Source organism: Mesorhizobium sp. LSHC412B00 (genome assembly GCF_000503035.1).
GTDB lineage: Bacteria > Pseudomonadota > Alphaproteobacteria > Rhizobiales > Rhizobiaceae > Mesorhizobium.
In genome coordinates this window covers 1-54,996 of record NZ_AYWB01000019.1, presented here as the reverse complement: position 1 = coordinate 54,996, position 54,996 = coordinate 1, and the positions used below count along the sequence as shown (strand labels likewise).

At 63.2% G+C, this 54,996-nt stretch carries 61 protein-coding genes; 21 read left to right on the top strand and 40 right to left on the bottom strand.

Features of this window, described 5'->3' with window-relative positions:
• Window positions 1-111 precede the first annotated feature (111 nt).
• Entirely contained in the window at window positions 112-324 is a 213-nt protein-coding gene (locus tag X757_RS1000000167175; protein WP_084629678.1) for a hypothetical protein, read from the top strand.
• Between the two features lie 234 nt (window positions 325-558).
• On the opposite strand, the gene X757_RS140025 is transcribed toward X757_RS1000000167175, so the two are convergent.
• On the bottom strand, window positions 559-762 hold the full coding sequence (locus tag X757_RS140025; protein ID WP_023669377.1) for a hypothetical protein: 204 nt from the start codon (window positions 760-762) through the stop codon (window positions 559-561).
• Window positions 763-1,175: 413 nt separating this feature from the next.
• On the opposite strand from X757_RS140025, the gene X757_RS140030 reads away from it, so the two are divergent.
• On the top strand, window positions 1,176-1,445 hold the full coding sequence (locus tag X757_RS140030; RefSeq protein ID WP_023669376.1) for a hypothetical protein: 270 nt from the start codon (window positions 1,176-1,178) through the stop codon (window positions 1,443-1,445).
• 73 nt (window positions 1,446-1,518) lie between these two features.
• Here X757_RS140030 and X757_RS140035 read toward each other — a convergent pair whose 3' ends face one another.
• The 7 genes from X757_RS140035 to X757_RS140065 all read right to left on the bottom strand — a co-directional run bounded on the left by X757_RS140035 (window position 1,519) and on the right by X757_RS140065 (window position 6,317).
• A complete protein-coding gene (locus tag X757_RS140035) occupies window positions 1,519-1,821 on the bottom strand; it encodes a hypothetical protein (RefSeq protein WP_023669375.1) in 303 nt (100 codons plus the stop codon).
• 85 nt (window positions 1,822-1,906) lie between these two features.
• Window positions 1,907-2,449, bottom strand: coding sequence for a MerR family transcriptional regulator (locus X757_RS140040; protein ID WP_023669374.1), 543 nt, complete (start codon window positions 2,447-2,449; stop codon window positions 1,907-1,909).
• 134 nt (window positions 2,450-2,583) lie between these two features.
• Window positions 2,584-2,907 carry an integration host factor subunit alpha gene (locus tag X757_RS140045; RefSeq protein ID WP_006201891.1) on the bottom strand — a complete coding sequence of 108 codons (324 nt, stop codon included), beginning with the start codon at window positions 2,905-2,907 and terminating at the stop codon, window positions 2,584-2,586.
• A 104-nt stretch (window positions 2,908-3,011) separates the two neighbouring features.
• A complete protein-coding gene (locus X757_RS140050; protein WP_023669373.1) occupies window positions 3,012-3,983 on the bottom strand; it encodes a beta-ketoacyl-ACP synthase III in 972 nt (323 codons plus the stop codon).
• 9 nt (window positions 3,984-3,992) lie between these two features.
• A complete protein-coding gene (plsX, locus tag X757_RS140055) occupies window positions 3,993-5,063 on the bottom strand; it encodes a phosphate acyltransferase PlsX (protein ID WP_023669372.1) in 1,071 nt (356 codons plus the stop codon).
• A 147-nt stretch (window positions 5,064-5,210) separates the two neighbouring features.
• Window positions 5,211-5,759, bottom strand: a complete 549-nt coding sequence (locus X757_RS140060; protein ID WP_023727526.1) for a DUF177 domain-containing protein — start codon at window positions 5,757-5,759, stop codon at window positions 5,211-5,213.
• 15 nt (window positions 5,760-5,774) lie between these two features.
• A complete protein-coding gene (locus tag X757_RS140065) occupies window positions 5,775-6,317 on the bottom strand; it encodes a ubiquinol-cytochrome C chaperone family protein (RefSeq protein ID WP_023669369.1) in 543 nt (180 codons plus the stop codon).
• Between the two features lie 115 nt (window positions 6,318-6,432).
• Here X757_RS140065 and X757_RS140070 point away from each other — a divergent pair, with 115 nt between their 5' ends.
• Window positions 6,433-6,945: an outer membrane protein assembly factor BamE gene (locus X757_RS140070; RefSeq protein ID WP_023669368.1), complete on the top strand. Its 513-nt coding sequence runs from the start codon at window positions 6,433-6,435 to the stop codon at window positions 6,943-6,945.
• A gap of 100 nt (window positions 6,946-7,045) precedes the next feature.
• Here the strand turns inward: X757_RS140070 and X757_RS140075 are convergent, their stop codons facing one another.
• Complete coding sequence (locus X757_RS140075; protein WP_198024431.1) at window positions 7,046-8,086, bottom strand: helix-turn-helix domain-containing protein; 1,041 nt, start codon at window positions 8,084-8,086, stop codon at window positions 7,046-7,048.
• 209 nt (window positions 8,087-8,295) lie between these two features.
• On the opposite strand from X757_RS140075, the gene X757_RS140080 reads away from it, so the two are divergent.
• The gene (locus X757_RS140080; RefSeq protein WP_023727524.1) at window positions 8,296-9,210 is read left to right on the top strand and encodes a LysR substrate-binding domain-containing protein; all 915 of its coding nucleotides are present in this window, start codon (window positions 8,296-8,298) and stop codon (window positions 9,208-9,210) included.
• A 58-nt stretch (window positions 9,211-9,268) separates the two neighbouring features.
• Here the strand turns inward: X757_RS140080 and X757_RS140085 are convergent, their stop codons facing one another.
• Both X757_RS140085 and X757_RS1000000165900 read right to left on the bottom strand, forming a co-directional pair.
• Window positions 9,269-9,826, bottom strand: coding sequence for a hypothetical protein (locus X757_RS140085; protein WP_023705063.1), 558 nt, complete (start codon window positions 9,824-9,826; stop codon window positions 9,269-9,271).
• Window positions 9,827-9,901: 75 nt separating this feature from the next.
• Complete coding sequence (locus tag X757_RS1000000165900; protein WP_023727523.1) at window positions 9,902-10,363, bottom strand: DUF1772 domain-containing protein; 462 nt, start codon at window positions 10,361-10,363, stop codon at window positions 9,902-9,904.
• A gap of 295 nt (window positions 10,364-10,658) precedes the next feature.
• Here X757_RS1000000165900 and X757_RS140090 point away from each other — a divergent pair, with 295 nt between their 5' ends.
• Both X757_RS140090 and X757_RS140095 read left to right on the top strand, forming a co-directional pair.
• On the top strand, window positions 10,659-11,204 hold the full coding sequence (locus X757_RS140090; protein WP_245260290.1) for a dTDP-4-dehydrorhamnose 3,5-epimerase family protein: 546 nt from the start codon (window positions 10,659-10,661) through the stop codon (window positions 11,202-11,204).
• A gap of 1 nt (window position 11,205) precedes the next feature.
• Complete coding sequence (locus tag X757_RS140095; RefSeq protein WP_023727522.1) at window positions 11,206-12,204, top strand: glycosyltransferase family 2 protein; 999 nt, start codon at window positions 11,206-11,208, stop codon at window positions 12,202-12,204.
• A 77-nt stretch (window positions 12,205-12,281) separates the two neighbouring features.
• Here X757_RS140095 and X757_RS140100 read toward each other — a convergent pair whose 3' ends face one another.
• The 15 genes from X757_RS140100 to X757_RS140165 all read right to left on the bottom strand — a co-directional run bounded on the left by X757_RS140100 (window position 12,282) and on the right by X757_RS140165 (window position 28,430).
• The gene (locus tag X757_RS140100) at window positions 12,282-14,423 is read right to left on the bottom strand and encodes a sodium-translocating pyrophosphatase (RefSeq protein WP_023689501.1); all 2,142 of its coding nucleotides are present in this window, start codon (window positions 14,421-14,423) and stop codon (window positions 12,282-12,284) included.
• A 259-nt stretch (window positions 14,424-14,682) separates the two neighbouring features.
• Window positions 14,683-15,450, bottom strand: coding sequence for an ABC transporter permease (locus tag X757_RS140105; protein ID WP_023700549.1), 768 nt, complete (start codon window positions 15,448-15,450; stop codon window positions 14,683-14,685).
• A complete protein-coding gene (locus X757_RS140110; RefSeq protein WP_023669359.1) occupies window positions 15,447-16,385 on the bottom strand; it encodes an ABC transporter ATP-binding protein in 939 nt (312 codons plus the stop codon). Before X757_RS140110 ends, X757_RS140105 begins: the two co-directional genes overlap by 4 nt.
• Window positions 16,382-17,545: an ABC transporter permease gene (locus tag X757_RS140115; protein WP_023727521.1), complete on the bottom strand. Its 1,164-nt coding sequence runs from the start codon at window positions 17,543-17,545 to the stop codon at window positions 16,382-16,384. The genes X757_RS140110 and X757_RS140115 overlap by 4 nt, the downstream gene beginning before the upstream one ends.
• A 391-nt stretch (window positions 17,546-17,936) precedes the next feature.
• Window positions 17,937-18,848 (bottom strand): ABC transporter substrate-binding protein, encoded by a 912-nt coding sequence (locus X757_RS140120; protein ID WP_023689505.1) that lies wholly within the window; start codon window positions 18,846-18,848, stop codon window positions 17,937-17,939.
• Window positions 18,849-19,026: 178 nt separating this feature from the next.
• Entirely contained in the window at window positions 19,027-20,244 is a 1,218-nt protein-coding gene (locus X757_RS140125; RefSeq protein WP_023727520.1) for an MFS transporter, read from the bottom strand.
• Entirely contained in the window at window positions 20,241-20,741 is a 501-nt protein-coding gene (gene nusB, locus X757_RS140130; RefSeq protein WP_023682390.1) for a transcription antitermination factor NusB, read from the bottom strand. The genes X757_RS140125 and nusB overlap by 4 nt, the downstream gene beginning before the upstream one ends.
• On the bottom strand, window positions 20,738-21,232 hold the full coding sequence (ribH, locus tag X757_RS140135) for a 6,7-dimethyl-8-ribityllumazine synthase (RefSeq protein ID WP_023727519.1): 495 nt from the start codon (window positions 21,230-21,232) through the stop codon (window positions 20,738-20,740). Before ribH ends, nusB begins: the two co-directional genes overlap by 4 nt.
• A 95-nt stretch (window positions 21,233-21,327) precedes the next feature.
• Window positions 21,328-21,945 (bottom strand): riboflavin synthase, encoded by a 618-nt coding sequence (locus X757_RS140140; protein WP_023727518.1) that lies wholly within the window; start codon window positions 21,943-21,945, stop codon window positions 21,328-21,330.
• Window position 21,946: 1 nt separating this feature from the next.
• Window positions 21,947-23,077, bottom strand: coding sequence for a bifunctional diaminohydroxyphosphoribosylaminopyrimidine deaminase/5-amino-6-(5-phosphoribosylamino)uracil reductase RibD (gene ribD, locus X757_RS140145; protein ID WP_023727517.1), 1,131 nt, complete (start codon window positions 23,075-23,077; stop codon window positions 21,947-21,949).
• A gap of 2 nt (window positions 23,078-23,079) precedes the next feature.
• Window positions 23,080-23,574: a transcriptional regulator NrdR gene (gene nrdR / locus X757_RS140150; protein WP_023669351.1), complete on the bottom strand. Its 495-nt coding sequence runs from the start codon at window positions 23,572-23,574 to the stop codon at window positions 23,080-23,082.
• Window positions 23,575-23,712: 138 nt separating this feature from the next.
• Window positions 23,713-24,297 carry a hypothetical protein gene (locus X757_RS140155; RefSeq protein WP_023727516.1) on the bottom strand — a complete coding sequence of 195 codons (585 nt, stop codon included), beginning with the start codon at window positions 24,295-24,297 and terminating at the stop codon, window positions 23,713-23,715.
• An 80-nt stretch (window positions 24,298-24,377) separates the two neighbouring features.
• On the bottom strand, window positions 24,378-25,691 hold the full coding sequence (gene glyA / locus X757_RS140160; protein ID WP_023669349.1) for a serine hydroxymethyltransferase: 1,314 nt from the start codon (window positions 25,689-25,691) through the stop codon (window positions 24,378-24,380).
• 170 nt (window positions 25,692-25,861) lie between these two features.
• Window positions 25,862-27,022 (bottom strand): cation:proton antiporter, encoded by a 1,161-nt coding sequence (locus X757_RS0134965; RefSeq protein ID WP_373432857.1) that lies wholly within the window; start codon window positions 27,020-27,022, stop codon window positions 25,862-25,864.
• 154 nt (window positions 27,023-27,176) lie between these two features.
• Entirely contained in the window at window positions 27,177-28,430 is a 1,254-nt protein-coding gene (locus X757_RS140165; protein ID WP_023682396.1) for a murein L,D-transpeptidase, read from the bottom strand.
• A 127-nt stretch (window positions 28,431-28,557) separates the two neighbouring features.
• On the opposite strand from X757_RS140165, the gene X757_RS140170 reads away from it, so the two are divergent.
• Window positions 28,558-28,809: a hypothetical protein gene (locus X757_RS140170; protein ID WP_023693254.1), complete on the top strand. Its 252-nt coding sequence runs from the start codon at window positions 28,558-28,560 to the stop codon at window positions 28,807-28,809.
• Here X757_RS140170 and ldtR read toward each other — a convergent pair whose 3' ends face one another.
• From ldtR to X757_RS140185, 3 genes are all read right to left on the bottom strand, one after another.
• A complete protein-coding gene (gene ldtR / locus X757_RS140175; protein ID WP_023672997.1) occupies window positions 28,810-29,325 on the bottom strand; it encodes a transcriptional regulator LdtR in 516 nt (171 codons plus the stop codon).
• A 203-nt stretch (window positions 29,326-29,528) separates the two neighbouring features.
• The gene (locus X757_RS140180; protein WP_023682398.1) at window positions 29,529-29,951 is read right to left on the bottom strand and encodes a DUF6163 family protein; all 423 of its coding nucleotides are present in this window, start codon (window positions 29,949-29,951) and stop codon (window positions 29,529-29,531) included.
• Window positions 29,948-30,985, bottom strand: coding sequence for an enoyl-CoA hydratase/isomerase family protein (locus tag X757_RS140185; RefSeq protein ID WP_023727515.1), 1,038 nt, complete (start codon window positions 30,983-30,985; stop codon window positions 29,948-29,950). Before X757_RS140185 ends, X757_RS140180 begins: the two co-directional genes overlap by 4 nt.
• Window positions 30,986-31,165: 180 nt before the next feature.
• On the opposite strand from X757_RS140185, the gene X757_RS140190 reads away from it, so the two are divergent.
• Complete coding sequence (locus X757_RS140190; protein WP_031251593.1) at window positions 31,166-31,672, top strand: pyridoxamine 5'-phosphate oxidase family protein; 507 nt, start codon at window positions 31,166-31,168, stop codon at window positions 31,670-31,672.
• A gap of 88 nt (window positions 31,673-31,760) precedes the next feature.
• Window positions 31,761-32,816 carry a porphobilinogen synthase gene (gene hemB, locus X757_RS140195; RefSeq protein WP_023727513.1) on the top strand — a complete coding sequence of 352 codons (1,056 nt, stop codon included), beginning with the start codon at window positions 31,761-31,763 and terminating at the stop codon, window positions 32,814-32,816.
• 34 nt (window positions 32,817-32,850) lie between these two features.
• Here the strand turns inward: hemB and X757_RS140200 are convergent, their stop codons facing one another.
• Window positions 32,851-33,177 (bottom strand): DUF1330 domain-containing protein, encoded by a 327-nt coding sequence (locus X757_RS140200; protein ID WP_023693250.1) that lies wholly within the window; start codon window positions 33,175-33,177, stop codon window positions 32,851-32,853.
• Window positions 33,178-33,353: 176 nt separating this feature from the next.
• Here X757_RS140200 and X757_RS140205 point away from each other — a divergent pair, with 176 nt between their 5' ends.
• Window positions 33,354-34,049 (top strand): helix-turn-helix domain-containing protein, encoded by a 696-nt coding sequence (locus tag X757_RS140205; protein WP_023682403.1) that lies wholly within the window; start codon window positions 33,354-33,356, stop codon window positions 34,047-34,049.
• Between the two features lie 109 nt (window positions 34,050-34,158).
• Window positions 34,159-34,803, top strand: a complete 645-nt coding sequence (locus tag X757_RS140210; protein ID WP_023727512.1) for a dihydrofolate reductase family protein — start codon at window positions 34,159-34,161, stop codon at window positions 34,801-34,803.
• A 228-nt stretch (window positions 34,804-35,031) separates the two neighbouring features.
• Here X757_RS140210 and ppk2 read toward each other — a convergent pair whose 3' ends face one another.
• Entirely contained in the window at window positions 35,032-35,952 is a 921-nt protein-coding gene (gene ppk2, locus X757_RS140215; protein ID WP_023682405.1) for a polyphosphate kinase 2, read from the bottom strand.
• 240 nt (window positions 35,953-36,192) lie between these two features.
• Between ppk2 and X757_RS140220 the strand changes: the two genes are divergently transcribed.
• Window positions 36,193-37,236, top strand: a complete 1,044-nt coding sequence (locus X757_RS140220; protein ID WP_023727511.1) for an aldo/keto reductase — start codon at window positions 36,193-36,195, stop codon at window positions 37,234-37,236.
• A gap of 20 nt (window positions 37,237-37,256) precedes the next feature.
• On the opposite strand, the gene X757_RS140225 is transcribed toward X757_RS140220, so the two are convergent.
• A complete protein-coding gene (locus tag X757_RS140225) occupies window positions 37,257-38,228 on the bottom strand; it encodes a glycosyl transferase family 90 (protein WP_023682407.1) in 972 nt (323 codons plus the stop codon).
• A gap of 178 nt (window positions 38,229-38,406) precedes the next feature.
• On the opposite strand from X757_RS140225, the gene X757_RS1000000167170 reads away from it, so the two are divergent.
• Entirely contained in the window at window positions 38,407-38,565 is a 159-nt protein-coding gene (locus X757_RS1000000167170) for a hypothetical protein (protein ID WP_023673009.1), read from the top strand.
• A 72-nt stretch (window positions 38,566-38,637) separates the two neighbouring features.
• On the opposite strand, the gene X757_RS140230 is transcribed toward X757_RS1000000167170, so the two are convergent.
• Window positions 38,638-38,871 (bottom strand): DUF982 domain-containing protein, encoded by a 234-nt coding sequence (locus X757_RS140230; protein ID WP_245259900.1) that lies wholly within the window; start codon window positions 38,869-38,871, stop codon window positions 38,638-38,640.
• A 109-nt stretch (window positions 38,872-38,980) separates the two neighbouring features.
• A complete protein-coding gene (locus X757_RS140235; RefSeq protein WP_023727510.1) occupies window positions 38,981-39,646 on the bottom strand; it encodes a GntR family transcriptional regulator in 666 nt (221 codons plus the stop codon).
• Window positions 39,647-39,789: 143 nt separating this feature from the next.
• Here X757_RS140235 and X757_RS140240 point away from each other — a divergent pair, with 143 nt between their 5' ends.
• Both X757_RS140240 and X757_RS140245 read left to right on the top strand, forming a co-directional pair.
• Entirely contained in the window at window positions 39,790-41,055 is a 1,266-nt protein-coding gene (locus tag X757_RS140240; protein ID WP_023727509.1) for a multidrug efflux MFS transporter, read from the top strand.
• A 43-nt stretch (window positions 41,056-41,098) separates the two neighbouring features.
• On the top strand, window positions 41,099-41,473 hold the full coding sequence (locus X757_RS140245) for a DUF423 domain-containing protein (protein WP_023673013.1): 375 nt from the start codon (window positions 41,099-41,101) through the stop codon (window positions 41,471-41,473).
• Window positions 41,474-41,512: 39 nt separating this feature from the next.
• Here X757_RS140245 and X757_RS1000000168680 read toward each other — a convergent pair whose 3' ends face one another.
• On the bottom strand, window positions 41,513-41,656 hold the full coding sequence (locus X757_RS1000000168680) for a hypothetical protein (RefSeq protein ID WP_023689522.1): 144 nt from the start codon (window positions 41,654-41,656) through the stop codon (window positions 41,513-41,515).
• 64 nt (window positions 41,657-41,720) lie between these two features.
• Window positions 41,721-41,864 carry a hypothetical protein gene (locus X757_RS1000000168675; RefSeq protein ID WP_023705079.1) on the bottom strand — a complete coding sequence of 48 codons (144 nt, stop codon included), beginning with the start codon at window positions 41,862-41,864 and terminating at the stop codon, window positions 41,721-41,723.
• A gap of 146 nt (window positions 41,865-42,010) precedes the next feature.
• Here X757_RS1000000168675 and X757_RS140250 point away from each other — a divergent pair, with 146 nt between their 5' ends.
• Entirely contained in the window at window positions 42,011-43,093 is a 1,083-nt protein-coding gene (locus X757_RS140250) for a LacI family DNA-binding transcriptional regulator (RefSeq protein ID WP_023682412.1), read from the top strand.
• Between the two features lie 15 nt (window positions 43,094-43,108).
• On the opposite strand, the gene X757_RS140255 is transcribed toward X757_RS140250, so the two are convergent.
• Window positions 43,109-44,344, bottom strand: coding sequence for an OpgC family protein (locus X757_RS140255; RefSeq protein WP_023727508.1), 1,236 nt, complete (start codon window positions 44,342-44,344; stop codon window positions 43,109-43,111).
• Window positions 44,345-44,561: 217 nt separating this feature from the next.
• Between X757_RS140255 and X757_RS0134960 the strand changes: the two genes are divergently transcribed.
• Complete coding sequence (locus X757_RS0134960) at window positions 44,562-45,233, top strand: alpha/beta hydrolase (protein ID WP_245275123.1); 672 nt, start codon at window positions 44,562-44,564, stop codon at window positions 45,231-45,233.
• A 57-nt stretch (window positions 45,234-45,290) separates the two neighbouring features.
• Here the strand turns inward: X757_RS0134960 and sthA are convergent, their stop codons facing one another.
• The gene (sthA, locus tag X757_RS140260) at window positions 45,291-46,679 is read right to left on the bottom strand and encodes a Si-specific NAD(P)(+) transhydrogenase (RefSeq protein ID WP_023682415.1); all 1,389 of its coding nucleotides are present in this window, start codon (window positions 46,677-46,679) and stop codon (window positions 45,291-45,293) included.
• 190 nt (window positions 46,680-46,869) lie between these two features.
• On the opposite strand from sthA, the gene X757_RS140265 reads away from it, so the two are divergent.
• The 3 genes from X757_RS140265 to X757_RS140275 all read left to right on the top strand — a co-directional run bounded on the left by X757_RS140265 (window position 46,870) and on the right by X757_RS140275 (window position 49,262).
• On the top strand, window positions 46,870-47,340 hold the full coding sequence (locus tag X757_RS140265) for an RDD family protein (RefSeq protein WP_023673020.1): 471 nt from the start codon (window positions 46,870-46,872) through the stop codon (window positions 47,338-47,340).
• Window positions 47,341-47,479: 139 nt separating this feature from the next.
• A complete protein-coding gene (locus X757_RS140270) occupies window positions 47,480-48,244 on the top strand; it encodes an arginyltransferase (protein ID WP_023682417.1) in 765 nt (254 codons plus the stop codon).
• Window positions 48,245-48,365: 121 nt separating this feature from the next.
• Window positions 48,366-49,262 carry a DMT family transporter gene (locus X757_RS140275; RefSeq protein ID WP_023727507.1) on the top strand — a complete coding sequence of 299 codons (897 nt, stop codon included), beginning with the start codon at window positions 48,366-48,368 and terminating at the stop codon, window positions 49,260-49,262.
• Here X757_RS140275 and X757_RS140280 read toward each other — a convergent pair.
• Both X757_RS140280 and parC read right to left on the bottom strand, forming a co-directional pair.
• Window positions 49,250-50,464 (bottom strand): AI-2E family transporter, encoded by a 1,215-nt coding sequence (locus X757_RS140280; RefSeq protein WP_023727506.1) that lies wholly within the window; start codon window positions 50,462-50,464, stop codon window positions 49,250-49,252. The genes X757_RS140275 and X757_RS140280 overlap by 13 nt on opposite strands.
• A 430-nt stretch (window positions 50,465-50,894) precedes the next feature.
• Window positions 50,895-53,147, bottom strand: coding sequence for a DNA topoisomerase IV subunit A (gene parC, locus X757_RS140290; RefSeq protein WP_023715387.1), 2,253 nt, complete (start codon window positions 53,145-53,147; stop codon window positions 50,895-50,897).
• A 404-nt stretch (window positions 53,148-53,551) separates the two neighbouring features.
• On the opposite strand from parC, the gene X757_RS140295 reads away from it, so the two are divergent.
• Entirely contained in the window at window positions 53,552-54,742 is a 1,191-nt protein-coding gene (locus X757_RS140295; RefSeq protein WP_023715386.1) for a hypothetical protein, read from the top strand.
• The last annotated feature ends 254 nt before the right edge of the window (window positions 54,743-54,996 follow it).

Below are 54,996 nucleotides of genomic sequence, written 5' to 3'. Positions count from 1 at the left end.
GGAAAAACTGTCGAAAAGTTCGGAGGCGATAGTCATGACTGCGGGGTTCACCGGCACCGATCTTGCTCGGTGACGGCCAAATTCAGCCCGCGCAGAAAAGGAAACGAAGTCATGAAGAAGTCCCTCCTGTCGGCTCTCGGGCTGGCTTTTGCCCTGGCTGTCTCTCTGCCGCTCATCGGCGCCAGCAGCGCCGACGCAGCACCGCTGCACAAGAAGCATCACCATCACCACCATCATCATCATCACAACAAGCATCACCGCCATCACCATCACCATCACCACCACCACCACCACCACAAGAAGGTGGAGGCCAAGAAGGCCTGACACGGCCGACTTGCCCAACGGGAAGGCTGGCCCTGGAGTCCTCGCCAAGGCCGCCTTCCCGTTGGTTTTTGCCAGGCGACACGTGGAAAAGCTGAAGGCAGGATTCGATGGCGCCGATGCGCCAGAACGCGAGCAACCACAGCGCACCCCAACGAACGTATCAGGCGCAAGGCCGACAACACAGCGGTTGCCAGTTGCAGGACACCACGGGTCTCTCAATGCTGTCGGAACCCGCTAGGACGGCGCCGCGAACGCGAGCACTATTGCGATCAAAATCAAAAGCGGTCCCATCCATTTGAAATGCTTCGCGACCTGCAGCCACCATGGCTGCTGACCTTTCTGGGCCTGAAAAGGACTTTGGAGCAGCCCAAAACCAACGCCTGTCATCCACAGCCCAGCGCAGAACATGATGAACTCGTCGATGTAATTTGCGACCACGCCCGTCTCCTCCGCCGGTACCTTTGGACTGGCGTTATAGTCGCAGCCGGGAGTGGCAGAAAGCGCGGTGCCAAGTGGCGGCAATGACTGCTGCCGCCACCTGACAAGAGCCGGGCGCGGACTAGGTCTTGGCCGGCCATTTGGGCACGCCACGGTGTGACCTTCGCATGGGATGCCGCGCCGCTACCTCAGCGGCCTTCACGCGAAAATGCATGATCGATGCCGCCCCCGCCAGGCGCCGTCCGTTGGCGAAGGCTAAAAATCGACGTCGCGAAAAAACGCGAAGAAAATTCGAACCACGCATGAACCTTTGCTTTGGAGGCCGCACTAACCGGCATGGACGCCGAGAAGGCGATCCCAACACAGAAGGACGCCATGGTGGCGATCCTCGATCCAGAGAAGGAAATGCTCAAATGACCAACTTCAAGCGCATCACGCTCGCCGCGGCCCTCATCGTCTCGGCCTTCGGTTCGGCTTCCGTTCCGACCTCGGCTTTCGCCAACGGCACGCATCCCACGGGCGACGGCGGCGCGGTTTGCAAGGGCTCCGGTCATTGCCTGGTGCTCTCGATCGAGTGCAAAGGCACCTATACCGACGCCACGGACAAGAATGGCACTGTCTATGGCAAGTGCAGCCAGACCGCGCAGGTTTCGCCGCAGGCCAAGATCAAGCTCGCCAAGTAATCGGCCGCAGATCAGGGAAATGGCGGTCGTCCGCGGGACGGCCGCCATTTTCTTTTTGTTTTCGTGAATTGTTTTAGCGCCGGCTGAGCAACAGGCTGGCGAGAAGGCCGACCACGACCAACCCAACAGCAGCGGCTGTTGCCGGACGATCGCGCGCCGTCTTTTCGATCGCCCTGCCCTGCTTCCTGATCGCCGGCAGCGCATCGCTGACAAGGTCGGCAAGCTGCCCATAATAGTCCGAAGCGGCATCGCGCCCGTCCTCGTAGTAAGCACCGCCGCGTTTGGCCACGACTTTGCGCAACGCGGCGAGCTCTTTGGAAAGGGTCGCGACCTGCTTTTCGAGATCGAGATCGGAGAGGGTCGAAAGCGATACCATGATTGTTTTTCCTTCTTTTGAGAGAAGGCCAAACGCATGGCCGCAGAACCGGTTCCGGTCTGCTTGCCCGAGGGCAGCGGAAAGGTTAGCGCACCTGGTCGAGCAGGCGCTTGCACTCCAGGAGGTCAAACAGCGCCTCCTGCAGCAAGGCCCGGTTGTCGCGCGACAGTTTCGATGCGCCGGGCTGGACCGGACCTTCCTCCTCGGTCTTGCCCAGGCCGAAAAAGCGGCGGCTGGGTTTTACCTTGGGCTGGCCGACCAGCATCTCGTCATCCATGCCGCGCGGCTGGGCGGCTGGCGTCAGCGGCACCTGATCGGCCTGCCTGCGCTGCGAGATCGCTTCGACGGCAGCCATGTCGCCATTGCCGATGGCGACCAGGAAATGGTTGCCGTTCTCGCGCAGCAGTTTCTGCACGCCCTTGATCGTGTAACCCTGGTCGTAGAGCATGTGGCGGATGCCCTTGATCAGTTCGACATCCTGCGGCCGGTAGTAGCGGCGGCCGCCGCCGCGCTTCATCGGCTTGATCTGGTTGAAACGGGTTTCCCAGAAGCGCAGCACGTGCTGCGGCAGATCGAGATCCTCCGCGACCTCGCTGATGGTGCGGAAAGCGTCGGGGCTCTTGTCCATGGGCGAAATCCTCACGCTGGACGGCGATCCGGCCCAGTCTGCCGAATCGGGTATCATTTCAGCGGTTTATGAAACAATATTCAAGCCCGGCGTCAAAACGGCCCGGCGTTTTCAACCGAAGCCTGCGGCAGAACCTATTTGCCGCCCTTGGCCTTGCTGTTCTGGTGCGAGCGCAGGATACGGCTTTTCAGCACGTTCGACGACTTGAAGGTCATCACCCGGCGCGGCAGGATCGGCACTTCCTCGCCGGTCTTGGGATTGCGGCCGATGCGTTCGTTCTTGGAACGGACGTGGAAGGTGGCGAAGGACGACAGCTTCACCGTCTCGCCGCGTACGATGGCTTCGCAGATTTCGTCCAGCACCGCCTCGACGAGTTCTGCCGATTCAGTGCGTGACAAGCCGACCTTACGGTAAACAGCTTCGGCAAGGTCGGCGCGCGTAAGTGTCTTTCCCCCCATGCGACCGTCCCATCAGTTCAAAAAACATAAATCGATACAGGTAAAGGCAGAGCCTAAGTAATTGATCCGGCAAGGTCAAGGACCGAAACCGGACCGTTCGGCACTTACCAGCGAACGAGAACCGCGCCCCAGGTGAAGCCGCCGCCCATCGCTTCCAGGAGCACGAGATCACCCTTCTTGATGCGACCGTCGGCGACGGCCACCGAAAGCGCCAGCGGCACGGAAGCAGCCGAGGTGTTACCGTGCAAATCGACGGTGACCACCACCTTTTGCTCAGCAATCCCGAGCTTCTTGGCCGAAGCGTCAATAATGCGTTTATTGGCCTGATGCGGCACGAACCAGTCGAGGTCGTCGGCGGTTATGCCGGCCTGCGAAAACGTCGCCTCGATGACGTCGGTGATCATGCCGACGGCGTGCTTGAACACTTCGCGACCTTCCATCCTGAGATGGCCGACCGTGCCGGTGGTCGAGGGACCGCCATCGACGAAAAGCTTGTCCTTGTGGGCGCCGTCGGAGCGCAGGCTCATCGCCAGCACGCCACGGTCGGCAATGCCGCCGGTGCCCTCATCCGCTTCCAGCACCAGCGCGCCGGCGCCGTCGCCGAACAAGACGCAGGTCGAGCGGTCGCTCCAGTCGAGGATGCGGGAAAAGGTCTCCGCGCCGATCACCAGCACGCGCTTGGCGAGGCCGCCTCTGATGTAGAGGTCGGCGGTGGTCACCGCATAGACGAAGCCCGAGCACACCGCCTGCAGGTCGAAGGCAAAGCCGTGATGCATGCCGAGCCGGTTCTGGATCTCGACGGCGGTCGCCGGAAAGGTGTTGTTGGGCGTCGAGGTCGCCAGCACGATCAGGTCGATGTCGGCAGGCGTAAGACCAGCATTGTCGAGCGCTGCGCGCGCCGCCGCCTCGCCCAGCGACGCCGTCGTCTCGTCATCAGCGGAGATATGACGCTGGCGGATGCCGGTGCGCTGGGCGATCCACTCGTCCGAGGTCTCGACCATGCCTTCGAAATCGGCATTCTTCATGATGCGGCGGGGCAGCGCAGCACCGGTGCCGCGCACGACTGATCTGATCAAAGCTCTTTCCTATTCCTTTTCGTCGACGGTGGCGTCGGATTTCCTGTTTGCCTGGGCATGCGGGTTGCGCGCATGGAACAGGTCGAGATCGGCCTCGATGCGGTCGATCAGATTGTTGCGCACCATGTCGTAGCCAAGCTCGATGGCCGCCGCGAAACCGTCCGAATCGGCGCCGCCATGGCTCTTTACCACGATGCCGTTCAGACCCAGGAAAACGCCGCCATTGGAGCGGCCCGGATCGAGCTTTTCGCGCAGGCGGTCAAAAGCGCCCTTGGCGAAGACATAGCCGATCCTGGCCATCAGCGTGCGGTTCATCGCGGCGCGCAGATAGCCTGAGATCTGGCGCACAGTGCCTTCTGCCGTCTTGAGCGCGATGTTGCCGGCAAATCCTTCGGTGACGACCACGTCGACCGTGCCCTTGCCGATGTCGTCACCCTCGACGAAGCCATGATAATTCATCGAGGCCATGTTGGCCTCGCGCAGCATGCGCCCGGCTTCCTTGACCTCTTCCTGTCCCTTGATCTCCTCGACGCCGACATTGAGCAGGCCGACTTTCGGCCGGTCGATGCCGAACACCGAGCGCGCCATGCCGGTGCCGAGAATGGCAAAGTCGATCAGCTGGTGCGCATCGGCGCCGATGGTGGCGCCGACATCCAGCACCACGCTCTCGCCGCGCATCGTGGGCCAGATCGCCGCGATCGCCGGACGGTCGATGGTCGCCATCGTGCGCAGGCAGAATTTCGACATCGCCATCAGCGCGCCGGTATTGCCGGCCGAAATGCAGGCCTGCGCGCTGCCACTCTTGACTGCTTCGACAGCCTTCCACATCGACGACTTCCAGCGGCCGTGGCGCAGCGCCTGGCTCGGCTTGTCGTCCATCCTGACCGCGACTTCGCAATGGTGGAACTCGCTGACCTCGGCCAGTTTGGGGAATTTGGCGAGTTCGGGGCGCACCAATTCCTCGCGCCCATATATGACGAAGCGAATGTCGGGACGCCTGACGGCGACCGTCATGAGTGCCGGGATGACCACGTTTGGCCCGTGATCGCCACCCATGGCATCGATGGAAATCCTGATCACGCGGTCTTTATCTCACTAGCTTGGGCCAGGGCACATGGCCCGCGAAAGAAATACTAAACTCGCGAAATTCGGGGGCTCGCGAAGGTTCGGCGAAAATAGCGGTTTTGGGCTGCCGCACAACCGGCTTTTCTCCGATCGCTTCGTGTTTTAGGATTTTCCAAGCAAGGATCGCAGCTTTTGCTGGAATTCATTCTCGATGGGCTCGTTCGGGCCGGCGGCATCGAGCGAGGCGCCTGCCTTGCGCGGATAGGGATCGATCGCCAGCCCGAAGAACTGTTCGGCGAGCGCGCCGACGTCGATCGTGTCGCCGGAGAAAGTTTCCGGGCTGTCCGGCCCTTCGGCGTCGAGCAGGATTTCGCCACCGCCTTCGAAACCTTGCCGTCCGAGCTTGGATTGCTCCGGCAGGAACAGCGCCTCGACCTCTTCGTCGATATGGGCCGCGACCGGCTCAAGGGTGACGATGCAGGCCTGGGTGATATCAGCCTCGACGCGGCCGCTGACCTTGACGCCATTGCGCTTCCACGGCGCCACCAAAAGCTCAGCACGGTAGTTTTCGACCGAAAGCAGCTCGTGCTCGCGCGCAAGCATTGCGCGCTGCGCGGCGTCGGCGTCGATCACCACCTGCAAACCTTTGTGCGGCAGGCGGCCGACATTGGCCGCAAATGAGACCGGGCTAGGCGTGTCCACATGTTTCATCTTGGTCTCCCCTCCTCACTCCGCTTTCGCGACGGGAAACGCCACGGCACCGGAAACGATCGATTCGGACGGCTGTGCTTCAAGCTGCCTTGCGGCATCGATTACATAGGACGCCAGCGGCAAGGCTTGCGGCCAGGCGCCGGCATCGGGTCTGACATTGCGCGCCAGGGCGGCAGCAAGCGCGTCGCGGTCGCTGCGTTCCAGCGCGTCGTCATAGGCGGCGGTACGGCCGTAGAACATTTTGGCCAGCCTCTTCATGCGCTTGGGCACGCCGACATCGCCAACGCCCAGTTCCCGCAGCGAATGCTCGACATCGAGAAAGAACTCGTCGATCAGCACCTGCGCGACCTCATGCGCGACGCCCTCTTCGCCGCGCAGCCGGTGCTGAAACAGGAACATATGCAGCGACAGCATCTCGAAACGGCCGAGCGGCGTATCCGGCACATTCCAGTGGGAATAAAACACGGTCTGCCGCGCCGCCGCCACGATTTGTGCGTAAAGCGCCTCGGTGATAGCGCGGTTGGCGTTGCGTTCGCGGCCAAAAAGGCGCTGGAACATTGAGGGTGGTCTCCTGGGGACCGATTGTTTGAATGGGCCTTGTTGCATCGGCAAGCAAGCTGGTTTACCGGTTTTGCCGCCCAGCGCAAGTTGCGGCCAGCTAATGGAGTTGTTGTTGCGCGCGCTGAAATTCAAGTCGACTTTTCTGCCTGGGGCCACCGCCGCGGTTTCGCTGGTGCTGGTGGCTTCCGCGCTGTCGGGCTGCAATTCGTCCAAGATGTTCGGCGACCTTAACCCTAGCGAGACGCTGACGCAGGGCTATGTTATCGACCAGCAGGCTGTCGATTCGGTGCCGGTGGGCTCCAGCCGCGAACAGGTGCTTCTGGCGCTCGGCACGCCATCGACGAAAGCCACCTTCGACAATGAGGCGTTCTATTACATTTCGCAAACGCGCAAGCGCTATGTCGCTTTCGACAAGCCGCGCCTGGTCGACCAGAAAGTGCTCGCGGTCTATTTTGGCGAGGACGGGCGCGTCACCCAGATTGCCAATTACGGTCTGAAGGACGGCAAGATCTTCGACTTCATCTCGCGCACCACGCCGACCGGCGGCAAGGACCAGAACTTCCTCAGCCAGATCATCAAAGGCGCCAGCAAGCTGGCGCCCCCCATTCCTGGCGGCGGCGCCTAAGAAGCGACCGCCTTCCTTAGATTTTTGCTTCCCCCGAAGCGACACCATCTCAGGCGACCAAAAGCCCGCGGGAGCGATCCTGCGGGCTTTTGTTTTGAGGTCATGCGGCCGCAACACCCGTCGCGCTTTGCCGCGCGTGGCCTGTTCGGCCGCCGGGCTCCAGCGAGGCGCGGTGCACAGCCGCACTCTGCCGCGCTTCCGAAGGCGTCATGCCGAAATGCCGGCGGAAGGCGTGGTTGAAGGTCGAGAGATCGCCGAAGCCGGCGTCGAAGGCGATGGCGCCGATGGTGCGGTGTGCCAGGCGCAGGTCGGATAGCTTGCTGCAAACCAGCGCCAGCCGCCGGCCAAGCACGAACTGCGACAGCGAGGTACCCTCACCCTCGAACAGCTTTCTGATATAGCGCGCGCTGACGCGGTGGCGCCCGGCCAGCGCGTCGGACCCGACATCGCCGGAAGCCAGATTGCTTTCGATATCGGCTTTGATGGCGCGCAGCCGCGCGGCGCGTATGCCGCGGCCTGCGGCGACCTCAGTGGCGTCCTGCGTTGCCCCGACCACGACCGCGACAAGGTCCTGTATGTGCTTGGCGGCAAGCCAGCGCAATTCGGACGCGGCCAGGTTCGGCTCCTGCATCAGCAGACGGACATAGCTGGTCAGCAGCAAGAACTTTTCGCCCACGCATGACATCGGCGTCATCAGGGCGGCATCCGCATTCGCAGCCACGGGCCCGAGCGCTGCCTTGGGGATGGTGATGAAGAGATGATGCGACATCGCCCGCTCGATCACATGCGGATCAGAGGAGGACAGAAGGATTGCCTGGCCGGCCTCGATGCTGGCCTCGCGGCCGAGATGCGAGAAGGTGGCAGCGCCCTCCAGACACATGAAGAAAATGTAGTCATCGGTCCCCTTGGCCATGGCGCTGGAACGGATGGTGCGGAAGGCGGTGGTCCTCGAATCGGCAATGCCGACGCCCGGCAGCCGCAGGATGGTCGCGTCGACGGAGAGCTTTTCCTCCGTGACGTTAAAATCCATGTCGGTCACCATCCGGCGCAACAGGTCGCAATAGACGTTTCTCCATTCGGCTCGGGGCCACATGGCGGTCGAAAAGCGCGCATGCGCAAACTCGGGGGGTCGAATAGTCATGGGGTACTCCCAAGCGATTGTCTTCATTTCACTGTCGTTCGTAGTCGAGGCTCGTTCCATGAACGGCCTCTCATTCCGACGGCGGCAATCGGGGGGCAGTGGATGGCTACAATGATTTGCGCACTTGGACAAAAGACTATTTACGAAGCTATGGATGAGCTTAGTTCATTCATGCTAAGGAACCCATGGGCAGGATAGGGTAACGGCAAATGACAAGACGGCTCCCACAACTGGAATCCATTCGGGCTTTCGAGGTCATTGCCCGGCTGGGCAGCTTCAAGCGCGCCGGCGATGAGCTGAATGTTACGCCAAGCGCGCTCAGCCACCGCATCGCCGATCTCGAAGCCGATCTCGGCGTGCTTCTGTTCACCCGCCATGTCCGCCGCGTCGAACTCACGCTTGAAGGCGAAAGATTGTCCGCAGGCGTGCGACGCGCATTGCTGGAAATCCAGAGCACGATCGCGAGTGTCGCGCGCAACGAGCGCACGAGGCTGAGGGTCACCGCCATTCCTTCGCATGCCGTACGCTGGCTGGCCCCGCGCCTGCACAGGTTTCGCAAAAAGCATCCCGAAACAGAGATCGACATCAATGCGGATCTTGCAGTCGTCGACCTTTCGCAGCGAACAGTCGACATCGCATTGCGCTTCGGCGGCGGACACTATCCGGCCGTCAAGACCGAATGGCTGATGGCAGATGCGATCTTTCCTGTCGTCAGTCCCGACTATCTCGCCGCCAACGGCCCGGTCAGAGACCAGCACGATGTGCTGCGACTGTTTCGCATCCTCGACACGACGGCCGAAAATGACGAGAGCGGCGCCAATTGGCGCCACTGGTTCGAGAGAAACAATCTGCCGCTGGATACGGTTGGCGACGGCATGAATCTGAACGGCACCTTGCTGGCGGTCGAAGCGGCGGCGAGCGGTCTGGGCGTCGCCATCGCGAGGAAGTCGCTGGTCGAGAGCGATTTGCGCACAGGCAGGCTCGTCCGCCTCCTGACAACGGACATACCGACGAACTGGAACCACTACGTCGTCGTCCACCCGTCCATCTCCGCCTGGGAGCCTGCCAGATCATTCATCAACTGGCTGAAGGCGGAAGCCGGCGACAGCGCCGGCGCCGGTTGACCTCGGCGGCCGTTTGGGAACTCTCCTCGGGAGGTCAGCAGAAGGCGCCCCCCGGTGCTCACGGACTCATTGCACCGGCCGGTTGGTCATCCTTGCGGCCCGACTGGTTCGCGGCCTTGGCGGCAAGCGCTGCCGCCATCTGGCTCTCCAGCTCGCGCAGCTTGGCGTCGAGTGTCGCCATGCCGCCCCAGCCGAATGTCGCGCGGTACAGCGGTGCGATCTCGGGCGTCAGGAATTCGACGAGGGTTTCGTCCTCGACCCAGACCTTGAGCACCTTGAACAGGCGCGCATCGATCAGCTCGCTATGCCAGCCCATGCGGGCGGCAATGCCCTGGATGGTTTCGGTCGAATTGGGCGTGCTGAGCAGCACATGCGAGCCGGAGCGCAGGCGCATGTTCGGGTCGAAGCCGATGCCGAGCGGCGCTTGCTGGTCCAGAACCGTGCCGCACGGCAGGATTTCGATCAGCGAGCCGAAATCGTCGCCGAGGCAGACGAACCATGCTCCCTCAGGAAATGGCGGCGACGGCGCACGAACCGCGGTGGCGACAAGCATTTCGGCAAGGACGCTGGCGACGGCCTGCGGATCGCGGGCGTTGAATGAAGCGTGGTGCAGCATGGCAATACTCCTGTTTTCAACGGCGGCGGCCGGCAGAAGTGCCGACCCATGCCGCGGCGTTCCGCGAAAACTGAATCACCGGCTGAGCGTCAGGATGACCGCGGCAAACAGGCAGGCGTATTCGGCCAGTCCAAGCACAAGGCGCAGATTGTGGTTGGCCGCCCAGCTGTCGCGCGTCTGCGCCCAATCATCGGGGATGGTCACCGGCGTCCAGCTCTGCACCTGTTTGTTGAGCGGCACCTGACGGCTGACGGTGAAGCCAATGTCGATCACCACCAGCGCCGCGGCGACGATCGTCAGGATGCGCGGCAGGCCGGCATCGACCGCAAACATCGCCGTCGCCGCGATCAGCACCAGCGTCGTCAGCCTGACGACCGGCATCACCCGGGTAAACGTCCGGTCGCGCATCTGATGCATGGCCATGTACTGGCCGGCGGTAAGATCATCGATGCGAAAATCATGGATTACGCCCGAGACGTAGATGCCGGCAATAATTCCAGCCAGCGCAAGCGAAGCCGTCATCAAAAACATGTCCATGTCTTTTCCTGCCGAAATGCCTTTCCCTGCCCGAAATCGCCGCGAGGGCGAGCAGACACCGCGTCGATCGCAATGTCCTGGCCATGGCCGGGGTATTAAAGCAGGCGAACGGTCCGGGCTTGGGCAGAACGGAACGATGTTTGGGCAATGCGGCCCTCCGATTGCATCAAAACATCAAGTGCCGTGAGATCGAAACCCATCAGCAAACCTTGACGCGTACTTGCCAGCGACCGGTCAAATTCGTATCAGACCGTGCTGGCCAATGGCGCATCACGCTGAATTGGGAGGAGCATCCGTGCCGGAAAAAACCCGGACAAAACCGACAGACTGGATGGCGACCGGAACGGCTGACGGCCAGGTGGTCACGCCTGACTGGATACCCATCGAGCCGGTGGCGATCGATGGCGTGAGGGTCAAGGAGATTAGGCCGGTCGCAACCTCCACCGGCTATCTGACCGAGATCTTTCGCGAGGAGTGGGAGCTCGATTCGGAGCCGGTCGGCCAGGTCTTCCAACGCACCTTGTATCCCGGCGCGGTGACGGGCTGGCATGCCCATGCGGTGACGACCGACCGGCTGTTCTGCTGCGTCGGCAGCGTTCGCATTTCGCTGTTTGACGGACGCAAGGCCTCGCCGACCTTCGGCGCCGTCTGGCACAAGATTATCGGCCCGTTGCGCCCGGCGGTCGTCATCATTCCACCCGGAATATGGCACGGTGTTGTTTCGCTCGGAGCGGAGACGGCGGTGCTGCTCAACCTCGTCGACAAGGCCTATGCCTACGATCAGCCCGACCATTGGCGCCTGCCGCCAGACACCGACCACATTCCCTACAGACTGGTGTAGCGTGGAAGCATCGGCGCAGCGCGAACAGGCCGGCGGCGAACCGCTGGTTTCGATCGTGATCGCGACGCACAACCGGCCGGCAGCACTGCGGCAGGCATTGACCAGCGTCATGCGCCAGACGATGCAAGACTGGGAAGCCTTGGTCATCGGCGACGGTTGCAGGCCGGATACGGCGGCCGTTGTCGCTGAATTTGACGATGCCCGCATCGTCTACATCGATCTTCCTGTCAATTTCGGCGAACAGTCCGGTCCCAACAATATCGGCTTTGCCAGGGCGCGTGGCCGCTTCGTCGCCTTGCTCAACCACGACGATCTGTGGTTTCCCGACCATTTGGCGGCGATGACCGGCTGGATCGACGCCTCGGGCGCCGACGTGGTGCTGGCGCGCGGTGCCGTCATCCAGCCGCCGTCAGCGGCCGGCAATCCTGTCAATTCGATCTTCGGGATCGGCAAGGATGGTTTTTACGACCCCGTCACGACGGAAGGATTTGGCTCGGCACACATGTTTCGCCGCGCTTCGTTCAGCCTGCTCGGACCTTGGCGACCCGCCAGCCAGTGCTTTTGCGAAAGCTCGCAGGACTGGCTGTTTCGGGCATGGCGAAAGGGCGCGGTGATCGCGACGATGCCGCACCTCACGGTGATCAAGTTGCATTCCGGCATACGCAAGGGTTCCTATCTCGGCGACAATGCGCAGGAACAGAAGGATCTTCTGGATGCCATGCAGACGCCGGACGCCTTGCGCGTGAAAATCCTTGGCTGCGCGGGCGAACCCATTCGCCTGGCGGCATCGAGTTATCTCAGGCGCAGGCTGATGGCGGCTCTTGGCATCCATCCCCGCGCCCGCGCCTTCCGCCGCAAGTATAAGCGAGGCGCCTTCCTTGCCAAGCTGCGGCGCCTGCGTGGCCTGGCGCCGATGCCTGAGCGCGAACCTGGCGTGAGCGAATTGCTGGATCGCTACAGCAAGCGCGGCGATGTGGGGACCGAGCCGGATGAGGGTTGACTGCCACCAGCGTAAATCTCAAACAAAAACCCGCGGGATCGCTCCCGCGGGTTTGTTCCTGAAGCAGTGGCGTTGCCTTAGCCGTGCGCGAGCACGGCCAGCAGCAGAAGCGCCACGATGTTGGTGATCTTGATTGCCGGGTTGACCGCCGGGCCGGCGGTGTCCTTGTAGGGATCGCCAACCGTGTCGCCGGTGACCGAAGCCTTGTGCGCTTCGGACCCCTTGAGGTGCTTGACGCCGTCCTTGTCGACAAAACCGTCCTCGAACGACTTCTTGGCATTGTCCCAGGCGCCGCCGCCCGAAGTCATCGAGATGGCGACGAACAGGCCGTTGACGATGACGCCGAGCAACGAGGCGCCGAGTGCCGCAAAGGCGGACGCCTTGGAGCCCGAGATCAGCTGCACGCCGAAATAGACGACGAGCGGCGCCAGCACCGGCAGCAGCGAGGGGATGATCATTTCGCGGATCGCCGCCTTGGTCAGAAGGTCGACGGCGCGGGCATAGTTTGGCTTGGAGGTGCCGGCCATGATGCCCGGATCCTCGCGGAACTGCTTGCGAACTTCCTCGACGATGGCGCCGGCCGCGCGGCCGACGGCCGTCATGGCGATGCCGCCGAACAGATACGGGATCAGACCGCCGAAGATCAGGCCGGCTACGACGTAGGGATTGGAGAGGTCGAAGGAGACATCGCCCATGCCCTGGAAGTACGGATATTTGTCGCCATTGGCGGCAAAGAACTTCAAATCGTTCGAATAGGCCGCAAACAGCACCAGCGCGCCGAGGCCGGCCGAACCGATGGCATAGCCCTTGGTCACCGCCTTGGTGGTGTTGCCGACCGCGTCGAGCGCGTCGGTGGAGTGGCGCACTTCCTTGGGCAGGCCGGCCATTTCGGCAATGCCGCCGGCATTGTCGGTGACCGGGCCGAAGGCGTCGAGGGCGACGATCATGCCGGCAAGGCCGAGCATGGTGGTGACCGCGATCGCCGTGCCGAACAGGCCGGCGAGCTGGTAGGTCGAGATGATGCCCCCGACGATGACGATTGCCGGCAGTGCGGTCGATTCGAGCGACACCGCAAGTCCCTGGATGACGTTGGTGCCGTGACCGGTCACCGAGGCCTGGGCGATGGAGTTCACCGGGCGCTTGTTGGTGCCGGTATAGTATTCGGTGATCACCACGATGAGACCGGTCACAACGAGACCGATCAGGCCGCAGATGAACAGGTTCTTGCCGATGATGGTCATGCCGGCGACGGTGCCGACCTCGCCCCAGCCGACAGTTGCCGAGGTAGCGACGCCGAGACCGACGATCGACAGCAGGCCGGTGACGATCAGGCCTTTGTAGAGGGCGCCCATGATCGAGCCGTTGGAACCGAGCTTGACGAAGAAGGTGCCGACGATCGAGGTCAGGATACAGGCGCCGCAGATGGCGAGCGGATAGAGCATCGCCGCACCCAGAGCGGCGGTTCCGCCGAAGAAGATGGCAGCCAGCACCATGGTGGCAACGACGGTCACCGCATAGGTCTCGAAGAGGTCGGCGGCCATGCCGGCGCAGTCACCGACATTATCGCCGACATTATCGGCGATGGTGGCCGGGTTGCGCGGATCGTCTTCGGGAATACCGGCTTCGACCTTGCCCACGAGATCGCCGCCGACGTCGGCGCCCTTGGTGAAGATGCCGCCGCCCAGACGGGCGAAGATCGAGATCAGCGAAGCGCCGAAGCCGAGCGAAACCAGCGCATCGATGACGATGCGGTCATTGGGCTGCAGGCCCATCGGGCCGGTCAGAATATAGTAGTAAATCGACACGCCGAGCAGCGCCAGGCCAGCCACCAGCATACCGGTGATGGCGCCCGACTTGAAGGCGATGTCGAGACCGGCGGCGAGGCTGTTGGACGCCGCCTGCGCGGTGCGCACATTGGCGCGCACCGAGACGTGCATGCCGATGAAACCGGCGGCGCCCGAAAGCACGGCGCCGATCAGGAAGCCGACTGCGGCGGTGATCGAAAGCAGCCACCAGGCGAGCACGAGCACGACCACGCCGACGATGGCGATGGTGGTGTACTGGCGCGCCAGATAGGCCTGCGCGCCTTCGCGGATGGCGGCGGAGATTTCCTGCATGCGTGCATTGCCCTGATCGGCTGCAAGAACCGATCGTGTCGCCCAGATGGCGTAAAGGATTGAAAGCAAGCCGCAGGCGATGACGGCAGAAATGATGGTCATTGCCGAATTTTCCTCGATTGATGGCCCAAAAGAACCCCTCCCTGGGCCGTTGGTGCGGGGAGCGGATAAGCCTAGGCGGAATCCGTCCTTCGCAGCGGTGTATGCGAAACACGGCTCGGAACGTCAAGATATTGTTCGGTTTTTGCCCCGCTTTCAGCCAAAAGGTTTAGGCCACAACATTCCCATTGCCGATGCCCTGCTATTAGATCGATTGAAAAACGCCGCGTCAGTCAATGCTTTGCCCGCAGTCCAGCGAAGGTCAGTCGCCAGTCTCCTGCCCCATCTTGCGCGCCGTATAGCGCTCGATGGCGGACAGTCCGTCATAGATCAGCACCGCCAGCGCCGCGACGATCAGGCCGCCTTGCAGGACGAAGGCGAGATTGTTGGACAGCAGGCCGGCGATGATCACCTCGCCCAGCGTCTTGGCGGCAACCGTCGAACCGATCGTCGCCGTGGCCAGGCTGATCACCACCGACAGCCTTATGCCGCCCAGAATGATCGGCGCACTCAGCGGCAATTCAACCTTGATCAGCCTTTGCCAGCCGGTCATGCCGGCGCCGCGCGCGGCCTCCATGATGTTGCCCTGCAGCGTCGTTAGGCCGGTCAGCGCGTTCTCGAAGATCGGCAGCAGGCCGTAGAGAAACAGCGCAATCAGCGTCGGCTTCTCGCCGAAACCGACGGCGGGCACCGCCAGCGCCAGCACCGCCACCGGCGGAAAGGTCTGGCCGATATTGACCAGACTGCGCGACAGCGGCAGGAATTCGGCGCCCGCCGGCCTGGTCACCAGGATGGCAAGCGCCACGGCAACGATGGTTGCGGCGACGGTAGCGATCAGCACGGTCCTGAGATGCAGCAGGGTCAGCGTCAGCAGGCTGCCCTGATTGTAGATCGCCGGCGCATTGTTTTCGGTCAGCGGCTTCAACAGCGGCTCGAACCAGCCGGGATTGGTGACGAAGGCTATGAGAAGCACCACCAGTGCAAGCCTGAGCAGCGAAGGCAGCCAGGCTTTTAGACCGGCCCCTTTCATGCCGGCCTCGCCGCGCGCTTCACCAGCCCGTCGACGGTGACGCGGCCGAGCAGCTTGCCGTCTTCGCCCTTGACCGGCAGCGCCGGCCGGCCCGACCACAGAAGCTCGGCCAGCGCGTCGCGCTGGCTGGCGTCGCCTGGGATCGCCTCGCCTTCGGCAGTCCCCTTTTCCACGGCGTCGCGCACGCGGCCGAGCGACAAGAGCCGGAACGGCTTTTCGCTGGCGCCGACCAGGGTTTCGACGAAGGCGTTCGCCGGCCGCGCCAGGATCTCTTCCGGCTTGGCGTATTGCACCAGCTTTCCGGCATCCATGACGGCGATCTTGTCGCCCATATGGACCGCCTCCTCCATGTCGTGGGTGACGAGGATGATGGTGGTGCCGAAGCGCTTCTGGATCGCCAGCAGATCTTCCTGCGCCTTGGTGCGGATGATCGGGTCGAGTGCGCCGAACGGCTCGTCCATCAGAAGCACATTGGGCTCGGCGGCGAGCGCGCGCGCGACGCCGACACGCTGCTGTTGCCCGCCGGACAGTTCGTGCGGGTAGCGCTGGCCATAGGCCTCGGGGTCGAGCTGGTAGAGTGTCATCAACTCATCGACGCGGGCCTTGATGCGGTCCTTGTCCCAGCCCAGCAGGACCGGCACGGTGGCGATGTTCTGCGCAACGGTGCGGTGCGGGAACAGGCCGTGGCCCTGGATAGCGTAGCCGATGCTGCGGCGCAGCTCGTAGCCGGGCAGCGTGCGGTTGTCGTTGCCGTCGAGCTTGATGACGCCGGCGGTCGGCTCGACCAGCCGGTTGATCATTCGCAGCAGCGTCGTCTTGCCGGAACCGGAGGTACCGACAATGACGCAAACCGTACGCGGCTCGACGACCATGGACACGTCGTCGACCACGGTCGTCGCGTCATAGCGCTTGGTAATGCCTTCGATCTCGATCATGCCGTTTCAACCCTGCGCCTGGTGGCGGTCATTTCGATCACTGCGTCGAGGATGATGGCCGCGGCGAAGGCCAGCGCCACCGTCGGCACGGCGCCGAGCAGCACCAGGTCCATTGCGGTCTGGCCGACGCCCTGGAAGACGAAGACGCCAAAGCCGCCGCCGCCGATCAGTGCGGCGATGGTGGCCAGGCCGATGTTCTGCACCAGCACGATGCGGATGCCGGTGAGGATCACCGGAAAGGCCAACGGAAACTCGACGCCGAACAGGCGCTGGCCATCGGTCATGCCCATGCCGCGCGCTGCATCATTGGCCGCGCGGGGTACGCCGGCAAGCCCGACCACGGTGTTGGCCACCACCGGCAGCAGCGAATAGAGGAACAAAGCCACGAAGGCGGGCGCGGTGCCGATGCCTCTGATACCGAGCGCTGCGGCACCCGGAACATGCGCGGCGACCCAGCCCAGCGGCGCGATCAGCAGGCCGAACAGCGCGATCGAGGGTATGGTCTGGACGATGTTGAGCACATTGAGCACGCCGGCCCGCAACCGTTCGACGCGGTGGCACAGGATGCCGAGCGGCAGGCCGACGATCACCGCCGCCGCCAGCGACCCCAGCGCCAGCGTGATGTGCTTGGAGCCTTCGGCCCAGAAACTATCGGCGCGGTTTGCATATTCCTTGAGGATCGACAGGCTGTCCCACTGCCCCGATATCAGCAACAAGCGGATGGCCAGCGCCGCGAGGACGAGCACGCCGACGCGGGCCGGTGGCGACAGGTTGAGCCTGGTCAGCACGTCGGCGAGCAACAATGTGAAGGCAAAGATCAACAGCCAGAACCCGGAAGCCGGCGAGATGCGGGCGAAGGTGTTGCCGGCCGGCGTCAGGAAGGTGCCGGCGACACCGATCAGGATGGCAAGGGCGGCGAGCGCCACGACGCTTGCGGCCAGGCGCAGGACAAGCGGGGTTTTCAGCAAGGCAACAATTGCGGCCACGACGACGATCGCCAGCAGTAGCGGCCCGACTGTGGCCGGCAGCGCCTCCAGGATCGAGCGCGCCTGACCGGGAACGATACGATTGGCGCGGAAGGTGGCGAACGGAGCCAGAAACGCCGCATAGGCAACAATCGCCGCGATAACCATGCCGAGCTTGTCGAAACGCAGGGTCATGGATGCCCCTCATGAGGAGCGATTTTCCACGTTGCGCAGACTACGCTGGTGATCGGCGAAAGCCGACGCGAAATCCGATCTCCCCCTTTGCGGGGGAGATGGCCGGCAGGCCAGAGGGGGGTGTGAAGGATCGCCAGCTTTCGAGCGTCGGCCTGTTCAGAAGCAACCCTGTCGAGGCACGCACCTGCTACCGGTTGTGAGGTCGGCGGGACAGCACCCCCCTCTGTCCTGCCGGACATCTCCCCCGCAAGGGGGGNTTTTCCACGTTGCGCAGACTACGCTGGTGATCGGCGAAAGCCGACGCGAAATCCGATCTCCCCCGCAAGGGGGGAGATCAGCAGCTTCCAGAGAGGGGTGTCTCGCACCAGCGTCACGATCAGCTATGCGCTGACTACTTCAAAAACCCGTTCTTCTTCAAAAAGTCCTCGGCGACACCCTTGACCGGCTCGCCGCCGACCTGGACGCGGCCGTTGAGTTCCTGCAGCGTGACGAGGTCGAGCTTGGCGAACACCGGCTTCAACAGCGTCTCGATCTCCGGATGCTCTTTCAGCACCGCTTCGCGGATGATCGGCGCCGGCTGGTAGACCGGCTGCACGCCCTTGTCGTCGGCGAGCACGACCAGGCCGGACGGCGCGATGCCGCCGTCGGTGCCGTAGACCATGGCGGCGTTGGCGCCGTTGGTCTGGTTGGCGGCAGCACCTATTGTCGCGGCGGTGTCGCCGCCCGAAAGCGTGATCAACTGCTCGGGCTTCAGCGTGAAGCCGTAAGTGGTCTGGAACGCCGGCAGGGCTGCCGCCGAATTGACGAACTCAGCCGACGCCGCCAAAACCACCGTGCCGCCGCCGGCGACGTATTTGCCGAAGTCGGTCAGGGTCGCCAGCTTGTTGGTCTCGGCAACCTCCTTGCGCAGCGCGATCGCCCAGGTGTTGTTGGCCGGTGACGGCGACAGCCAGACGATCTTGTTGGCGTCATAGTCGAGCTTCTTGGCGGTCTCATAGGCCTTGGCGGCATCCTTCCAGACCGGATCGTCGGCCTTCTCGAAGAAGAAAGCGGCATTGCCGGTGTACTCGGGATAGATGTCGATCTCGCCGGCAGTGATCGCCTTGCGTACCACCGGCGTGCCGCCGAGCTGGATGCGGTCGGTGGTCTTGATGTTGTTGGCGTTGAGCACAAGCTGAATGATGTTGCCGAGCACGCCGCCCTCGGTGTCGATCTTCGAGGAGACGACCACCTGGGCATTGGCGGAGGCGGCCGTGATGCCGAGCGCCAACGCCGCGCCGGCCAGAATCTTGACTGAAAACATTGTGAAAACCCCTTGCTTTGGACCGAAATGCGGTGGCCGCATATGAGCATGGCTTCAACGCCCCGTCGGGGCACACGGTTTCATAACAATGGGTACAGACGCAATAATTTTGTGCGGTCGCCGCGATTTCGGCCGCCGCCATGCTGACACGTCGTGCCAAGCCAAAGATAGAACCGGATCAGGCGCGGGCTTTGCGCGATCCGGTCAGTTTGAGCGCGCCAAGGGCGACGAAGCAGAGGGCGACGACCGGGAAAACCAGCCAGTTCAGCATCTCCCAGCCCCACGCATTATAGATGGCGCCCGACATTAGCGAGGCGAAGGCGACGGAGCCGAACAGGACGAAGTCGTGGAAGCCCTGCACCTTGCTCTTTTCGGACGGATGGTAGCTGTCGGCGACCATGGAGGTGGCGCCGATGAAGGCAAAATTCCAGCCGAGGCCAAGCAGGATCAGCGCCGTCCAGAACTGCCACAAATGCAGGCCGGACAATGCCACCGCGGCGCAGCCGATGAGCAGGACCAGGCCGGTTGCGACGATGCGTTCGGCGCCGAAGCGATGGATCAGCGATCCGGTGAAGAAGCTCGGCGCAAACATCGCCATCACATGCCAGGAAATGCCGAGCGTGGCGTCGTCCGTCGACAGGCCGCAGCCGACCATGGCCAGCGGCGCGCCGGTCATGACGAAACTCATCAGCGCATAGCTGCCGACGGCGCAAAACAGTGCCGCGACGAAACGCGGCCGGGTGACGATCTCGGACAGCGGCCGGGCGTCGCTTGACGCGACTTCCGCGTGGCCGGGAGCCTTGGCCGGGATGCGCAGGAATGACAGGATGATGGCGCCGGCCGCCGCCAGAACCGGAATGGCCACGAACGAGCCGGCAAACATCACCGGCGCCAGCAATTCGCGGGTGAAGATGACGATCTGCGGCCCGAGGATCGCGGTGATGACGCCGCCGGCCAACACGAAGGAAATGGCGCGCGCCTTGAATTCGGGCGGAGCATTATCGGCGGCGGCGAAGCGGAACTGCTGGACGAAGGCGCCGCCGACGCCGATCACCAGCAGGGCGAAAACGAACAGCCAGAAGCTGGCGTGGAACAGTGCCAGCGTGGAGATGACGCCGCCAAGCGCGGTGACGATGGTGCCGGTCATGAAGCCGCCGCGCTGGCCGAGCCAGCGGATGATGGCCGCGGCCGGCAACGCGCCGAGCGCCACGCCGATGTTGAAGCCGGTGATTGGCGCCGTTGCCAGCGACTTATCGGGGCCAAGCAGATATTGCCCGGCCAGCCCGCCCATGGAAATGGCAATCGGCGCGGCCGAACCGATAATCGCCTGCGACGTCGCCAGAATGATCGCCGTGCGGCGCGCTTCCCTTGCTGCGCCGGCGACGGTGCCGGTCACAATGCGTCCTTGCCGCGCCCCTCGCCCCGCACCCGGCGCGACACACGGTCGAGCACGGCGTTGGTCAGCTTCGGCTCGTCTTCCTCGTAGAAGGCCTTGGCGATGTCGACATATTCCGAAACGATGACGGCCACCGGCACGTCGTCGCGCTTCATCAGTTCGTAGACGCCGGCGCGCAGGATGGCGCGCAATGTCGAATCGAGTCTGGACAGCGGCCAGTCTTCCGTCAGCGCCTGGCGTATGATCGGATCGATGGTCGTCTGGTTCTCGACGACGCCGGCCAGGATTGCGCGGAACCACTGCGCGTCGGCCTCGCGATAAAGCGCGCCGTCGACTTCCTTGCCGAGCCGGAACGCCTCGTATTCGGCGGTGATCTCGAAGACGCCGCTGCCGGCCACGTCCATCTGGTAAAGCGCCTGCACGGCGGCCAGACGGGCGGCGCCACGCTTGTTGGCGTGGCGTATCGCGGGCTGGCCGGGCGAAGCGGGTTCGCTCACGATTGCGCTCCCAGCTTCTCCTTGAGCGCGATCATGGTCAGCGCCGCGCGCGCGGCAAAGCCGCCCTTGTCGCCCTCCGAGCGCTTGGCGCGCGTCCAGGCCTGCGCGTCGTTCTCGGTGGTCAGGATGCCGTTGCCGATCGCAATCGCTTCCTGCACCGAGAGATCCATCAGCGCGCGGCTCGATTCATTGGCGACGATGTCGAAATGATAAGTGTCGCCACGAATGATGGTGCCGAGCGCGACAAAACCATCATAGTCCTTGCCGCCCTCGCCCATGCCGTCGAGCGCAAAAGTGATCACTGCTGGAACTTCCAGCGAACCGGGAACGGTGACGACGTCATAGGTCGCGCCGGCTTCGTCGAGCGCGCTCGTCGCGCCGTCGAGTAGCGCGTCGGCAAGATCGTCATGAAAGCGCGCCTCGATAATCAGAAGGTGGGCCTTCTTCTTCGGGCGAATGAACGCTTTGCCGTGTTGGGATGTGCCTGCCATGAATGTCTCCGGGGGTAGCCGGTGACTTAGGCCGAAGCGGTCACATTCGCAAGCTTTGTCCGACGCTCAGGCCCGGTCTAATTTCCCAGGGGGGCTCAAAGCCCCTCTTTCACCGCCTCGACCAGTCGCGCGGCGTAGCGGGCCATGGTGTCGATCTCCAGGTTGACCTTGTCGCCCACCTTGCGCTCGCCCCAAGTCGTCACGGTCAGCGAATGGTGGATCAACAGCACATCGAAACGGGCGCCTTCGACCTTGTTGACGGTAAGCGAGGTGCCGTCGAGTGCGACGGAGCCTTTTGGGGCAATGAATTTTGCCAGTTCGCGCGGCGCCTCCAGCGTGAAGCGAACGGCATCGCCTTCATCCTTCCGCTCGGCGATTTCGGCCATGCCGTCGACATGACCCGACACGATGTGGCCGCCGAGTTCGTCGCCGATCTTCAGTGCCCGCTCGAGATTGACCTTGGTGCCTGATTTCCAGCCCGACGCCGTGGTCAGCCTCAGTGCCTCTTCCCAGGCTTCGACCTCGAACCAGCGGGCGTTCGAGCCGCCATCTGGCAGCGCCGTCACCGTCAGGCAGACGCCGCCGCAGGAGATCGAGGCACCGATGGCGATCGTCGCGGGGTCATAGGCGGTGTCGATGCGCAGGCCGACGCCTTCGCTCAGCGGCTTGACGGCCGCGACGGTGCCGATATCGGTGACAATTCCAGTGAACATTTCAGATATCTCTCACCCATTCGGCATAGCTGTCTTCCCCGAAGCGCATCTCGCGCAATTTGCGGAAGCCTGCCGGGATATGGTTGGCGTCGATGGGCGATGCAATGCCGCCCTCGCCGATCGCTTCCGGTCCCTGGAACAGCACGATGCGGTCGACCAGTCCTTCGGCGAGGAAGGCGCTGGCCACCTTGGCGCCGCCTTCGACCAGAACGCTGGCCATGCCGAGCGCGCCGAGATCCTCGAGCAGTTCCGGCAAGGCAATGCCGCCTTCATGGGTTTCGGTGCCGATGAAGCGCACGCCGGCACGCTCCAGCACCGACCGCCGTAGCGGATCAGCCTCCAGGCTCGCGGTGATATAGAGCGGCACCCGGTCGATGCCGGAGACCAGCTTCGAGGCTTCGGGCAGCCTGATCTGGCGGTCGAGCACGATGCGCGCCGGCGAGCGGTTCTCCAGCCCCGGCAGCCGCACGGTGAGCGCGGGATCATCCTCCAGTGCCGTGCCGATGCCGACCAGTATGCCATCGGCTTCGGCGCGCATCAGATAGACTTCGCGGCGGGCGATATCGCCGGTGATCGCGACCTGGCCGGCGCCATGCCTGCCGATCTTGCCGTCGCTGGAAAGCGCAAGCTTCAGAGTCACTTCCGGACGCTTTTTCATAGATCGAATCAAATAGCCGGCCATCTGCTCGGCGGCTTCCTCGACCAGCACCTTTTCGACCACTTCGATGCCGGCGGCGCGCAGGATGGCATAGCCTTTGCCGGAGACGCGCGGATCGGGATCGCTGGCGGCGCCGACGACCCGCGCCACTCCGGCATTGACCAGCGCGTTGGCGCAAGGCGGGGTGCGGCCATGGTGGGCGCAGGGCTCCAGCGTGACATAGGCGGTGGCGCCGCGCGCCAACTCGCCGGCTTCAGTCAGCGCCTCGGTCTCGGCATGCGGCCGGCCGCCAACAGCGGTGACCCCTGTGCCGACGATCATCGGGCCGGCGCCATCGTCGCGAACGATTATGGTGCCGACGGAAGGGTTGGTCGAGGTGCGGCCGGCATTTCTGCGCGAGAGCCTCAGCGCCGCGGCCATGAAGCGGCGATCGAGGGCCTGCTGATCGGCCTTCCCTGACGTTTGGCTTGCCATGCTCAGCCGGCGTCCTCTTCGCTCTTCAGCTCGTCGCCTTTGAGTTCGTCACCTTTGAGCTCACCCAGCACGTCATGGAAGTCCTTGGCCTCACGGAAATTGCGATAGACCGAGGCGAAGCGGACATAGGCGACGTCGTCGAGCGACTTCAGCGCTTCCATGACGAGCCGGCCGACCTCGCCCGAGGCGATTTCAGTCTCGCCGGAGCTTTCGAGCTGGCGCACGATGCCGGTGACGGCGCGGTCGATGCGCTCGGGATCGACATTGCGCTTGCGCACCGCGATCTCCACCGAACGCAAGAGCTTGTCGCGGTCGAACGGCACCTTTCTGCCGGACTTCTTCACCACCACGAGGTCGCGCAACTGGACGCGCTCGAAAGTGGTGAAACGGCCACCGCAATCGGGACAGACGCGCCGCCGGCGGATCGCCGCGCCATCCTCGGCGGGGCGCGAATCCTTCACCTGCGTATCTTCGGACTGGCAATAGGGACAGCGCATAGAGAGCCTTCAGGTTGGCGATTCTGGCGGAACGATAGGCTTAGAGGTTTTTGCCGGGACGGCAAAGGTTCGGCAACGGCCGCTCGCGCCCTCAGAGATAGCGAGGCGGGAGGAAAATTGCCAGCCGCGCCAGATAGGTCAGGGCGCGACGTCCTTGGTCGGGAAGCCGCAGGACGTTCCGAGGTTGCGGTAGGCCTTGGTGAAGCCATCCATCGGGATGCTGGCGACAGCCTGCTTGCCGAACGTCACATCGAGCGAGATGACCTGGCGCATGGCCCGCAACAAAGCGAGACTGGTCTTGACCTGGTTGTCGACGGTCCAGCTCGGGCGGGCGGCATCATTGGAATAGACGGTCGCGGAAACCTTGACGCCGGGGTCGCCAAAGGTCGCGGCGATCTTCTTGCCGGTCGGCAGCTCCTTGTTGGCGACGGTGAACATGATCGCCGGATAGGCATCGGGCGGCAGGGCGTCGCCAGTCGAGATCGAAAGCGTCAGCGTGCCGGCATTGCCGTTGCCGTCGACAAAGGCTGTCGAGGCCGCACAGGTCTTGTGCGAATCCTGGCCGGTGTCGAGCGCATCGATGATGGTGGTCCACCTGCCAAAGGTGTTGGTGGCCGGGATATCCGTGCCCGGCTGCGTCTGCTCCTGGGCTATCGCGCCTGACGCGGTGAAAGCGGCAAGCGAGCCGATGAAGGCCAGAACGGCAGGACGGAACATGCGCATCGTCAGATCTCCAACAGGCCGCGCCGCCCGGACAGCAAGCGGCGCAGAGCGCGGGATAAAAGACGAAGCGCCGCTGGTGGTCAACCGAGATAGGGATAGAGCGGGAAACGATCGGTCAGCGCCACGACCTTGGCCTTCACGGCTGCTTCCACAGCCGCATTGCCTTCGTCGGAATTGGCGACCTTCAGCCCGTCCAGCACCTCGGCGATCAACTTGCCGATCTCGCGGAACTCGGCCTGGCCGAAGCCGCGCGTGGTGCCGGCCGGCGTGCCCAGACGCACGCCCGAGGTGACGAAAGGCTTTTCCGGATCGAACGGGATGCCGTTCTTGTTGCAGGTGATGTTGGCGCGGCCGAGCGCTGCCTCGGCGCGCTTGCCGGTGGCGTTCTTGGGCCTGAGATCGACCAGCATCAGATGGTTGTCGGTGCCGCCGGAGACGATGTCGAGGCCGGTTTCCTTGAGGCTCGACGCCAGCGCCTTCGCGTTGGCGGCGACACTCTCGGCATAGAGCTTGAAGCTCGGCTTCAGCGCCTCGCCGAAGGCGACCGCCTTGGCGGCGATGACATGCATCAGCGGGCCGCCCTGCAGGCCGGGGAAAACCGCCGAGTTCATCTTCTTGGCGATGTCCTCGTCATTGCACAGGATCATGCCGCCGCGCGGGCCGCGCAGCGATTTGTGCGTGGTCGTGGTCACGACATGGGCGTGCGGCAGCGGTGACGGATGCACGCCGCCGGCAACCAGGCCGGCGATATGGGCCATGTCGACCATCAGATAGGCGCCGACCGCATCGGCGATCTCGCGAAAGCGCTTCCAGTCCCAGATGCGCGAATAGGCGGTGCCGCCGGCCAGGATCAGCTTCGGCTTGGTCTCATGCGCGGTCTTTTCGATCGCGTCCATGTCGAGCAGATGGTCGTCCTTGCGCACGCCGTAGGAAACGACCTTGAACCATTTGCCGCTCATGTTGACGGGCGAGCCGTGCGTCAGGTGGCCGCCGGAGTTCAGATCGAGGCCCATGAAGGTATCGCCGGGCTGCAAGAGCGCCAGGAAGACCGCCTGGTTCATCTGGCTGCCGGAATTCGGCTGGACATTGGCGAAGTTGCAGCCGAACAGCTTTTTGGCGCGCTCGATAGCGAGTTCCTCGGCGACGTCGACGAACTGGCAGCCGCCATAATAGCGCTTGCCCGGATAACCCTCGGCGTATTTGTTGGTCATGATCGAGCCCTGCGCCTCGAGCACGGCGCGCGAAACGATGTTTTCCGAGGCGATCAGCTCGATCTCGTGACGCTGGCGGCCAAGCTCGTTGCGGATCGAGCCGAAGATCTCCGGATCGGCATCTTCCAGCGTGGTTTCGAAGAAGGATTCGAATTTGTTCGACGCTGCCGCTGCAGTTGCCATGGCCTGAAATCCTTCGGTTCGGGGCATTTATCTATGCATATCGTTGCCCGAAACCGCTGCACGGTTCCGGGCGACATGCATTGCCGCGCCATTAACACAGTTGTTTTCGCCTCGCCACGTTTGCAGCGCGAAATTTGCTGGCCGGATTGCGCCAGAGCGGCCCTGACCCACTATTTTCGCTCCTGCCGCCCCTGCAGCAAGGCTTCGGTGAGCGTGATCTCGGTAAACAGCGCCCGCGCCGTATGGTCGTTGATCGCGCCGCTGCTTAACATGTCGCGCACGGCGATGCGCTCGGCCTCGATGCCGGCAAGCCGCATTTCGAGCTCCAGCCGCCCGGCTTCGCGGGCCTCCGCCCGGGCGTCGTCGGCCTCGTCCGAGGTGGCGATGCGGCGCCGGTAGCCGGCGACGATGTTTTCGGCGGCGGCAAGCCTGGCGCCGGGCACCTCGCCCTGGTCGTCGTCGCTGGCGCCCGCCATGCTTTCGATGCGGGCGATGGCCGCCTTGGCGGCGCCGATGCGGGCGAGACGCTCCTCGATGGCGCTGCCATCCTCGCCCGGCTCGACCAGTCCGTGCGCTATCTTCGGCAGCGCCACGCTGGCGATGGCGAGCGAACAGATGATGACGCCGGCGGCGAGGAAGATCACCAGGTCGCGCGCCGGAAAAGACGAGCCGTCCGGCATGGCAACCGGCAGCGACAGGATGCCGGCCAGCGTGATCGCGCCGCGCACGCCCGCCACCGAGCCGGCAAGCCGCACACGCATGCCAAACGGCTCGGCCTTGCGCTTTCCCCATTTTGCCTTGAGGCCTGCCGCGATATCGCCGACCCAGATCCAGAGGAAGCGCAGCGCGATCAGGCACAGCGTCAGCGCTATCACCGTCGCGACCGGCTGGATGATCGGGTAATGGCCGGTCAGTTCGGGCGGCACGCGGCGAATGATTTCGGGAAGCTGCATGCCGAGCACGATGAACAGCGCGCCATTGTAGACGAAGGACAAGGTCGTCCACAGCGAGATCGTCTGCATGCGCGCCGAGACGCCGAGGAAGCGGAAGACGCCGGAGCCGCCGGTCAAAAGCCCGGCGGTGACCGCCGCCAGAATGCCTGAGGCATGCAGATGTTCGGCGACGAGATAGGCAATGAAGGGCAGCAGGACCATGACCAGAACCTGCGCCTCGGCCGGAACGCCGCCGATGCGATTCAGAAGCTGCCTGCAGCACCGGCAGCGGCACCCGAACCAACCGCACCAGTGCGCCGGAAAGAGCGACGAAGACCAGCACGGCGAGGATGAAGATTGCGACCTGCATGGCGCGATTCCGGCTGTTTTGAGGACCATGCGCAATTGCCGTTAGTCCGTCCAGATGGGCCTGCGGCGCAACGTCCGGCAGTGTTCATGGCCTGCATGGCTGGCGGCCACCAGTCTTCTTCTGTTGGGATGTCGAACGGAAAAGGCCACCTTGCGGTGGCCTTTCCTGAAGGAGATCAGCAGCTTAGAGCGAAGAGGTGATCTGCAGTTCGCTGGCGCCATCGAGCGCGTAGACGTCGTCGCGGAACTGCACGACGCCCGGACCCGTCGACCAGGCCGACACATAGAGGAAGTGGACCGGAACCGGGTTGACGACCTGCACCGGCGTGTTCTCGCCGGTCTTGATGGTCGCCTCGAAATGCTGGCGGTCCCAGCCGGGTGTGTCGCGCAGGATCCATGTGACGAGGTCGCGCACGTTCTGGACACGCACGCAGCCCGAGGAATCGAAGCGCATCATCTTGCCGAACAGGCTTTGCTGCGGCGTATCGTGCATGTAGACGCCGTCGGGGCTGGGGAAGTTGATCTTGACCGAAGCCATGGCGTTGCCGGAACCCGGATCCTGGCGGAAGCGGTATTTTGCGGCATCATCCGTCGACCAATCGACAGTCATCGGATCGACTTCGCTGCCATCCGGCGCAAACAGGCGGATATGGCTGTCCTTGAGATAGTCGGGGTTCTTCCGCATCAGCGGAATGATGTCCTTGCGCACGATCGAGACCGGCGCGTTCCAGTAAGGATTGACGATGATCTCGTTGATCTTGGAATTGACCACCGGGGTCTGGCGGTCGATCTTGCCGACGATTGCGGTGTGGCGCAGCACGACGCGATCGTTCTCGACCGCCTCGATCTGTGCCGCCGGGATATCGACCAGCACATAACGGCTGCCCAGCGTGCCGGCCTTTTCGCGCAGGCGCTCCAGATTGGTCTGCAGCTGACCGAGGCGGATCTGCGCCGAAACGTTCATCGCGGCATAGGTGTATTTGCCCATGGCGCCGTCGGCCGGCAGGCCATGGCGCGCTTGGAAGCGCTTGACCGCGGCGTCGACGTAGGAATCGAACGACGTCGAAATGCCGGCGCTCTGCGCCAGGTCGCCCGAAACCATCAGCCGCTTGCGCAGCGGCACCACGTCCGGATCGTCGACGCCAAGCTGCAGCTTCTTGGTCGCTGGCACCTCGCCCCAGCCGCCCTGGGCGACGATGTTCTGATACTGCGCCACCGCCTGTTCGGTGAAGGCGACCGTCTGCAGGCTGAAGATCGGCAGCGTCGAGGCGACCTTGCCGCCTTCGGAGGCGCGGGCGTCGAACTGGTCGTCCCAATTGCCACGGTTCGAAGACTTCAGGATATCGTCGATCACATCCTGCGCGCTGGCGGCATTGGCAACCATGGCAACGGCGAGCGCGGAAGCTCCGGAAAGGAAAAAGCGGCGGCTGGTTCTCATGGACGTTCCAGACATTCTTGTCGTGTTTGGCTTGTAGCGTTTGGCTGTTGCAGCGTTCGGCTACGTGCTCGATGTTGGGCGATATCGCCCGCACTCTAAAGTTGGCACTGTTAACAATTAGCCAACCATGACCTGCGTCACCTGGCCGTCAAAAGCGGACGGCGATGCGACCTTACAGGCGCGCGAACAGCTTTCGCCGCCGCATACCCACAGCCCTCGCTTCCACCGCGAATATGGCGGCAACGTGGCTTTGCGCCGAATTGGAAGCGCAGGCGGCTCGAAAAAGAAAAGGCCGGTGCTTTTCGGCACCGGCCTGTTGACTGAGACTTGCCTCCGGCCGCGCTTCTTCCGGCGCAGCTGCTATTCAATGGCCCGCTGATTACATCCGGTAGGCGATGGTGTCGTTCCAGAAGCGGTCGAGGCGCTGCAGCGCGCGGTTCATCTGCTTGAACTCTTCGCTGTTGATGCCGCCGACCTGTTCGATCGAGCCGACATGGCGCTCATAGAGACCGGCGACGACTTCCGCCACTTCATTGCCCTTCGGCGTCAGCGAAACGCGGACCGAACGGCGGTCGATGCGCGAGCGCTGGTGGTTGATGAAGCCGAGATCGACCAGCTTCTTCAGATTGTAGGAGACGTTCGAGCCGAGATAGTAGCCACGCGAGCGCAGCTCGCCGGCGGTCAGCTCGGAGTTGCCGATGTTGAACAGAAGCAGCGCCTGGATGGCATTGATGTCGGAACGGCCATTGCGGTCGAACTCGTCCTTGATCACGTCAAGCAGACGGCGATGCAGACGCTCGACCAGCTGCAGCGATTCCATGTAAAGCGAACGGATAGCCTCGCGGCGATCGTCGGATACGTTGGCGGTCTTCGCCGCCGGACGCGAATTGATCATTGTCTTTGCCTCTCGTTTGTCGCCCTGGTGATTTTTTGTTTTTCACCTTGATTGCGACACTATCGAATACTCATAAAATTCGACTTAAACGCTAGGGCTAACAAGAGCTTACCGGTAATAGGTTTCGCAAGACGCTTAACGAACGGTCACCCGAGCAAGGATAATTAACCTAAAGATTTAGCCAATGGCTGCGGGGCGGCGTTTCAGGCGCGCGCAGGGCGCTTGCGCATCCAGATGACGACGCGGAAGGCGATGTAGAGCAGCGCGACCGCGGCATGCGAGAAGACGATCAGCGGCCGGTGGCCGTAGAGATCGGGGAAGCCGGCATACATTATGGTCTCGGTGACAGCACAGATGAACCAGATCACCGGGCCCCACGACGCCAGCATCCACAGGCCGGCGGCGGCGAAGGGGAAGAACACGGCCAGCATCACCGCCACGACCTGCCAGTGCACCGGCATCAGGTCGAAGCGCCACAGCGGGCCGGGATAAAAACCGATCAGCCGGATCCAGTACAGGATGCCGAACAGCAGGCAATAGCCAGCTATGACGCGCTGGAACCAGGCGAAGATGATCTCGACGCCCGAGGGCTGCAGCACGATGCGCCGCGACGTGACCTCGCTCACAGTTCGAGCTCCCGTTCGAGCGGCGCGAAATAGGCGTCCACCGAAGCAGCGTCGACCTCGGCCAGGCTTGCCGGCCGCCACTGCGGCGTCGAACCCTTGTCGACGAGGACGGCGCGGATGCCTTCATAGAAGTCGTGCCCGGCCAGCATGCGGTTGAGGATGCGGAACTCCATCTTCATGCAGGCTTCCATCGACAGCGTCAGCCCGGCGCTGATCTGGCGCCACGCGACATTGAGGCTGGTCGGCGAGCGGGTGCGGATGGTGGCCAGCGTCTTGGCGGCAAACTCGTCGGCGCCTGCCGCCCGCTCCAGGCTCTTGAGGATTTCGGCGAGCGAGGGTTGGGAAAAATGCCGGGCGATGGCTTCCAGCACCGGCTGGGCGGTTTCGCGCCGGGCCGGCACGAAGAAGCCGCGCAGCACCGATTCCGGATCGCCATTGGCGCAGAGCCGATCGAGAAAGGCGGATTGGTCGGCGGCCTTTATGGTGTGGGTGGCCAGGCCAGACCACAGCGCATCGCCATAGCGGATGCGGTTGCCGGTCAGCGCCAGATACATGCCGAAACTGCCGCCAAGGTCAGGCAGAAGATGGCTGCCGCCGACATCGGGGAAGAAACCGATGCCGACTTCGGGCATGGCGAACTGGGCGTTCTCGGTCAGCACGCGCTGCGAGCCGTGGAACGAGATGCCGACGCCGCCGCCCATCACGATCCCGTCGATCAGCGCGACGTAGGGCTTTTTGTAACTGTTAATGCGGGCGTTAAGCCGGTATTCGTCGGCGAAGAACTCGACCGGCGGCTTTCCGGCGCGGGCCTCGTAGACGTGCATGATGTCGCCGCCGGCGCAAAACGCCCTGCCCTCGGCCTTGACGACGACGACATCGATGCCGGCGTCGCGTTCAAAAGCGTCGAGCGCCTTGTCCAGCGCCTTGATCATGCGATGTGTCAGCGCATTGAGCGCCTGCGGCCGCGTCAGCGTGACGACGCCTGCCTTGCCCAACCGTTCGAAGCGGATCTCGTCGCCGCCGCCAAAGTCCATCGTCAGAGAATCCCTCCCCGCGCCTGCGGGACTGAAGTGCTAAAGGTGGCGCATGGGTGCGTCAACCGGCGGGCGCGGTTTGGATTTTCGCAAGGCAACGCGACCGTGCTTTGCCCCCGACAGAAATGCGCGCAAAATTGCCGGGCAAAACAGCCTTTCTTCTGATGCAGGGACAAACGCATGACGCTTGAAACCGCAGCGCCGAGCCATGGCTGGGAGATGCCGAAAAAGTTCGACCCGGATGATGTTCTCAGCCGCCCGCTGATGGCCAATCTGGCGACCGTGCCCGCTGACGGCGCGCCGCGCAACGCGCCGATGTGGTTCATCTGGGAGGACGCTGCGATCTGGCTACTCGGCTCGACCGGCGCAAGTGCTGTCAAACACCTCGAACGTGACCCGCGCTGCGCCGTGGAGATCGTCCATTTCGACAATGAGGCCGGCATCCTGCTGCATCTCGGCCTGCGCGGCGTCGCCACCATAGAAGCGATGGCGCCGAACCGCTTCAAACGGCTGCTGCACAAATATCTCGGCCCGGAGGCGACCTGGAACCGCTGGTTCATCGACAATGTCGCCGACATCGGCCATCCGGACGGGCGCCTGATCCGGCTCGCCCCGGAGAGCACCTTCACCAACAATGTGTCGTTCTTCAAAACCGGCCCAGAACTGGCGTGGCCGCCGAAGCCGTAAGCAGCGCGTTATCGACTGGCACAATCGTGTCGCATTGGTCAGCGGCAAGGCCTCGTGGTAAAAGCCGCCCCGACCCGGAGTTTTTGCGATGAACAAATTCACCCCCGCGACGAGCAACAAATTCGCACCGGCAAAGCCCGCCGGTGCGCGCAGCGTCGACGAGATCACCGGCAGCCGCCGCTTGCGGCGCATGCGCAAGGCCGACTGGTCGCGCCGCCTGGTGCAGGAAAACCGGCTTACGGTGAACGATCTGATCTGGCCGATCTTCGTCATCGACGGCAAGAACACGCGCGAGCCGATCGCCGCCATGCCCGGCGTCTTCCGCCTGTCGCTGGACCTCGCCGTCAAGGAGGCCGAGCGGGCCGCTAAGCTCGGCATTCCGGCGATCGCCACCTTCCCCAATGTTGAACTCAGCCTGCGCGACCAGACGGGATCGCACATCCTCGACCCGGAAAACATCATCAACCGCGCCACCCGCGCCATCAAGGACGCGGTGCCGGAGATCGGCATCATCACCGATGCGGCGCTCGACCCGTTCACCTCGCACGGCCATGACGGCATCTTGCGCGACGGCATCATCGTCAATGACGAGACAGTGGAACAGGTGACCGCCGCGGCCGTCATCCAGGCAGCGGCCGGCGCCGACATCATCGCGCCGTCCGACATGATGGACGGCCGCATCGGCGCCATCCGCGACGCACTCGACGCCAATGGTTTTCAGGATGTGGCGATCATGTCCTATGCGACGAAATTCGCCTCCGCCTTCTACGGCCCCTACCGCGAGGCGGTCGGCACCGCCGGCCTGCTCAAGGGCGACAAGAAGACCTACTATCTCGACCACGCCAATTCCGACGAAGCGGTGCGCGAGGCCGAGCAGGATATCGCCGAGGGCGCCGACATGCTGATGGTCAAGCCCGGCCTGCCCTATCTCGACATCATCCGCCGGCTGAAGGACGAGTTCCAGATGCCGACCTTCGCCTACCAGGTGTCAGGCGAATATTCGATGATCAAGGCGGCGGCCGCCAATGGCTGGATCGACGGCGAAAAGGCGATGCTGGAATCGCTGCTCGCCTTCAAGCGCGCCGGCTGTGACGGCATCCTGACTTACTTCGCGCCGGAAGTGGCGCAACTGCTGAAGGGTTAGCCGGAACCTGGATGCTCCGGGTTCCGGCTTTTCCTCACGCCTTTGGCAAATAAGGAATCGTTCCGGCGAGATCGGTATCGTCGATCAGTTGGAAGCGGCTGTCGCTGCCCTTCTGACGCTCCGCCACAAACGGAGCGTATTGCGGATCGTTGGTGAAGGCTTCGGCTGCCTTTGCCGACGGAAACGCCATGATGGCGATCAGGCTGGTGTCGAGCGGCTTGCCCTCCAGCGTCTTCACATTGCCGCTGCGGGCGAGATACTTGCCGCCATGCTTGTGGACGAGGTCATGCACCGAAGCGGCATAGGCCGGCACCCATTTGTCGTCCTTCACCTTGATGTCTGCGATCACGTAAGCGGTCATTGTCCAACTCCTCATGGATCGGCACCGGACTGCCCGGTGACGTGACCGCTGCCTCGCATGGCGGCGCCGGACCGCTCCAGTCACAGAACTGTACCGGGGGTGCCAGTACAGCTTCTGTACTGGCTGAACTCAGGTTTTCTGAATAAGGTCCGGCAACATCTTTTGGAGCTCACCACATGACACAAGCCGGTTACAAGCAATTCTGCCCGCTCTCCATGGCCGCCGAGCTGCTCTGCACACGCTGGACCATGGTGCTGCTGCGCGAACTGGTGGCGGGGTCGACCCGCTTCAACGATTTGCGCCGCGGCGTGCCGAAAATGTCGCCAACCCTTCTGTCGCAACGGCTCAAGGACCTCGAGGCCGGCGGCATCGTCGAGCGGACCGAGATCGCGACCGAGAAGGGCGTGTTCGAATACCGGCTGACCGAGGCGGGCCGGGATTTGCGCCCGGTTGTCGAGGCGATGGGGTTTTGGGGCCAGAAATGGGTCGAGGCCAGGCTGTCGCTCAAAAACCTCGATCCGTCGCTGCTGATGTGGGACATGCGGCGCAATCTGAACCCCAGTCCGCTGCCGGACGGGCGCACCGTGATACAATTCCTGTACCATGACCTGCCGGCGTCAAAACGATCGTGGTGGCTGATCGTCGAAAAGCAGGGCGAGGTCGATCTTTGCTGGTACGATCCGGGCTTCGACGTCGATCTCTACGTCTCGACCGATCTGTGCACCATGACCTCGATCTGGATGGGGCTGACGACAGTTCACAAGGAACGCGACAAGATCAGCCTGACCGGCGATCTCGACGTCGCCGGCAAGATGCAGATCTGGCTTGGGCTCAGCCCGTTTGCGGTGATGCCGAAGCGCGTGGCGGCTTGAGGTCCCTGCGCATTCCACAGATCGGCTTGCCTCTAAAATACTAGTTGCAAAATGCAATCAGTTTGAATACTGATTGCAAATCACAACTGGTCATCAAAGGGAGTCTTCCATGTCCAAACTCCGCGTCAATGCCTTCACCTTGTCGCTCGACGGTTTCGGCGCCGGTCCTGACCAGGACCTGCAAAATCCGCTCGGCGTTGGTGGCGAAGATCTGCACAAATGGATGACCGGCACCCGCACCTTCCACGAGATGGTCGGCAAGGATGGCGGCAGCACCGATGTGGACGACCGGTTCACCGTCCGCAGCTTCGACAATGTCGGCGCCTGGATCCTCGGCCGCAACATGTTCGGTCCAATCCGCGGCGAATGGCCAGACGAGAGCTGGAAAGGCTGGTGGGGCGACAACCCGCCCTATCATGTGCCGACCTTCGTGCTGACCCACTACGAGCGCGACTCCATTGTGATGGAAGGCGGCACCATTTTCCACTTCGTTACCGGCGGCATCCACGCCGCGCTCGAACAAGCAAAGGCCGCGGCCGGCGGCAAGGATGTCCGCGTCGGCGGCGGCGTTTCCACCATCCGGCAATATCTGCAAGAGAAGCTCATTGACGAGTTGCATCTGGCGGTGTCGCCGGTGTTGCTCGGGAGGGGCGAGAGCCTGTTTGCCGGGCTGGATATGCTGAAGCTGGGTTACCAGTGCACCGAGCAGGTGGCGACAGCGCTCGCCACGCATGTGACGATCAAGCGGGTGTAAGCCTCATTTGGGAAAATTGCGATCCGTCGCGCCCCCTCTGTCCTTCCGGACATCTCCCCCACGCCGGGGGAGATCGGATGTCGCGCCGGCTTTCGCCACTCATCAACGTAGCAAGAAGGGCGCCATCGGCGAAGCTGCCAATCTCCCCCCTTGTGGGGGAGATGTCCGGCAGGACAGAGGGGGGCGCGAAAGAATGCCGTCCTCTCGTGTCTTCAATTGCGAAGACGCTCAATACTTCTCCGGCACGTAAAGCTCGCGCGGCAGGACCTGGCGCTCGTACTCCGGGTTGAACACCCGCTCGGGCAGCGTGATTTCTTCGTGCGGCACGTCCTCATAGGGCAGCTGTTTGAGGAGATGGTCGATGCAGTTCAGCCGCGCCCGCTTCTTGTCGTTGCCTTCGACGATGTACCACGGTGCCTCGGGGATGTTGGTGCGGGCAAACGTCTCTTCCTTGGCCTTGGTGTACTGCTCCCAGCGCACGCGCGACTGCAGGTCCATCGGCGACAGCTTCCACTGCTTCATCGGGTCGTGGATGCGCATCATGAAGCGCATCTGCTGTTCCTCGTCGGTGATCGAGAACCAGTATTTGACCAGCGTGACGCCGGAGCGGACCAACATGCGCTCGAACTCCGGCACGTCGCGGAAGAACTCTTCGACCTGATCGGGTTCGGCAAAGCCCATCACCCGCTCGACGCCGGAGCGGTTGTACCAGGAGCGGTCGAACAGCACGATCTCGCCGCCGGCCGGCAGATGCGGCACGTAGCGCTGGAAATACCACTGCGATTTTTCGCGCTCGGTCGGCGCCGGCAGCGCCACGACGCGGCAGATGCGCGGGTTGAGGCGCTGGGTGATGCGCTTGATGACGCCGCCCTTGCCGGCGGAATCGCGTCCTTCGAAAACCACCACCAGCTTCTTCTTGTGGTAGGCGACCCAGGACTGCAGCTTGATTAGTTCCGACTGCAAGCCGATCAGGTCGCGGAAATACTGCATGCGGTCGATCGACGGCGGATGCGCGTTCTTGTAGATCTTGGAGATCTCCAGCGACAGCGCCGGCTCCGACATTTCAAGCTCATAGTCCTCGTCGAGCATGTCGGCGAGTTCGGCTTCCAGCCAATCCCTGGCCGGAGAATTCTGCTTCAACTCGGTCATTTCCACTGCTCCGCTTGCCGGCTGACATGAAACCCTGAGCCGACTTGATATAGGCCGGCAATGACGGTTTTATTGCAACCCGCCAGCCAGCCGATCATCGCTGCAAATCGGCGAGGCATGGCTGATCCATCGCCGTGGCATGGCGACAAGCCGCTCAAATTGTCCTACAAATGGCCGACCCGTTCGGGCTGCCCGCCCTTCTCCAGTAAATCCCCACCCACCAAAATTGCGAGGACCGACATGGAATACCGCACGCTTGGCCGTTCCGGCTTGAAAGTTTCGACGCTGACCTTGGGAACCATGACCTTCGGCGGCAGCGGGCCGTTCGCTGCCGTCGGCAATTCCGATCTCGCGGAGGCCTCGCGCATCATCGACACTTGCATCGATGCCGGCATCAATCTCATCGACACCGCCAATGTCTATTCGAACGGATTGTCGGAAGAGATCATCGGCGAGGCGCTCGGCGGCAAGCGCAAGAAGGACGTGCTGATCGCCTCCAAGGCGCGCATGCGGATCGGCAAGGGCCCCAATGACGAGGGCCTGTCGCGCCATCATCTGATCCGCGAATGCGAGAAGAGCCTGAAGCGCCTCAGGACAGATGTCATCGACATCTATTTCCTGCACGAATGGGATGGCGCGACGCCGCTCGAGGAAACCATCGCCGCGCTCGACACGCTGGTTGCCCAGGGCAAGATCCGCTATGTCGGCTGCTCCAACTATTCCGGCTGGCAGGTCATGAAGGCGCTCGGCATCAGCGACAGCCAGCACCAGCCGCGCTTCGTCACCCAGCAGATCCACTACACGCTGGAAGCACGCGAGGCCGAGTATGAGCTCTTGCCGATCTCGGTCGACCAGGGCCTTGGCGTGCTGGTGTGGAGCCCGCTCGCCGGCGGCCTGCTGTCGGGAAAATACCGCCGCGACAGTCCGACGGCGCGCCAGATCGGCGGCTGGTCGGAACCACCGATCCGCGACGAGGACCGGCTGTGGCGGATCGTCGACGTGCTGGTCGACATCGGCGCCACTCGCGGCGTCTCGGCGGCCCAGGTGGCGCTGGCCTGGCTGCTTGGCCGGCCGGCCGTCAGTTCGCTGGTGATTGGCGCACGCAACGAGGCCCAGTTGAAAGACAATCTCGCCGCGGCAAGCCTGACGCTGTCCTTTGATGAACGCCAGCGCCTCGATGCCGTCAGCCGGCCGCCGGTGCTCTATCCCTACTGGCACCAGCAGTTTACGGCGAAGGACCGCTTCGGCCCGGCCGATCTGGTTATGGACCGCAGCGTTATCTGACTTAAGGGCGCCGGAAGCGGCTAGCCCGCGATAAACCGCCAGACCTGCGGATCGGGCTCGATCTGGCCGCTGAGCACGAAATATTTGTAGAGCACGAGCAGGCAGATCGCCTGCTCGGCCCGCTCGTCGGCGAATTTGCGGCAATAGGCGTTGGCCGCCGCAACGATGCGCTGGGCCTCGGCCGGATGCTGCTCGAGATGATGCACCCGCTCGGCCAGATCGCTGAAGTCGGGCGCCAGCGGCACATAATGGACATCGGGCTCGAGTTGCCCCTCGGCGAACCAGGTCTCGTAAGTCGGCGGCGGCATCAGGCAGAGCGAGTTCGAGCTCATGATCCATTTCAGATTGGTCGCGACATCATTGCCTTCGAGCGAGATGATGTAGCGATAGCGGCGCTGCTGATCGATGCTGAGATAGGGCTTGCGGTATTCCGCAAGTGCTGTCGCCCTCGGCGTGCCGACATCGCAGAACGGCAGATTGCGGGCTGCATCCAGCAACAAGGTGCGGATCGGATTGTTGAGTTCGCCGCGCCAAACGACGAGCGGATGCTTGTCGGCGAAGGCGACATCGTCGGCCGGCATGTAGAAATGACGGAACTTGTTCAGCTTGAACAGGACGCCGTTGCCGTTGTCGCCCGCTATCGGCCGGTCCTTGACGATCGACGGCATCTTCGGCACTTCGATGACGTCGCCGAATTCCAGGTCGATGCGCAGATCTGGGTCGAAATAACGGGTGAACTCCTTCAGATCGTAATAGTACATGCTGCGGTCCGACGGCAGCCGGCTGACCGGCACGGCCTCGGGGCTGGGGCTAAAAGGCTCCCGCAGCGTGTTGTAGTAATTGAGCCGCTGGCGGACCGATGCGTCGGAAAGCCTGGCCTGATCGAGCAGCCGGCCGAGCCGGCGCCGGAAAAGAACCGGCGGCGCGATGTCGCGCATGGCGTTGCGCGCATAGTAGATCAGCTTCTGTGCGTTTCTTTGAAGCGTGGCCATCGGTCGTTTTGATTCGAAATCGGTCGGCGGCGGCTCCAGCAACTGTCCCGCAGCCTTTTCTAAACCATTGTGTTCGCCATCACGCAAGTCCAGAACCGCTGGCATCTGCCCTCGCGGCGCTGTTGTGTTTGCCGGCCAATGCTTCTAGGCAGGATCAGGCACAGCGAAAGGAAACGATATGGCTCGACCACCGAATTACGGTCAGGAACGCAAAGAGCGCGACCGGCAGAAGGCCGCCAAGAAGGCGGAGAAGCTCGCCGCCAAGGTCGCGGCCAAGGAGCGCGCCGAGCCTGAGAACGAGGCAAGTTCCAAAACCGACACCGAGACAGAAAAATAGGCAAGACAGGATCACCGGCCCGCGAAACGGGCCGGATCCTGGCAAAATGCCGGTGTGATCAGGCCGATGTGATCAGGCCGGGGCCTTGTCGCTGACGAAGACGTTGACCTCGCGCGCGGCGGCGATGAAGGCGCGTCTTGCAATCATCGCCGGCTTGTCGCCGGCCAGCGCGTCATGGCAGGCCTGCAGCGCTTCGCGGTGCTTGGGGCTGCGCTTGCCGGGCCAGCTGTTGAGCAGGTAATCGGAAGCCTCGCGCACCGTACGCAAGAGCTGAGTGCTTCCCTCCGTGCCCGACTTAACGGTCACGGGTGTTTCAAATCGGTTGTTTTCCATGGCCGCCTCTTACGCCATCGGCGTCCGCGAAGCGAGGCCGAAAGCGGATGGCGTCGGCGTTCTTTCGTTTTCGTGACCGGTATCAAGCGGCGACGACGGCAAAACCCCTGGCGCGCAGGCCGCGCCGGTCATTGTGCAACGACGTCACCAGGCGGGCGCGGCTGCCGGCGATATGGGCGGAAAGTCGCGCCGCCGCCGCATCGGCATCGCCGGCCCGCACCGCTGCCAGAATGGCGTGATGCTCGCTCCAGGCGCGGCCAAGCGCCGCCTCGTCGCGCACCTCCAGCCAGCGCGCCCGCGACAGGCGCGTCATGGCATCGCGCACGGCCCGAAACAGGAACTCGTTGCCGGAGAGCCGCGCCAGTTCGATATGGAAATCCATGCCGACGCGGTGCCATTCCTCGCGCGGCGTGGCAGTGTCGCAGGAGTCCAGCATCGCCTCGATGACATCGGCTGCGCTCCTGTCGGCCAGCGCCGAAGTCAGCCTGACCGCCGCGACCTCGACCGCTTCGCGGTACACAGCGATCTGTTCCAATTCGGCAAGGTTGATCGGCGACACGGTCCAACCGCGCCCGTCGCGGCAGATCAGCCCTTCCGTCTCCAGCCGCAGCAGGGCTGCCCTGACCGGCGTGCGCGAGGCGCCGAAGCGGCTCTCGATCCAGCGCTCCGTCAGCCGCTCGCCAGGACCGATCTCGAGGCCAAGGATCATCTCGCGAAGCGCTTTTTCGACGATCTGCATCTGCGACATAGTTGCTTCCATTGCTGGCGATCGGCCGTTGGTCTTGCCGATCACTTTGAGAGCGCCTGATTGACAGCAGCCGGGCTTTGCGTCCATGAGGTACCAAGTTGGTATCCCAAAATGGTATCCGCAGCAAGCGGACAGGACAGGACATGCCGCAGGACAGTGCAGCGCAGGCCGCCGAAGCGCCTTCCACCTACAACATTCATTGGCGGCGCAACCTGTTCGTGTGCTTTGCCGGATCATTCAGCACGCTTGTGGCGATGACGTTGCTGCTGCCGTTCCTGCCGCTCTATGTCGAACAGCTGGGCGCCGTCGGCCACGCGGCGATCGTGCAATGGTCCGGCATCGCTTTCGGCGCCACCTTCCTTGCCGCCGCCCTTGTCGCGCCACTGTGGGGGCGGCTGGGTGACCGTTATGGCCGCAAGGTGATGCTGGTGCGCGCCAGTTTCGGCATGGCGATCTGCATGTCGCTGACCGGCATGGTGCAGACCGTCTGGCAATTGGTGCTTTTGCGCCTGTTGATCGGCTTTGCCGGCGGTTATTCCTCAGGCTCGACGATCCTTGTCGCCATGCAGACGCCGAAGGAGCGCTCCGGCTGGGCGCTTGGCGTGCTGTCGGCCGGCATCACCGCAGGCTCCCTGGTCGGCCCGTTGCTTGGCGGCGCGCTGCCGCCACTGATCGGTATTCGCGCCACCTTCCTCATCGCGGGCGGCGTCATTTTCCTGGCGGCGCTGGCGACGACGTTCCTGATAAAGGAGATGCCTCGCCCGCCAGTACAGGCAAAACGCGAGGAGAAACCAAAGGGAAGTTGGGCGCAGATCCCCGACAAACGCCCTGTCGTGGCCATGCTGGCGACCGGCATGCTGTTCACCTTCGCCAACATGTCGATCGAGCCGATCATCACCGTCTACGTCCAGCAACTGGTCGCGGACGCAAGCCGGGTGACCCTGGTCTCAGGTGTCGTCATGTCGGCGGCCGCACTCGGCGCCATCCTGTCGGCGTCACGGTTGGGCAAACTCGCCGACCGCATCGGCCACTGGAACGTCATCGTCGCATCGCTGGCCGTCTCGGCGCTGCTGTTGATACCGCAGGCCTTCGTCACCGAGAGCTGGCAGTTGGTCGGGCTGCGGTTCCTTATGGGTCTGGTGCTGGGCGGGCTGTTGCCCTGCATCACCAGCGTCATCCGCCACAATGTTCCCGATGGGGTCGGCGGCAATGTGCTGGGCCTGGCAATCTCGGCGCAATATGTCGGCCAGGTTGCGGGGCCGCTGCTGGGCGGCTTCGTCGGCGGCCATTTCGGCATGCGCGCGGTGTTTCTCGGCACGTCGTTGCTGATGGCGGGCGGTGCCGCGTATAATTGGCTGGCCCAGGCGCGCCGCACGCGCGACATGCTGGCGATATCGGAAAAATCCTGACAGACAGGTCGCGCCGCCTATCGTCAATCACGGAGCCCGAGACATGAGCATCGCCGAGTCAGCACCAGCAAACAGCGCGCGCATCCTCGTTTTCGCCGGCGGCATTGCCGGCGCGGCGGGCGTGGCGCTGTCGGCGGCTTCAGCGCATCTCGGCGGCGCGTTCGTCGGCACGGCCGCATCCTTCCTGCTCATGCATGCGCCGGTGTTTTTGGCCGTCGGCCTCGCCGGCGCAAACCGGATCTTGCGGATCGGCAGCCTGGTGCTGCTCGTCGGGCTTGTTCTGTTCTGCGGCGATCTGCTGGCACGGGATTTCGTGGGATCGCGGCTGTTCCCGATGTCGGCGCCGATCGGCGGCACCTTGCTCATCGCGGGCTGGCTGGTGATCGCGGCCTCGGCGCTCGTGCGGCAACGGTCCTGACGAGGCAAGAACCCTGCCCCATCAGATACCACACGAGGCTTAATCCTGCCGGTTTTCCGGCAGCAGGTCGCGGTTGCGCTTGGCAGGCTTGGTCGGCCGCCGCCGTTGCGGCTGCTCCGTGGCAGGCGAGATACCCCAGTAATTGCGATAAATGTCTTCGAACAGATGTTTCACGGGATGCATGTTCGTGCTCCTCTTCAAGAACTTGAATCGATCCAATCAGCTGGCACGAAAATGCCGGGGCCGATCAGCTGCGCTTGCGTTTCACAAGGTATTGCAGGTCACGCCTCCACGGCCCGACCTTGTCGCGGCGCTTGCGGGTGGCGGCGTCGGAGACTATGCCCCAATCATTGCCATAGATGTCTTCGAACAGATAATTCACGGGATGCATGGCACCCTCCTCTTGAATCGATCCAAGTTGTACTTGGTGAATCCCTTGGATCGATTCAAATATAGACTCTCTCCGCCGTCCGATCAAGGGAAAATTTGAACCGATCCAACGAAAGTGCTAAACAGGCTCCGGTTCAGGAGACGAAAATGACGGCATTGACCTCCGGCAAGACGAGACCAGTGCGGCTTGCCGACATCGCCAAGGCGGCCGGGGTCTCGCACGGTACCGCGTCCAACGTGTTCGCTCGCCCGGAAATCGTGCGCGAAGAGGTCCGCGAGCGGGTCAAGGCGGCGGCGGAAGCGATGGGCTATGCCGGCCCGGATCCCAAGGGCCGGCTGCTGCGCGCCGGCAAGGTCAACGCCATCGGCGTGGCAACGGCAGAACCATTGTCCTATTTCTTCGACGATCCCTTTGCCCGCGTCATGATGGCCAGCATTTCGCAGGCCTGCGACGCCACCGGCGCCGGAATTTCGCTGGTCTCGGCCGCCAACAGCGAGCAGCTCGCCTGGAACATCCAGAGCGCCCTGGTCGACGGCTTCATCGTGTTCTGCATCGAGGGTGGGTCGCGGCTGGTCGAACTGGCGCGCGAACGCAAACTGCCTTTCGTGGCGCTTGATCTCGATTCGGAAAATGAGGCGGTCGCTGCGATCGGCGTCGACAACGTCGCCGGCGCGGGTCTGGCGGCGCGCCATCTGGCCGAGTTCGGCCATCGCAGCTTTGCCGTACTCGCCCTGGAATCTGCCGACGCTGGCTTTGGTCCCGTCACGCAGGAGCAAGTCGAGACGACATCCCTCTACTCGGGCACACGCGACCGTCTGCGTGGCTATTTCGGCGAGCTCTCCCGCTTCGGCATCGACGTCTCGCAAGTGCCAATCTACGAAACCCTCAATGACGAGGCGAGCGTTCGGGCCGGCCTCGATCATATTTTCGCGCTGCCGCAGACGCCGACGGCAATCCTGGCCATGTCGGACAAGATCGCGCTGCATGCGCTCGACTGGCTGCGCGAGCGTAACATTGCCGTGCCGGGCGATGTGTCAATCGTCGGCTTCGACGGCGTGCCGGAAGGCGCCGACTCCGAGCCGCCACTAACCACTGTCGCCCAGCCGATCGCCGAGATGGGCCGGCTGGCCGTCAAGGCGATCCTCGAAAATGACGGCTCGCAGCACCGGCAATTGCTGCCGGTCGATCTTGTGGTGCGGGGGTCGTCCGGCCCCTCGCCTGCTAGCTAGGCGGCTGATGTGGGATCATCGGCTTAGCCTTGGCATCGCGGGCATGCCGAAGGTCTGGTGAACGGCTGGCGCTTCTTTGCGAACCGGCTTTTTGCCCAAGCCGATGCCGGACAGCCACTCAAGATAGAAGGCGAGCGCGAATTGCATGGCGATGCCGGCCGAAATCAGCAAGACGTCATAGGCAAAGCCGCCCGGATTGATCAGCTTCATCACCTGCGCCGCCATGGCGATCAGCGTGCCGGCGAGGAACACCGGCAAGGAGCGCTTGCCGAGCAGGGCAAGCGGATGGTCCGGGCTGAGACGGAACAGGTTCGAGAAAGCCGGCAGGGCGACGATCAGATAGCTCACCGCCAATATGTGCAGGAGCCGCGGCAGCGACAGGAACGTCTTGTCGAAGCCGCCGATCACCACGGGCAGGTTAAACCACGTTATCTCGCCCCAGAGCGGGCTGTGCACCCAGACCGCCGCTGCCGCGACATAGGTCGCCGCGGCGCCCACCAGCCAACGATTGACGGGAATTGTGCCGCCGCGCCTGGCATGCAGCATGCCGGCAAGGCCGATGTTGAACAGGAATTGCCAGGACAGCGGGTTGAGGAACCAGAAGCCGGGCTCGGGATAGTTCGGCGGCGCGATCTGCCAGAGGCCGGCGGCAAGCCACAGCGCGCCGGAAAAGACCAGCGCCGGGAGCGGCCGGTAGCTGACGAAGAGCAGGAAAAGCGGCGCCATCAACAGCAGCGCCGCATAGACCGGCAAAATGTTGTTGTAGCCAAGCTGGTGGCCGAGCGTGACAATGCCGATCATGACCTCCGGCGTGTTCTTCATCAGCGGCTCGATGTTGATCAGCTTGAGCAGTTCCGGCCGCCGGCCGTACACCGCCGCGGCGCAGAACAACGCCATCACAACCATGGTGGTGACGATGTGGGCACTGTAAAGCACGCCGGCCCGGCGCCACATCTTCAACATCGCCAGCAGCCGGCCGCCCGGCTGGAACTTGTTGCCATAGGCGAGTGCGACCGACATGCCGGAAATCAGCACGAAGGCTTCCGCCGCGTCCGAGAATCCGAAATTCTTGTAGGTCAGCGTTTCGAAGACGGTGCCCGGCACGTGGTCGATATAGATGGTCAGGAGTGCGAGCGCACGGAACACGTCAATGCGCGTGTCGCGATCGGGGATACGCGGAGCGCGATCGGCGATACGCGGAGCGCGATCGGCGATACGCGGGGCGCGATCGGGCGGGACTGGCAGGGTCATCGACAAAAGGCCTCAAAGGAGAGCAAGGATGCTCGCGTTGTTCATGCCGGGATGCGACCATCGGCGCACACCGCTTCGATTCCTCCCGCAGGGAGCATATCGGCGCAGAAACGGTCTGAAATGAGCCTGTTGCAATCACATTTGGCGGAGCGTGAAAATATTCCGTTTTGAAGCTGGCAAAGGACCAATGTCTCCGTGAAAACAACGAGATATGAGCGTGCATCGATATAGCGACGAGAACGCCTTTCTGCACCAGGATCTGGCCTTTCCCTACCGCCTCCTCAAGCCGGAGAATGCCGGCGGCGAGAGCCTGTTTTTACTGCACGGATCGGGTGTCGACGAAACGACGATGGTCCCGATTGCGAGGCAGATCGCCCCTAACGCCACGCTGGTCGCGGTGCGTGGCCGCATCCGCCAAGAAGACGGCTTCCGCTGGTTCGAGCGGATCACGCCGACCAGTTTCGAACAGGCGAGCATCCGTGCCGAAACATCGTACTTTGCCGCCTTCGCAAGCGAGGCCGCAAAGCGCCACGGGCTCGACCTCGCCCGGGCGACTTTCCTCGGCTATTCCAACGGCGCCAATCTGGTTTCCAGCCTGATGCTGCTCAACTCCGGCCTCGTCCGAAAAGCGGCGTTGCTGAGAGCAATGCCCGTGCTTGACGATGCGCCGGCAACCAATCTGACCGGAACGCGCGTCCTGATTGTCGCCGGTGCCGCCGATGAGACCTACGGGCCGTTTGCGCCGCCACTGGTGACGCTGCTCAACAAACATGGCGCCGAGGTCGATGCGCGCATCGTGCCTTCAGGTCACGAAATCGGCGACCCGGATGCCGCCATCGTCCGGCAGTGGCTTGCGGGACCAGCATTGGCCGCACGCCAGGCAGGCTAGGAGACCTTGGTAGACCGCATCGGCGCCCGGCGGAACAGCTGAGCAGATGCTCGTCGCCTAGCCCTGTCCCATCCGGTTCCAAGCATCGAGCCCGGCGATCTTGTAGGCTTCGGCCAGCGTCGGATAGTTGAAGGTGTTGTTGACGAAGAAATCAACCGTGCCGCCGAGGTTGATCACCGCCTGGCCGATATGGATCAGTTCGGTGGCGCCTTCGCCGACGATGTGGGCGCCGAGCAGGCGGCGCGTTTCGACCGAGAACAGCAGCTTCAGAAAGCCGGAGTTGACGCCCATGATGTGGCCGCGCGAGGTTTCGCGGAACCGCGCCAGACCGACTTCATAAGCAGCGCCGCTCTCGCGCACCTGCTCCTCCGACTGACCAACGGTGGAGATTTCCGGCACGGCGTAGATGCCATAGGGGAAGGTTTCCGGCGGCGGTGGCAGTTGCACGCCGAAGGCGTGGCAGGCGGCCACCCTGCCTTGCTCCATCGATGTCGAGGCAAGGCTGGGGAAACCGATGACGTCGCCGGTGGCATAGATGTTGGGCGCACTGGTCTGGAAGGTCTGCGGATCGACCTTGATGCGGCCCCGGGAATCGGCCTCGATGCCGACCACGTCGAGGCCGAGGCTGCCGAGATTGCCGCTGCGGCCGGCGGCGTAAAGCACGATCTCGGAGCGGATGGTGCGGCCATCGGCGAGCGTCACTTCGGCATAGTCGGGTTTTGAGACGATTTCCTTGACCGTACTGCCGAGGCGAATGGTCATGCCGCGGTCGCGCATCTGGTGGATGAAGTCGTCGACGATCTCGCGGTCGACGAAATCGAGGATGGTGTTGCGCGGCTCCACCAGCGTCACCGGCACGTCGAGCGCCGAAAAGATCGTCGCATATTCAACGCCGATGACGCCGGCGCCGATCACCGTCAGCGTGCGCGGCAGATGGTCGAGTTCCAGCATCTCATCGCTGTCGAAGACGCGGATCTTGTCGAAAGGCACGTCGCGCGGCCGGTGCGGCCTGGTGCCGACCGCGATCAGCGCATTGGTGAAACCAACCTCCGAGTAGTCGCCATTGTCTGCCGTCAGGCTGACCTTGTTTGGGCCGACGAATTTCGCCATGGCGCGCACGCTTTTGACGGCGTTGCGCATAAACTGGTGCTGCAGCACCTCGACCTCGTGGTCGAGCGTCTTGTGCAGCCGCTCGACCAGGTCGGCGATGGAGATGTCCTGCTTGACCCGGTAGCCGCGGCCGTAAAAGCCCCGCTCGCGCCAGCCGGACAGGTTCAGCACCGTCTCGCGCAGCGTCTTCGACGGGATGGTGCCGGTGTGCACCGAGACGCCGCCGAGGCGCCGGCCCCTGTCGACCACCAGCACCGATTTGCCGAGCTTGGCCGATTGCACCGCGGCGCGGCGCCCGGAAGGGCCGCTGCCGATGACCAGCATGTCGTAATCCATGTAACCCCGTCCCCTCGGCGTCTTGTTGCGCCGCAGCAAGCTAACGCCATCCGTCCACCAAATTCAATCGGCTCAACCGCGTCACACTGCCGAGCAGGACCGATGGACGAACCGATCTTGATTCCGCCCGCGGTCTTCACCATTTCAGTGGCGGCGCACCCTAGCGTGGCGCCTGTTGCGAGGACATGACATGAACGCGCGCGTACTTGACGGCGAAATCATCACCAGCAGGCTCGACGACGTCAGGGCCTATGACGGTGTGCGCACGCGGCGGATCCTGGCCTTCATCATCGACTATTGCATCGTGGCGCTGCTCACCATTCCGTTCGCGATCCTGGTGGCCGTGCTTGGCCTTTTGACATTCGGTCTTGGCTGGGCGCTGTATTCCATCCTCGTGCCGGCGGTCGCCATTCTCTACATCTGGAACACGCTGGGCGGTCGCAACCAGGCCACATCAGGCATGAAGATGATGGGCATTCGGCTCGATCGTCTCGACGGCAGCCGTATCGACGGCCTCACCGCCGTTGTCCATTCGGTGCTGTTCTGGGCGAGCACGGTCATCCTGACGCCGCTCGTCCTCCTGGTGACGCTGTTTTCCGATCGCAAGCGCACACTGCACGACCTGCTGCTTGGCACGGTCGTCAGCCGCAGCGACCGTTGAACCGGCGTCCAACCGACGCCAACAGGCATTTGTGCGCAAATGTGAAGGGGTCCGTTCAACCCCGCCTTCACAATCCTGTTGAATTTTTCGCCAGCCAAGCCAAAGGTAGAGCGATTCGCAGGAGTGTTCCCAAGGTTCGATGACGCACCATCCGACCCAGTCGCCGCAGTTCTTCCTGACCGCGCCATCGCCGTGCCCGTATCTCGAGGGCCAGTTCGAACGCAAGGTGTTCACGCATCTGGTCGGCGACAAGGCGCCGGAGATGAACGACCTGTTGACGCAAGGCGGTTTCCGGCGCTCGCAGAACATCGCTTACCGTCCCGCCTGCGAGACCTGCCGCGCCTGCGTCTCGGTGCGTATCCTGGCGCAGGAGTTCACCGCCAGCCGCAACATGAAGCGGGTGATCCAGCGCAATTCCGATCTGATCGGCGCCATGCACGACGCGCAGCCGTCGACCGAGCAGTATTCGCTGTTTCGCGGCTATCTCGACGCTCGCCATCGCCGCGGCGGCATGTCCGACATGACGGTGCTCGACTACGCCATGATGGTCGAAGATACCCATGTCGACACCAAGGTGATCGAATACCGGCGCCGCGGCCCCGACACATTCATCACCGGCAAGGGCCAGGGCGAGCTGATCGCCGTGGCGCTGACCGACAAGATGGCCGATGGCCTGTCGATGGTCTATTCCTACTTCAATCCCGAGTTCGAGGACCGCTCGCTCGGCACCTTCATGATCCTCGACCATATCGCCCGCGCCCGGGCCATGGGCTTGCCCCACGTCTATCTCGGCTACTGGGTCAACGGCTCGCGCAAGATGAACTATAAGATGCGCTTCATGCCGCAGGAGCATCTCGGCCCGAAGGGCTGGGAACGCTACGACCACGAAGCGGTCACGCGCTGATTTTTCTTCTTACCAGATCCTGATCTAAACATTTTCAGCCGAGACGATGCTGGTCTTTCCGCCCGTTGGCGGGGCGATTGCGCCGACTGGCATCTGCTCAAATCATTGCGAAAGCCGTTGCATGTCCTCTCACAATGCCCACACCAAAGGACTTCTGCTCACCGCGCTTGGCGGGCTGGCGCTGACCATCGACATTCCCCTGATCCGGCTCGCCCATGGCGAAGCCTGGACGATCCTTTTGCTGCGCACCGGCTGCACCTTCGTGGCAGGGCTGATCGTATGGGCCATCTGGCGCTCGTTCAGCAAGAATGCTCCGCAGCTGATACCCGGCTGGTCGGGGCTCGTCGTCGCCACCCTCTACGGGCTCGGCGCAATCGCCTTCATCACTGCCGTCTACAACACCTCGACCGCCAATCTGGTTTTCATCCTGGCCTTCTCCACCATGTTCTCGGCGCTGCTGTCGTGGCTGTTCCTGAAGGAGCGACCGCAGCCGCTGACGCTTGCGGCAATGGCGCTGATGATCGTCGGCATCGCGATCATCGTCGGCGATTCCGTCGGCACGGGAAATCTGTTCGGCGATGTGATGGCGCTGTGTTCGGCCTTGGCGATTGCCTGCGCCATCACCGTTTCACGCGCCAGCGGCAGGGATATGGGATTCACCGCGCTGACCGGCGTCCTGCTGCCGTTCGGGCTGGCGGCGCTCATGGTCTCCAGGACCGGTTTTCAGGTGGAGGCGCCATGGTGGATCGTTTTCAACGGCGCCGTCATCATGCCGTTCGCCTTCTTCTGCCTCGCCAACGGGCCGAAATACATTTCAGGCCCGGAAGTGGCGATGTTCTATCTCCTGGAAACGGTTCTGGCGCCGGTCTGGATATGGATGATCTTTGCCGAGACGCCGTCGCGCAACAGCTTGATCGGCGGCGTGATCCTGATCGTCACGCTGGTTGCCCATTCCCTGTGGCAGTTGCATGAAGGGCGCAAGCGCCGGGCAGCGCTCACCGTCGCTTACCCAGCCTGACTTTTCTTCGCCGGGCCGGCGACAATCTCGATCTGCGGCGGCCCGCCTTCGAGCTCGGCCGCCGCGTCGGGAACGGTGTCTTCGGCCAGTTCCACCTCGCGCAGCCATTCGCGCCATATCGCCACCAGCAGTGCCATCAGCACGGGGCCGATGAACAGGCCGAGAAAGCCCATCGTCTTGACGCCGCCGATCAGGCCGAAAAAGGTGGGCAGGAAGGGCAATTTGATCGGTCCGCCGACCAGCTTCGGGCGCAAGGTCTTGTCGACGATGAACAGTTCCACCGCGCCCCAGATGAACAGCGCCAGACCCGCCATCGGCGAGCCGCTGGCGGCGAGGTAGATCGATACCAGCGTAAACGACAGCGGCGCGCCACCGGGGATCAGCGCCATGACGCCGGTGAGCGCGCCGAGCGTCACCGGCGAGGGCACCCCGGCCAGCCAGTAGGCGATGCCGAGCACCAGCCCCTCGCCGATGGCGATCACGGTCATGCCGGTAACGGTCGAGGAAATGGTCGCCGGCACGACGCGCGAAATCCGCTCCCAGCGCGTCGGCAGGATGCGTTCGCCGAGCCGGTCGATCTGGCTGGCAAAGTGTTCGCCGTCGCGGTAGGCGAAGAACAGCGCGATCATCATGAACAGCAGCGTCAGCAACAGGCCGAAGGCGCTGCCGCCGGCAGCCAGCACGCCGCGATAGATGCTGCCGATATTGGCGCCGCTGACCAGCTGGATCAGCTCGCCGATGCCGCCGGGATGGCCGAAATTGTCGATCCACTGTTCGTTCAGCCACTCGCCGACGACAGGCAGCGAGGTGATCCAGTGCGGTGTGACCGCGCCGTGCCTGTTGGTCTCGATCGCCCAGCCGACCCATTCGCGGACCTCGTTGATGGCGTAGGTGCCGGCGAGCGCTATCGGCACCACCAGGAAGGCGAGGATGAACAGGATGGCGAGCGTCGCGGCGACCGTGCGGTTACCGCCGACACCGGCAAGCAGCCGGCGGTAGAGCGGCCAGCTGGCAAAAGCAATGACGAGGGCTGCCAGCACGGGAAACAGGAACCCGTGGAAGAAATAAACGCCGGCGGCGACGATCAGCACCAACAGCCAGCGCGCCGCCGACAGCGGCGGGATGACGGCGGCCCGCAGCGGTGTCGACAGGCCGAACAGGCGCTGCTGACGTTCCGGCTTCTGGATCTTCGCTTCCTTCAAACGGTCAATTCTCCCCAGCCTACACAGCGTTTATGCACTGTTATAGTGCCGCAATCGTGACGATAGTCCAAATGGTTGGTGAAGCTGCCAATCTCCCCCCTTGTGGGGGAGATCAGCAGCTTCAACCAAATTTCCCCGTCCGCGGGAATCCCTTCGGCACCATCCGTCCGGCCGACGCNGGGGGAGATGTCCGGCAGGACAGAGGGGGGCGCGAAGGATCGCCGCCTGGCACCCGACATTGAAGACCCAAGAGTTGCGACCGAGTGGCGAGCCATGACGATTTGATGCGCTGGCGGGACAGCGCCCCCCTCTGGCCTGCCGGCCATCTCCCCCACTTGGGGGGAGATCAGCAGCTTCAACCAAATTTCCCCGTCCGCGGGAATCCCTTCGGCACCATCCGTCCGGCCGACGCNGGGGGAGATCAGCAGCTTCAACCAAATTTCCCCGTCCGCGGGAATCCCTTCGGCACCATCCGTCCGGCCGACGCTCTCGCGCCGATCCATTCCGCCAGCTCCTCGCGCGACCTGACGAAGGTGCGGTCAGCGGAATCCTGCCAGGACAGGCCGCTCTCCAGCGTGAAAGGTTTCAGGTCGAGCAGACCGCCATCCTTGTATTTCTGCAGGCGAACGCCCTTGCCGCGGCCCATCTCCGGAATTTCGGAGAGCGCAAACACCAGCATCTTGCGGTTCTCGCCGACAATGGCGAGATGATCGCCGGAAACCGGGATGCAGGCCTTGGCCTCGTCGGGCGCCTTGACGTTCATCACCTGCTTGCCCTTTCGGGTGTTGGCGACGACCTCCTCCTCCGGCACGATGAAACCATTGGCATCGTAGGAGACGAGCAGCAGCTTGCGCTTCGGGTCGTGGACGAAGGCGGTGACGATGTCCTGGTCGTTGTCCATGTCGACGATGATGCGGATCGGTTCGCCATGGCCGCGGCCGCCCGGCAGCCGGTCGGCGCCGATGGTGTAGAATTTTCCGCCGGTGGTGAAGACCAGGATCTTGTCGGTGGTCTGGGCATGGAAGGTGAGCTTGAGGCTGTCGCCTTCCTTGAAGGTGAGCGTGGAATGGTCCGCCAAATGGCCTTTCATCGCCCGCAGCCAGCCCTTTTCCGAGACCACCACGGTGACCGGCTCGCGCTCGATCATGGCGTGCGCAATGTCGGTCAGATCATGCTCCGGCGCGTCGGCGAACTGGGTGCGGCGCTTGCCGAGTTCGGTCTCGGGGCCGAACTTGTCGCGAACCTGCGTGACTTCCCATTTGATCGTCGACCATTGCTTGGCGTCGGATGCGAGCAATGCCTCGATCTGCTTCTTCTCGGTGGTGAGACCGTCGAACTCCTTGCGGATCTCGAACTCTTCCAGCTTGCGCAAGGCCCGCAGCCGCATGTTGAGGATGGCTTCGGCCTGGGTGTCGGTGAGCGACCAACGGGCCATCATCACCTGCTTGGGCTCATCCTCCTCGCGGATGATCCTGATGACCTCGTCGATGTTGAGGTAGGCGATCAGGTAGCCGGCAAGGATTTCCAGCCGCTTCTCGATCTCGCCAAGCCGATGCTTCGAGCGGCGGATCAGCACATCGCGCCGATGGTCGAGCCACTCCTTCAGCACGCCCTTCAGCGACAGGACGTTAGGCACCTTGCCCCGCGACAAAACGTTCATGTTGAGGGGAAATCGGCTTTCGAGCTCGGTCAGCTTGAACAGCGATTCCATCAGAATGCCGGGATCGACCGAACGGCTCTTCGGTACGAGCACAATGCGGACGTCCTCGGCGCTTTCATCCCTGACATCCTCGAGCAGCGGCAATTTGCGCGCGATCAAAAGCTCGGCGATCTTCTCGATCAGCCTGGCCTTCTGGATGCCGTAGGGGATTTCAGTGACGACGATGCTCCAGGTGCCCCTGCCCTGATCCTCCTGGCCCCATTTGGCGCGCACGCGAAAACCGCCGCGGCCGGTCTCATAGGCCTCCAGGATGGATGCGCGGCTGTCGACGATGATGCCGCCGGTCGGGAAATCCGGCCCCTGGACGAACTCCATCAGCTTTGTCACCGGCGCGTCCGGCTGCTCGATCAACTGCAGCGCTGCGTTGCAAAGCTCGGCGGCATTGTGCGGCGGGATGGACGTGGCCATGCCGACCGCAATGCCGGAGGAACCGTTGGCGAGCAGATTCGGGAAGGCGCCGGGAAGCACTACGGGCTCCTCGTCCTCCTCATTGTAGGTTGGCCGGAAATCGACGGCGTCCTCGGTGATGCCGGCAAGCAAATCGCTCGCCACCTCGGTCATGCGCGCCTCGGTATAGCGCATGGCGGCGGCGTTATCGCCGTCGATATTGCCGAAATTGCCCTGCCCGTCGACGAGGGGATAGCGCATGGAGAAATCCTGCGCCAGGCGCACCAGCGCGTCGTAGATCGACTGGTCGCCATGCGGATGGAACTTGCCCATCACGTCGCCGACGATGCGGGCGCATTTGGCAAAGCCCTGGTCGGGGTTGAGCCTGAGCAGCCGCATCGCATGCATGATGCGGCGATGCACAGGCTTCAGCCCGTCGCGCACGTCAGGCAGCGCCCGGTGCATGATGGTCGAGAGCGCATAGGCAAGATAGCGCTCTTCCAGCGCCTTCTTCAGATCGACCGGTTCGATGTGGTCACCGCCGCCATTTTCAGGCGGCAAAATCCTTTTTCCCATGCGGCTGGACTAGCCGAGCGGGTGATTCGCGGCAAGGCGGGGCTGCGGAAATCCGCACTTTGCAGCCTTTGGGCTTACGAGGGCGGCTCAAGGTCCGACAATGGATGTGACGGACTTCATGTTCCCCCTTGCCGTCCCTGTGCAACAGCAACGGTAGCAGTGCTGTTGCCAACCAACATCAATCTGTTACACGCCCTCTCTAAGGCAGGAGACGGTACGCGGGGGAGCCCGACCTTCATGACATATTCACCGCGTCGGGCGAAGGCTCCCGCTCCGATTTGCCTTTCGCCGTGATTTTCGACAACTCTGCGGGAAAGCGCCTTTTTCCCGTCCAGTTCGTCACGGAATGGTGATGGCGTAGAATTGAGAAAACACTTTTTCAGGACTCTCTCAGGGAACTCGCGATGACAATCCAACGTTCGACACTCAAGAAACTTGCTTTTTCGACCTTTTTGCTGACGCTGCCGCTGAATGCCGCCTTTGCGCAAGACACGGCGGTTGCCGACCGACTGAAGGCCGCACTTGCCGTCCAGGGCGTCGATATCACCTGGACCGGCGTTACCGGCGACAATTCCAGCATGGTGCTGCAGGGCGTGTCGGTCAAACCGGCGGCCGAAAAGGAGGCGCTGCCGATCGGCGACGTCAAGCTCGAGAGCGTGACCGAAGCCAATGGCGGCTTCGATGTCGCGACCATCACGACTTCGGCCTTCGAGCACAGCAAGGATGGCGTCACGCTCAACCTCACCCCCTTCGTCATCCACGACGCCAACATCCCGGCTGAGGGCGCTACAGGCCCGCTCGGCTCGATGATGATCTACAAGTCGGCCGAACTCGAAAACCTGACGGTCAAGGTTGCCGACAAGACCGCCTTCTCGGTGGATGGGCTTGCTGTCCAGATCACGCCGCCGGCCGACGGCAAGGCGATGGAGTTTTCCGCCACCACGGAAAAGTTCAACGCCGACCTGACCCTGGTCGACGATGCGAAATCCAAGGAAGCCATCGAGGCCCTCGGCTACCAGAACATCTCGGGCAATATCGAAATCGGCGGCACCTGGCAGCCGAGCGACGGCAAGATGGACCTGTCGAAATACGACATCTCGGTCGAGAATGCCGGCACGCTCGGCATGACCTTCGGCCTCGGCGGCTACACGGTCGACTTCGTCAAGTCGCTGCAGGAGATGCAGAAGAAGATGGCGGCGCAGCCCGAAGGGGCTGACAATTCGGCGCAAGGCATGGCCCTGCTCGGCCTGTTGCAGCAGCTCTCCTTCAATAGCGCATCGATCCGCTTCGATGACGATTCGCTCACCGGCAAAGTGCTTGAGTATGTCGGCAAGCAGCAGGGCATGTCGGGCAAGGACATCGCCAACCAGGCCAAGGCGATCGTGCCGTTCGGCATGGCGCAGCTCAACAATCCCGAACTGACCGCCGAAGTGACGGCCGCGGTGAGCAAGTACCTCGACGATCCGAAGAGCCTCGAGATTTCGGCCGAGCCGCCGGCAGCGGTGCCGTTCGCGCTGATCATGGCCGGCGCCATGTCCAACCCGGCCGACCTGACCAAGACGCTGGGCGTCCACGTCAAGGCCAACGAAGACTGATCGAAGTTCGCTCCCTTCTCCCCGTCACTATACGGGGAGAAGGTGCTGGCAGGCAGATGAGGGGCGGCGCCAACGCCTGCAAATTGTAGTTCGATGCTGAACCGATTGTCAGAAGGCGCCAACTGCTAAGGCCGTTCGCCAATCGCCTGCATGCGTGCTGCCCCTCATTGTCCTGCCGGTGTCCAGCCGATAGATGGGTAACACTTTGAACCGGATACATAGGTGACACTTCTCTCCCCCTATGCGTCCGCCGC

Coding starts and splice junctions, on each gene's coding strand:
- X757_RS1000000167175 (WP_084629678.1), top strand. CDS start 112: ATGAAGAAGTCCCTCCTGTCGGCTCTCGGGCTGGCTTTTGCCCTGGCT.
- X757_RS140030 (WP_023669376.1), top strand. CDS start 1,176: ATGACCAACTTCAAGCGCATCACGCTCGCCGCGGCCCTCATCGTCTCG.
- X757_RS140035 (WP_023669375.1), bottom strand. CDS start 1,821: ATGGTATCGCTTTCGACCCTCTCCGATCTCGATCTCGAAAAGCAGGTC.
- X757_RS140040 (WP_023669374.1), bottom strand. CDS start 2,449: ATGGACAAGAGCCCCGACGCTTTCCGCACCATCAGCGAGGTCGCGGAG.
- X757_RS140045 (WP_006201891.1), bottom strand. CDS start 2,907: ATGGGGGGAAAGACACTTACGCGCGCCGACCTTGCCGAAGCTGTTTAC.
- X757_RS140060 (WP_023727526.1), bottom strand. CDS start 5,759: ATGAAACATGTGGACACGCCTAGCCCGGTCTCATTTGCGGCCAATGTC.
- X757_RS140065 (WP_023669369.1), bottom strand. CDS start 6,317: ATGTTCCAGCGCCTTTTTGGCCGCGAACGCAACGCCAACCGCGCTATC.
- X757_RS140075 (WP_198024431.1), bottom strand. CDS start 8,086: ATGACTATTCGACCCCCCGAGTTTGCGCATGCGCGCTTTTCGACCGCC.
- X757_RS140080 (WP_023727524.1), top strand. CDS start 8,296: ATGACAAGACGGCTCCCACAACTGGAATCCATTCGGGCTTTCGAGGTC.
- X757_RS140085 (WP_023705063.1), bottom strand. CDS start 9,826: ATGCTGCACCACGCTTCATTCAACGCCCGCGATCCGCAGGCCGTCGCC.
- X757_RS1000000165900 (WP_023727523.1), bottom strand. CDS start 10,363: ATGGACATGTTTTTGATGACGGCTTCGCTTGCGCTGGCTGGAATTATT.
- X757_RS140100 (WP_023689501.1), bottom strand. CDS start 14,423: ATGACCATCATTTCTGCCGTCATCGCCTGCGGCTTGCTTTCAATCCTT.
- X757_RS140105 (WP_023700549.1), bottom strand. CDS start 15,450: ATGAAAGGGGCCGGTCTAAAAGCCTGGCTGCCTTCGCTGCTCAGGCTT.
- X757_RS140110 (WP_023669359.1), bottom strand. CDS start 16,385: ATGATCGAGATCGAAGGCATTACCAAGCGCTATGACGCGACGACCGTG.
- X757_RS140115 (WP_023727521.1), bottom strand. CDS start 17,545: ATGACCCTGCGTTTCGACAAGCTCGGCATGGTTATCGCGGCGATTGTT.
- X757_RS140120 (WP_023689505.1), bottom strand. CDS start 18,848: ATGTTTTCAGTCAAGATTCTGGCCGGCGCGGCGTTGGCGCTCGGCATC.
- ribH (WP_023727519.1), bottom strand. CDS start 21,232: ATGGCAGGCACATCCCAACACGGCAAAGCGTTCATTCGCCCGAAGAAG.
- X757_RS140140 (WP_023727518.1), bottom strand. CDS start 21,945: ATGTTCACTGGAATTGTCACCGATATCGGCACCGTCGCGGCCGTCAAG.
- ribD (WP_023727517.1), bottom strand. CDS start 23,077: ATGGCAAGCCAAACGTCAGGGAAGGCCGATCAGCAGGCCCTCGATCGC.
- nrdR (WP_023669351.1), bottom strand. CDS start 23,574: ATGCGCTGTCCCTATTGCCAGTCCGAAGATACGCAGGTGAAGGATTCG.
- X757_RS140155 (WP_023727516.1), bottom strand. CDS start 24,297: ATGCGCATGTTCCGTCCTGCCGTTCTGGCCTTCATCGGCTCGCTTGCC.
- glyA (WP_023669349.1), bottom strand. CDS start 25,691: ATGGCAACTGCAGCGGCAGCGTCGAACAAATTCGAATCCTTCTTCGAA.
- X757_RS0134965 (WP_373432857.1), bottom strand. CDS start 27,022: ATGGTCCTCAAAACAGCCGGAATCGCGCCATGCAGGTCGCAATCTTCA.
- X757_RS140165 (WP_023682396.1), bottom strand. CDS start 28,430: ATGAGAACCAGCCGCCGCTTTTTCCTTTCCGGAGCTTCCGCGCTCGCC.
- X757_RS140170 (WP_023693254.1), top strand. CDS start 28,558: ATGACCTGCGTCACCTGGCCGTCAAAAGCGGACGGCGATGCGACCTTA.
- ldtR (WP_023672997.1), bottom strand. CDS start 29,325: ATGATCAATTCGCGTCCGGCGGCGAAGACCGCCAACGTATCCGACGAT.
- X757_RS140185 (WP_023727515.1), bottom strand. CDS start 30,985: ATGGACTTTGGCGGCGGCGACGAGATCCGCTTCGAACGGTTGGGCAAG.
- X757_RS140190 (WP_031251593.1), top strand. CDS start 31,166: ATGACGCTTGAAACCGCAGCGCCGAGCCATGGCTGGGAGATGCCGAAA.
- hemB (WP_023727513.1), top strand. CDS start 31,761: ATGAACAAATTCACCCCCGCGACGAGCAACAAATTCGCACCGGCAAAG.
- X757_RS140200 (WP_023693250.1), bottom strand. CDS start 33,177: ATGACCGCTTACGTGATCGCAGACATCAAGGTGAAGGACGACAAATGG.
- X757_RS140205 (WP_023682403.1), top strand. CDS start 33,354: ATGACACAAGCCGGTTACAAGCAATTCTGCCCGCTCTCCATGGCCGCC.
- X757_RS140210 (WP_023727512.1), top strand. CDS start 34,159: ATGTCCAAACTCCGCGTCAATGCCTTCACCTTGTCGCTCGACGGTTTC.
- ppk2 (WP_023682405.1), bottom strand. CDS start 35,952: ATGACCGAGTTGAAGCAGAATTCTCCGGCCAGGGATTGGCTGGAAGCC.
- X757_RS140220 (WP_023727511.1), top strand. CDS start 36,193: ATGGAATACCGCACGCTTGGCCGTTCCGGCTTGAAAGTTTCGACGCTG.
- X757_RS140225 (WP_023682407.1), bottom strand. CDS start 38,228: ATGGCCACGCTTCAAAGAAACGCACAGAAGCTGATCTACTATGCGCGC.
- X757_RS1000000167170 (WP_023673009.1), top strand. CDS start 38,407: ATGGCTCGACCACCGAATTACGGTCAGGAACGCAAAGAGCGCGACCGG.
- X757_RS140235 (WP_023727510.1), bottom strand. CDS start 39,646: ATGTCGCAGATGCAGATCGTCGAAAAAGCGCTTCGCGAGATGATCCTT.
- X757_RS140240 (WP_023727509.1), top strand. CDS start 39,790: ATGCCGCAGGACAGTGCAGCGCAGGCCGCCGAAGCGCCTTCCACCTAC.
- X757_RS140245 (WP_023673013.1), top strand. CDS start 41,099: ATGAGCATCGCCGAGTCAGCACCAGCAAACAGCGCGCGCATCCTCGTT.
- X757_RS1000000168680 (WP_023689522.1), bottom strand. CDS start 41,656: ATGCATCCCGTGAAACATCTGTTCGAAGACATTTATCGCAATTACTGG.
- X757_RS1000000168675 (WP_023705079.1), bottom strand. CDS start 41,864: ATGCATCCCGTGAATTATCTGTTCGAAGACATCTATGGCAATGATTGG.
- X757_RS140250 (WP_023682412.1), top strand. CDS start 42,011: ATGACGGCATTGACCTCCGGCAAGACGAGACCAGTGCGGCTTGCCGAC.
- X757_RS140255 (WP_023727508.1), bottom strand. CDS start 44,344: ATGACCCTGCCAGTCCCGCCCGATCGCGCCCCGCGTATCGCCGATCGC.
- sthA (WP_023682415.1), bottom strand. CDS start 46,679: ATGGATTACGACATGCTGGTCATCGGCAGCGGCCCTTCCGGGCGCCGC.
- X757_RS140265 (WP_023673020.1), top strand. CDS start 46,870: ATGAACGCGCGCGTACTTGACGGCGAAATCATCACCAGCAGGCTCGAC.
- X757_RS140270 (WP_023682417.1), top strand. CDS start 47,480: ATGACGCACCATCCGACCCAGTCGCCGCAGTTCTTCCTGACCGCGCCA.
- X757_RS140275 (WP_023727507.1), top strand. CDS start 48,366: ATGTCCTCTCACAATGCCCACACCAAAGGACTTCTGCTCACCGCGCTT.
- parC (WP_023715387.1), bottom strand. CDS start 53,147: ATGGGAAAAAGGATTTTGCCGCCTGAAAATGGCGGCGGTGACCACATC.
- X757_RS140295 (WP_023715386.1), top strand. CDS start 53,552: ATGACAATCCAACGTTCGACACTCAAGAAACTTGCTTTTTCGACCTTT.